The organism is Butyricicoccus faecihominis, from assembly GCF_014648015.1.
Lineage (GTDB): Bacteria > Bacillota > Clostridia > Oscillospirales > Butyricicoccaceae > Agathobaculum > Agathobaculum butyriciproducens.
Map to the genome: position 1 here is coordinate 1 of NZ_BMQH01000001.1, position 57671 is coordinate 57671.

General features: G+C 56.8%; 38 protein-coding genes, 1 pseudogene and 1 riboswitch (1 of these 40 running past the window's edge). Of the genes and pseudogenes, 27 read left to right on the forward strand and 12 right to left on the reverse strand.

The genetic code is table 11. The features are described from left to right. A partial coding sequence (locus IEY11_RS00005) for an ABC transporter permease (RefSeq protein WP_407926629.1) occupies window positions 1-336 on the forward strand: 336 nt, incomplete at its 5' end. Between the two features lie 285 nt (window positions 337-621). On the opposite strand, the gene IEY11_RS00010 is transcribed toward IEY11_RS00005, so the two are convergent. Continuing rightward, window positions 622-1638 carry a LacI family DNA-binding transcriptional regulator gene (locus tag IEY11_RS00010; protein ID WP_188885410.1) on the reverse strand — a complete coding sequence of 339 codons (1017 nt, stop codon included), beginning with the start codon at window positions 1636-1638 and terminating at the stop codon, window positions 622-624. 299 nt (window positions 1639-1937) lie between these two features. On the opposite strand from IEY11_RS00010, the gene IEY11_RS00015 reads away from it, so the two are divergent. Further along, a complete protein-coding gene (locus tag IEY11_RS00015) occupies window positions 1938-2945 on the forward strand; it encodes a Gfo/Idh/MocA family protein (RefSeq protein WP_188885411.1) in 1008 nt (335 codons plus the stop codon). Window positions 2946-3041: 96 nt separating this feature from the next. On the opposite strand, the gene IEY11_RS00020 is transcribed toward IEY11_RS00015, so the two are convergent. Both IEY11_RS00020 and IEY11_RS00025 read right to left on the reverse strand, forming a co-directional pair. Beyond that, the gene (locus tag IEY11_RS00020; protein WP_188885412.1) at window positions 3042-3644 is read right to left on the reverse strand and encodes a hypothetical protein; all 603 of its coding nucleotides are present in this window, start codon (window positions 3642-3644) and stop codon (window positions 3042-3044) included. Between the two features lie 98 nt (window positions 3645-3742). Continuing rightward, the gene (locus IEY11_RS00025; RefSeq protein ID WP_188885413.1) at window positions 3743-4762 is read right to left on the reverse strand and encodes a Gfo/Idh/MocA family protein; all 1020 of its coding nucleotides are present in this window, start codon (window positions 4760-4762) and stop codon (window positions 3743-3745) included. Between the two features lie 303 nt (window positions 4763-5065). On the opposite strand from IEY11_RS00025, the gene hrcA reads away from it, so the two are divergent. The 5 genes and pseudogenes from hrcA (at window position 5066) to IEY11_RS00050 (ending at window position 10241) form a co-directional block, all read left to right on the forward strand. Further along, a complete protein-coding gene (gene hrcA, locus IEY11_RS00030; protein WP_158557228.1) occupies window positions 5066-6112 on the forward strand; it encodes a heat-inducible transcriptional repressor HrcA in 1047 nt (348 codons plus the stop codon). A 28-nt stretch (window positions 6113-6140) separates the two neighbouring features. After that, window positions 6141-6668 (forward strand): nucleotide exchange factor GrpE, encoded by a 528-nt coding sequence (gene grpE, locus IEY11_RS00035; RefSeq protein ID WP_118729012.1) that lies wholly within the window; start codon window positions 6141-6143, stop codon window positions 6666-6668. A gap of 56 nt (window positions 6669-6724) precedes the next feature. After that, window positions 6725-8572 (forward strand): molecular chaperone DnaK, encoded by a 1848-nt coding sequence (gene dnaK, locus IEY11_RS00040; protein WP_118729011.1) that lies wholly within the window; start codon window positions 6725-6727, stop codon window positions 8570-8572. 127 nt (window positions 8573-8699) lie between these two features. Continuing rightward, window positions 8700-9851, forward strand: a complete 1152-nt coding sequence (dnaJ, locus tag IEY11_RS00045; RefSeq protein ID WP_118729010.1) for a molecular chaperone DnaJ — start codon at window positions 8700-8702, stop codon at window positions 9849-9851. A gap of 127 nt (window positions 9852-9978) precedes the next feature. Further along, a pseudogene (locus tag IEY11_RS00050) lies at window positions 9979-10241 on the forward strand (hypothetical protein). 116 nt (window positions 10242-10357) lie between these two features. On the opposite strand, the gene ribH reads toward IEY11_RS00050, so the two are convergent. The 4 genes from ribH to ribD form a co-directional block, all read right to left on the reverse strand. Continuing rightward, a complete protein-coding gene (gene ribH, locus IEY11_RS00055; protein WP_117554956.1) occupies window positions 10358-10819 on the reverse strand; it encodes a 6,7-dimethyl-8-ribityllumazine synthase in 462 nt (153 codons plus the stop codon). A gap of 80 nt (window positions 10820-10899) precedes the next feature. After that, on the reverse strand, window positions 10900-12108 hold the full coding sequence (locus IEY11_RS00060; RefSeq protein ID WP_119189951.1) for a bifunctional 3,4-dihydroxy-2-butanone-4-phosphate synthase/GTP cyclohydrolase II: 1209 nt from the start codon (window positions 12106-12108) through the stop codon (window positions 10900-10902). 15 nt (window positions 12109-12123) lie between these two features. Then, window positions 12124-12759 (reverse strand): riboflavin synthase, encoded by a 636-nt coding sequence (locus tag IEY11_RS00065; protein WP_188885414.1) that lies wholly within the window; start codon window positions 12757-12759, stop codon window positions 12124-12126. Beyond that, window positions 12759-13844, reverse strand: a complete 1086-nt coding sequence (gene ribD, locus IEY11_RS00070; protein ID WP_188885415.1) for a bifunctional diaminohydroxyphosphoribosylaminopyrimidine deaminase/5-amino-6-(5-phosphoribosylamino)uracil reductase RibD — start codon at window positions 13842-13844, stop codon at window positions 12759-12761. Before ribD ends, IEY11_RS00065 begins: the two co-directional genes overlap by 1 nt. Before the next feature lie 171 nt (window positions 13845-14015). Beyond that, a riboswitch (FMN riboswitch) is annotated at window positions 14016-14142 on the reverse strand. Between the two features lie 288 nt (window positions 14143-14430). Here ribD and IEY11_RS00075 point away from each other — a divergent pair. The 17 genes from IEY11_RS00075 to IEY11_RS00155 all read left to right on the forward strand — a co-directional run bounded on the left by IEY11_RS00075 (window position 14431) and on the right by IEY11_RS00155 (window position 50734). After that, window positions 14431-17811 (forward strand): PD-(D/E)XK nuclease family protein, encoded by a 3381-nt coding sequence (locus IEY11_RS00075; protein ID WP_188885416.1) that lies wholly within the window; start codon window positions 14431-14433, stop codon window positions 17809-17811. Further along, the gene (gene addA, locus IEY11_RS00080; RefSeq protein WP_188885417.1) at window positions 17792-21367 is read left to right on the forward strand and encodes a helicase-exonuclease AddAB subunit AddA; all 3576 of its coding nucleotides are present in this window, start codon (window positions 17792-17794) and stop codon (window positions 21365-21367) included. Before IEY11_RS00075 ends, addA begins: the two co-directional genes overlap by 20 nt. A gap of 378 nt (window positions 21368-21745) precedes the next feature. Beyond that, the gene (locus IEY11_RS00085; RefSeq protein WP_117491317.1) at window positions 21746-23251 is read left to right on the forward strand and encodes an IMP dehydrogenase; all 1506 of its coding nucleotides are present in this window, start codon (window positions 21746-21748) and stop codon (window positions 23249-23251) included. A gap of 87 nt (window positions 23252-23338) precedes the next feature. Continuing rightward, entirely contained in the window at window positions 23339-24631 is a 1293-nt protein-coding gene (locus IEY11_RS00090) for a chloride channel protein (protein ID WP_188885418.1), read from the forward strand. 256 nt (window positions 24632-24887) lie between these two features. Then, complete coding sequence (locus tag IEY11_RS00095) at window positions 24888-25553, forward strand: HAD family hydrolase (RefSeq protein ID WP_188885419.1); 666 nt, start codon at window positions 24888-24890, stop codon at window positions 25551-25553. A 110-nt stretch (window positions 25554-25663) separates the two neighbouring features. Next, window positions 25664-27052 carry an MATE family efflux transporter gene (locus tag IEY11_RS00100; RefSeq protein WP_188885420.1) on the forward strand — a complete coding sequence of 463 codons (1389 nt, stop codon included), beginning with the start codon at window positions 25664-25666 and terminating at the stop codon, window positions 27050-27052. Continuing rightward, window positions 27049-27507, forward strand: coding sequence for an S-ribosylhomocysteine lyase (locus tag IEY11_RS00105; RefSeq protein ID WP_110436301.1), 459 nt, complete (start codon window positions 27049-27051; stop codon window positions 27505-27507). The genes IEY11_RS00100 and IEY11_RS00105 overlap by 4 nt, the downstream gene beginning before the upstream one ends. A gap of 87 nt (window positions 27508-27594) precedes the next feature. Next, window positions 27595-27798: a 50S ribosomal protein L31 gene (gene rpmE / locus IEY11_RS00110; RefSeq protein ID WP_016147979.1), complete on the forward strand. Its 204-nt coding sequence runs from the start codon at window positions 27595-27597 to the stop codon at window positions 27796-27798. Between the two features lie 764 nt (window positions 27799-28562). After that, a complete protein-coding gene (gene hflX, locus IEY11_RS00115) occupies window positions 28563-29843 on the forward strand; it encodes a GTPase HflX (RefSeq protein ID WP_188885421.1) in 1281 nt (426 codons plus the stop codon). Window positions 29844-29875: 32 nt separating this feature from the next. Next, the gene (locus tag IEY11_RS00120) at window positions 29876-30511 is read left to right on the forward strand and encodes a YigZ family protein (protein WP_118760285.1); all 636 of its coding nucleotides are present in this window, start codon (window positions 29876-29878) and stop codon (window positions 30509-30511) included. A 121-nt stretch (window positions 30512-30632) separates the two neighbouring features. After that, a complete protein-coding gene (locus tag IEY11_RS00125; RefSeq protein WP_188885422.1) occupies window positions 30633-31634 on the forward strand; it encodes a deoxyguanosinetriphosphate triphosphohydrolase in 1002 nt (333 codons plus the stop codon). A gap of 58 nt (window positions 31635-31692) precedes the next feature. Then, window positions 31693-33459, forward strand: coding sequence for a DNA primase (dnaG, locus tag IEY11_RS00130; RefSeq protein ID WP_118564257.1), 1767 nt, complete (start codon window positions 31693-31695; stop codon window positions 33457-33459). Continuing rightward, window positions 33456-34694, forward strand: a complete 1239-nt coding sequence (gene rpoD / locus IEY11_RS00135) for an RNA polymerase sigma factor RpoD (protein WP_118760287.1) — start codon at window positions 33456-33458, stop codon at window positions 34692-34694. The genes dnaG and rpoD overlap by 4 nt, the downstream gene beginning before the upstream one ends. A 609-nt stretch (window positions 34695-35303) precedes the next feature. Further along, complete coding sequence (locus tag IEY11_RS00140; protein ID WP_188885423.1) at window positions 35304-37388, forward strand: elongation factor G; 2085 nt, start codon at window positions 35304-35306, stop codon at window positions 37386-37388. A gap of 570 nt (window positions 37389-37958) precedes the next feature. Then, window positions 37959-39893 carry a sensor histidine kinase gene (locus IEY11_RS00145; protein ID WP_188885424.1) on the forward strand — a complete coding sequence of 645 codons (1935 nt, stop codon included), beginning with the start codon at window positions 37959-37961 and terminating at the stop codon, window positions 39891-39893. Further along, window positions 39883-40557, forward strand: coding sequence for a response regulator transcription factor (locus tag IEY11_RS00150; RefSeq protein ID WP_188885425.1), 675 nt, complete (start codon window positions 39883-39885; stop codon window positions 40555-40557). The genes IEY11_RS00145 and IEY11_RS00150 overlap by 11 nt, the downstream gene beginning before the upstream one ends. A gap of 169 nt (window positions 40558-40726) precedes the next feature. After that, a complete protein-coding gene (locus IEY11_RS00155; protein WP_188885426.1) occupies window positions 40727-50734 on the forward strand; it encodes an InlB B-repeat-containing protein in 10008 nt (3335 codons plus the stop codon). A 401-nt stretch (window positions 50735-51135) separates the two neighbouring features. On the opposite strand, the gene IEY11_RS00160 is transcribed toward IEY11_RS00155, so the two are convergent. The 5 genes from IEY11_RS00160 to IEY11_RS00180 all read right to left on the reverse strand — a co-directional run bounded on the left by IEY11_RS00160 (window position 51136) and on the right by IEY11_RS00180 (window position 55757). Then, window positions 51136-52062: an ROK family protein gene (locus tag IEY11_RS00160; protein WP_188885427.1), complete on the reverse strand. Its 927-nt coding sequence runs from the start codon at window positions 52060-52062 to the stop codon at window positions 51136-51138. Beyond that, window positions 52059-52799 (reverse strand): phosphatase, encoded by a 741-nt coding sequence (locus IEY11_RS00165; RefSeq protein WP_110436312.1) that lies wholly within the window; start codon window positions 52797-52799, stop codon window positions 52059-52061. The genes IEY11_RS00160 and IEY11_RS00165 overlap by 4 nt, the downstream gene beginning before the upstream one ends. A 108-nt stretch (window positions 52800-52907) precedes the next feature. Further along, complete coding sequence (locus IEY11_RS00170) at window positions 52908-54413, reverse strand: D-alanyl-D-alanine carboxypeptidase family protein (RefSeq protein ID WP_188885428.1); 1506 nt, start codon at window positions 54411-54413, stop codon at window positions 52908-52910. Beyond that, window positions 54400-54642: a hypothetical protein gene (locus IEY11_RS00175; RefSeq protein WP_110436314.1), complete on the reverse strand. Its 243-nt coding sequence runs from the start codon at window positions 54640-54642 to the stop codon at window positions 54400-54402. Before IEY11_RS00175 ends, IEY11_RS00170 begins: the two co-directional genes overlap by 14 nt. A gap of 92 nt (window positions 54643-54734) precedes the next feature. Then, entirely contained in the window at window positions 54735-55757 is a 1023-nt protein-coding gene (locus IEY11_RS00180; protein WP_188885429.1) for a sporulation protein, read from the reverse strand. Window positions 55758-55874: 117 nt separating this feature from the next. On the opposite strand from IEY11_RS00180, the gene IEY11_RS00185 reads away from it, so the two are divergent. The 3 genes in view from IEY11_RS00185 to IEY11_RS00195 are tightly spaced (at most 20 nt apart) and all read left to right on the forward strand, a layout consistent with a single transcriptional unit that may run on beyond the window. Then, a complete protein-coding gene (locus IEY11_RS00185) occupies window positions 55875-56135 on the forward strand; it encodes a YabP/YqfC family sporulation protein (protein WP_116705406.1) in 261 nt (86 codons plus the stop codon). A gap of 16 nt (window positions 56136-56151) precedes the next feature. After that, window positions 56152-57375, forward strand: coding sequence for a sporulation protein YqfD (locus IEY11_RS00190; protein ID WP_188885430.1), 1224 nt, complete (start codon window positions 56152-56154; stop codon window positions 57373-57375). A gap of 20 nt (window positions 57376-57395) precedes the next feature. After that, window positions 57396-57671, forward strand: the 5' portion of a protein-coding gene (locus IEY11_RS00195) for a hypothetical protein (RefSeq protein WP_188885431.1). 147 nt of this gene lie beyond the right edge of the window; 276 of the gene's 423 nt are visible here — the first part of the coding sequence; it begins with the start codon at window positions 57396-57398; its stop codon lies beyond the right edge, outside the window.

Genomic DNA, 57671 nt, shown 5'->3' on the forward strand with positions numbered 1-57671 from the left:
TACACCCTGTCCGGTTTCATGGCAGCTCTGGCTGGTATCGTTTCCATCGGTCGTTCCGGTATCTGCAACGGCGTTAACGCAATCCAGCCGTACGATACCGACGCGATCGCAGCCTGCATCATCGGCGGCGCATCCTTCATGGGCGGCAAGGGCACCATGGTTGGTACCATGCTCGGCGCGCTGATCATCGCTGTTCTGCGTAACGGCTTCTCCCTGCTGTCCGTATCTTCGGCAGTACAGAACCTCGTACTCGGCCTGGTTATCATCGGCGCCGTACTGCTCGACGTTACTCGTGAGCGCATGGCTGCTAAGGCTCGCCGTCTGGCTGCTAAGTAATCAGTCCACGCATATCAAACAAAAAAGAGTCGCTGTAAAGCGGCTCTTTTTTGTTGTGGAAAACCCTTTTTCGATTTGCGGAACGGCGGAGTTGCCGTCTGCGGACGGCGGGAACGTGCCGCACGCGCGGCAGGCTCGGCGGCCTGGAGGTCTATCGGGTGAAAGTGCGGCGTGTCAGCGCCGCACAATTTGTTCGGTCAGATGGTAGGATTTTCTATCAATAGATGCAAATGGACGAAAATCGTTACAAATTCTCCGCTCTCAACTCCCCACTCTGAACGCAGTTTACAGCATTTCCTGCGTGATCAACCGCAGATCGGTATAATACAGCTCCCGTTTGGGCTGCACGCCGCGCAGCAGCATTTGATACATCGCCAACACGGCGTGGAACGATTCCTGCGAGAATGACTGACCGATCACGAAATCCACCGTTCCCTCGCGCAGATACCGCTTCGCGGTTGGCGTGAGGTCGTTGCAGACGATATGCGGACGGGTGGTGCGCCGCGCTTTTCGGATGCCCGCGATGCAGCTGGAGAGCGGCTGGCAGGCCATATAGACGGCGTGCAGGCGACTGTCGGCCTGAAGCGCCTGCGCGACGAGTTCACCGGTGAGTTCAGGCATTTCGTTGGTTTCGATCACGCGGTAGGCATCTTCGGAGAAGCCCAGCTCGAGCAGACGGCGGCAAAAGCCGTCCACGCGGCCTTTGTGGGCCTCCATACGCAGATTTCCGGTGACAATGAGAACGTGCTCGGGCGAGCGGATGAGCCGCGCCATGACACCGGCGGCGATAGCGCCTGCGCGGACAAGATCCTGTCCGGCGTGGCACAGACGGCCGCTGTGCGGCACATCGGCATCATAGGTGATGACGGTAACGCCTTTCTGCACCGCCTGCTCGATGGCGGCGCGGACCTCCGGCGTATTCTCGGCACGGATAATGAGTCCGTCCACGCCGGAACGAATCTGTTCGTCCATCGCGCGGAGCAGCTCCTGCATCGTCATGGTGCGCAGCGGCTGCTCGGTCAGTATAAACGCCGGATCGGCGATATAGCGCAGTGCCTTGCGAATGCCGCTGACGATCTGCCGGTTGAAGTGCCCATCCGTCCATTGCGGAATGAGAATAGCCGCTTGCCTGCAATCTGCCGATTTCGGCGGCACTGGAGACTGGTAGCCGAGTTTTTCTGCGGCACGGACAACTTTTTCGCGTATCATCGGATTGACGTTGGGGCGTCCGTGCAGCACACGGTCCACCGTGCCGCGCGACACACCGGACAGCTCTGCGATTTTTTGTATGGTAACTGCCATTGACACATTCTCCTTTTCTACTTCAAAGTATAGGGGAGAGCAGCGCTGACGTCAAGTATAACTACGCACAGTGCACAATCAAAAATGCACTGTCATCTGCTTTTGAGCCTTCATTTTGCCATAAATTTGCGGTGCTTTTTTAGGCAGGCTACCAATGTTTTGGTGGGACGGTTGACCGTGACGGCGGGATTGCGGTACAATGTATACAATGAAGAAAAAAGTGTGAAAAAACGCGGGAATCCGCGAGTATTAACGAGATTTTAAGCGATTATTCTTGCTGTTAAAAGGAGAGGATCAGCATGCTGAATATTGGTGTTATTGGCTGCGGCGCAATTGGCCGCGATCACATTCGACGCCTGACGGACATTGTTCCGGGCTGTCAGGTTGTTGCCTGTGCAGACTATTTTGAAGAAGCTGCGATTAAGGTTGCAGCGCAGTATGAAGGCATGAAGGCATACAAGACCGGCGAGGAGCTGATCGCAGCACCGGAGGTGCAGGCGGTCGTTATCACCTCGTCCGACCCGAGCCACGCAGGCTATGTGCTCGAGGCTCTCAAAGCGGGCAAGCAGGTGTTCTGCGAGAAGCCGCTGGCACAGAACGCAGAGGACTGCGAGAAGATCATCGCCGCAGAAACCGCGCACGGCAAACGTCTGTTGCAGGTGGGCTTCATGCGCCACTATGACCGCGGCTATGCCGAGATGAAGCGCATCATCGACTCCGGCGAGCTGGGTGCACCGCTGATGATTCACGCGTGCCACCGCAACGTGTCTCAGCCGGACGGCTTCCAGACCGAGATGGGCGTTTCCAACGTTGCAATCCATGAGCTGGATATCTGTCGTTGGCTGCTCGGTGACGAGTATAAGAACGGTCAGGTGCTCAAGGTGCGCCAGTCCGCGTGCTCTACCAAGGGTTACGACAACCCGCAGATCGTGCTGCTGGAAACCCAGTCCGGTGCGCGCATCGACGTAGAGGTTCAGGTTGCGGACGCTTACGGTTACGACATCCAGTGTCAGGTCGTCTGCGAGAAGGGCACAGTCAACCTGCCTGATCCGTATGCGGTTGTCAAGCGCTCGAACGCGACCCGTTCGTTCCCGATCCTGACCGACTGGAAGGACCGCTTTATTGAAGCCTATGACATTGAGCTGACCCATTGGGTCAAGACCCTCGAGGAGAAGGGTGAGCCGGATGGTCCGTCCGCATGGGATGGCTACGCTGCCTGCGTTGCAGCAGACACGCTCAACCGTTCCCGCGGCACGAATCAGTTCCTGCCGATCGAGATGATGGATAAACCTGCTCTCTACAAATAATCTCTCATATAAAAGAAAAAGGACCGCTTAGGCGGTCTTTTTTCGCGTTTGCAGAAGTATTTGATATCTTATGGGCGACATGATCTCGTGCCGCAGTTATGCAATCTCGCTCTTGCGAGCGGCGCGGACGAACAGTCCGAGCACGATCAGGCAGAAACACTTAGAAAAGAGCGAAATCGAGGTTTTGAGCGCGCTGTCCAGCAGGACGGCGGCAATATCGCAGATCAGCGGCACGAAAAAGCACAGTCGGATCAGGCGGGACGGATAATCATAGCCGCGTTCCGCGCGAAGCGCCTCCAATCCGGTATACAGAAAGAACTGGGAAACGTACAGGCAAATCACGCCCGCCATGACTACCAGACTCATCACCGTGATGACCGCGGCAGAGTTATAGGGCGGTCGGTCGGTCAGCGCGATCAGAAGCGAGATCAGTCCGACAACGGCTGCGCAGACGCTGATAATGTTGACAGTGAAGGCGCGGTGCAGACGGTCGGACAGCTTGCCGAGTTGATAGAACGGATAAAACTGTGCGACTGCGGCAGCGAGTGCGAGAATATTAGATAACGTGATTTGACCGGCTTCACCGCTGAACAATACGACCGGCAGGTCAATCACGCCGAACAGCACATTCAGAGCATTGAACAGCCAGAACAGCAGCAGCCAGCGGTACGCGGGAGCATTGGGGTTAGCATTCGTCATAGACTCTACCTCCTTTCCATTATCATAGCAGAGAAGATGGAAATGTGCAAGAAAAAGCAGAGCCTTTCGGCTCTGCTTTTGTGCGATTTTACAATATATTAATACTGTACCTGAACCGGCTTGCCGGAGTGGAACGAATCCGTAATCGCGTAGGTAACGAGGGTTGCCTTGGTGCCGTCGTAAACGGTCAGCTCGGGCTTGCGGTCCTTCTGGATGCAGTCGATAAAGTCCACCATTTCGAGCAGGTACGCCTCTGCGAAACGCTGCGGGAAGTTCTCGACGATCTCCTGACGGGCACCGTACTGATCGTAAACCATTACACGGTCCTTCCACGGTACACCGGCTACGCGGATATGCGCCTCGGTGCCGACGATTTCGGTCTCGGTGTGGTAGCCGTGCGGTGCAGTGCGGCCAACGTGCAGGAAAGCGACCGTGCCATTGTCAAACTTGAGCATTGCCATGCCGGTCTCGGTGTCACCGTTCTCGGCAAACTCGGGGTGCTTGAAGTTGGTGCCCGCGGCGTAAACCTCGGTAACCTCACCGCCGAGGAACCAGCGCATCAGGTCAATGTCGTGCGAAGCCGCGTCAATGAAGATGCCGCCCGAGGTCTTGGAGAACTTGATGCAGCTCTCGACCAGTGCTTCCGGGTCCAGGCCGGTAGCCTTTACCAGATACGGCTTGCCGATGCGGCCTGCGTTGATCTGTGCCTTTGCATCCGCGTAGGACGGATCGTAGCGGCGCATAAAGCCAAGGAAGAAGATCTTGTCCGGGTGACGTTCAACGGCAGCCTCAGCGCGCTTGCACTCCTCGAGCGAGCAGCCGAGCGGCTTGTCGGTGAAGACGTGCTTGCCTGCATCGAGCGCGTACTCGATCATCCAGCAGTGCTCCGGAGAGGAGGAGACGATAACGACAGCTTCAATGTCTGCCTCGTCAACCATTTTCTTGTAGTCCGTGGTGGTGTACTCTACCTTGAGGTAGTCCTTTGCCCAGTCCAGCTCCTTCTGCACGAGCGAGCAGGCAGCGACCAGCTTGCAGCCGGGAATCTTGAACGCGAGATTCTGCGCGTGTACCGAACCGAGGCGGCCCAAACCAACGATGCCAACTTTGATTTCCTTCATGTTTGTTCTCCTTTTTATAGAGCGGATTTTCTCTCTACGGCAATCGAACGATTGCCTGTCTCTCTCATAGTAATTCTATCACTGCGTGGACGCGAACGCAAGGAAAAACGACCAAATCAGAGCATTTTTCATACGGTGAAAATTGGCATTTCAGCACTCGGCAGACGAGTGTGATAAAATTCCGACCATCATTTCATAAATTGTTCACAAACAGCACTTGACTTTGTCCGTATGTGGTGGTAAATTAAGTTTAGCACTCGGGGAGATGGAGTGCTAACAACCGAAAGAAAGGAGTCTGCTTCGGTGGAGCTTTCGGAACGTAAAAAACAAATACTCAAAGCCATCATCGGCGATTACATCCGCACGGCTGAACCGGTTGGCTCCAAGGCATTGACCGAGGGACACGAGCTGCCGTTCTCGTCCGCCACCATCCGCAATGAGATGAGTGAACTGGAGGACATGGGCTACCTCGAAAAGCCGCACACCTCTGCGGGACGAATCCCCTCACCGCAGGGTTATCGACTGTATGTGGATGAACTGATGGAGCGCCCGGCCGACAATGCGGAGGACGGAAACGCACTGCAGAACAGTGTGCTTACCAAGGTACGCGAGCTTGACCACCTCATTCAGGAAGCCGGCAAGCTGCTCACCAGTCTGACGAATTACGCGTCGGTTGCTATCACACCGGCCATGACGCAGATCGCCATCCGGCAGTTTGAGATCATTGCAGTCGATAAGATGAATTTCGTAATCGTAGTAGTTACGGATTCGGGCACGGTCAAGAATAAAATGGTCCGCACGGTGGCCGAGGTCTCCAAGGATGAGGCCGAGCTGCTCACCTATGTGCTCAACCAGACGTTGACCGGACTGCCGCTCTCGAGCATCACCGCCGAGCGATTCGACATTGTGCGCCGCGCCGCGGGATTGACCGCGCTGCTCGCTCCGGTGGCCGAGTACATCGCAGAGCTGATCACCGAGCTGAGCGACCAGAAGGTTTACCTCGACGGTGCCAGCAAGCTGCTTCGTTTTCCGGAGTACCGCGATACGAAAAAGGCGCAGACGCTGCTCGATTACATGGAGGACGACCGTAAGCACCTGCTGCCGGCCACCCGCAAGATCGACGGCATCCAGTTCTTCATCGGACCGGAAAACGGTGAAAACCCGCTGAGTGAAACCTCGGCGATTTACGCAAAATACGATATCGGCAAGATCGGTCAGGGTGCGATCGGCATCGTGGGTCCGACCCGCATGGATTACGCCAAGCTGTCCGCACAGCTCAGCCGCTTTGCAAAAGGGCTGAACAAGCTGATTGCCGAGACATTTTTAGATGAAAAAGACGGAAATCATTGATTTCCTGTAAACGGAGGCACAAAACGACATGAGCAAAAAGACAAAGCCGGAGGCGGAAGAGCAGGAGCAGGTAAAGACCGAGGCTCCCGCAGAGGAGACCGCTAAGGCTGATGCAAAGCCCGCGACGGACTGGGAAGCCAAGTATAACGACTTGAACGATCGTTATCTCCGCATGGCGGCGGAGTACGACAACTTCCGCAAGCGCAGCCAGCGCGAGCGCGAGCAGGCGTACACCGATGCAGTCAGCCGCGCCGTAACCGCACTGCTGCCGACCTACGATAACCTCGAGCGGGCGCTCAAGGCAGAGACCGCCGACACCGAATATAAAAAGGGTGTCGAGCTGACCATGACGCAGCTGACCGAAAGCCTCAAGGGCATTAACGTCACCGTCATCGACGCTACCGCAGGCACCGCATTCGATCCGAACTTCCACAACGCGGTTATGCACGTTGAGGATGAAAGCCTCGGTGAGAATGTTATCGCGGAAACCTTCCAGCAGGGCTTCCAGATCGGCGATAAGGTTATTCGCCATGCGATGGTGAAGGTTGCAAACTGATTACTAACTATTAATTAAAGTAAACTAAATCCTAACTATTAAGGAGTGTATTTATTATGGGTAAGATCATTGGTATTGACCTTGGTACGACGAACTCTTGTGTATCTGTTATGGAGGGCGGCGAAGCCGTAGTCATCCCTAACGCTGAGGGTGCGCGCACCACTCCGTCTGTTGTTGCATTTTCCAAGGACGGCGAGCGTATGATCGGTCAGGTCGCTAAGCGCCAGGCTGTAACCAACGCTGACCGTACCATTATTTCTATTAAGCGTCACATGGGCACCGACTACCGCGTAAACATCGACGGCAAGCCGTACTCCCCGCAGGAGATTTCCGCTATGATCCTGCAGAAGCTGAAGGCTGACGCAGAAGCATACCTCGGCCAGCCGGTCAATCAGGCGGTCATCACCGTTCCGGCTTACTTCTCCGACTCGCAGCGTCAGGCTACCAAGGATGCCGGCAAGATCGCAGGTCTGGAAGTTCTGCGTATCATCAACGAGCCGACCGCTGCTGCGCTGGCTTACGGCGTAGATAAGGAATCCGAGCAGAAGATCATGGTTTACGACCTCGGCGGCGGTACGTTCGATGTATCCATCCTGGATATCGGCGAGGGCGTTCTGGAGGTTCTGTCCACCGCAGGTGATACCCACCTCGGCGGCGATGACTTCGACCAGCGCATCATCGACTGGATGGTTGACGAGTTCAAGAAGTCCAACGGCATTGACCTGTCGAATGACCGTATGGCTATGCAGCGCCTGAAGGAAGCTGCTGAGAAGGCAAAGATCGAGCTGTCCGGCATGAGCCAGACCTCCATCAACCAGCCGTATATCACCGCAGACGCAACCGGCCCGAAGCACCTCGAGCTGACCCTGACCCGTGCAAAGTTCAACGAGCTGACCGCAGACCTCGTAGAGCGCACCATGGGCCCGGTTCGTCAGGCTATGAGCGACGCTGGTCTGTCCGCTTCCGATCTGTCCAAGGTTCTGCTGGTTGGCGGTTCCACCCGTATCCCGGCTGTACAGGAGGCTGTTAAGGGCATCACCGGTAAGGAAGGCTTCAAGGGCATCAACCCGGACGAGTGCGTAGCAATCGGCGCATCCATTCAGGGCGGCGTACTTGGCGGCGAGGTCAAGGACGTGCTGCTGCTCGACGTAACTCCGCTGTCCCTCGGCATTGAGACCCTCGGCGGCGTATGCACCAAGCTGATCGACCGCAACACCACCATCCCGACCAAGAAGAGCCAGATCTTCTCCACTGCAGCTGACAACCAGCCGTCGGTTGAGATCCATGTTCTGCAGGGCGAGCGCGAGATGGCTGCGGGCAATAAGACCCTCGGCCGCTTCACCCTCGACGGCATCGCTCCGGCACCGCGCGGCATTCCTCAGATCGAGGTTACCTTCGATATCGACGCAAACGGCATCGTAAACGTATCCGCTAAGGACCTCGGCACCGGCAAGGAGCAGAAGATCACCATCACTGCATCCACCAATCTGTCTCAGGACGAGATCGACAAGGCAATGCACGAGGCTGAGCAGTACGCTGAGCAGGATAAGAAGAACAAGGAAGCAGTTGAGGTTCGCAACAACGCTGAGCAGCTGGTATTCCAGTCCGAGAAGGCACTGACCGATCTGGGCGACAAGCTGTCCGCAGATGAGAAGGCAGGCGTTCAGGCTGAGATCGAAAAGGTTAAGGAAGCGCTCAAGGGCACCGATACCGATATGATCAAGGCTGCAACCGAAGGTCTGTCCAAGAAGTTCTCCGATCTGGCCGGCAAGATCTATCAGCAGCAGGCACCGCAGGGCGACCCGAACATGGGCGGCCAGCCGGGTGCAGGCGCACAGGGCGGCCAGCAGGGCGACTTTGTAGACGCTGACTTCACCGAGGTTAAGGACGACGACAATAAGTAATAAGCAAGAGTGAAGATAGAAGAGTGAAGAGTGGAGAGAAAAACTCCTCACTCTTCACTCTCCACACTCCACTCTAATGGAGAGGCGCACTTTGGTGCGCCTATCCCTGTGTATAGGATGATTTTTTATGGCTGATAAAAGAGATTATTATGAAGTGCTCGGCGTACAGAAGGGCGCAAGTGATGATGAGCTGAAAAAGGCATACCGCAAGCTGGCGCGCAAGTACCACCCGGACCTCAACAAGGATAATCCGGAGGCTGCGGATAAGTTCAAGGAAGTAAACGAAGCATACGAGGTGCTGTCCGACAAGGAGAAGCGCGCCAAGTACGACCAGTTCGGCTTTGCCGGCGTTGACCCGAGCTACGGCGGCGGCGCCGGTGCAGGCGGCTACGGCGGCGGCTTTGACATGGGCGATTTGGGCGACCTGTTCGGCTCATTCTTCGGCGGCGGCTTTGGTGGCGGACGGTCGTCCCGCCGCAACGCACCGCAGCGAGGCGAATCCATCCGTCAGACGGTGATCCTGTCCTTCGAGGAAGCCGCATTCGGCTGTGAGAAGGAGATCACGGTCGAGCGCATCGAATCCTGTGACGACTGCGGCGGCACAGGTGCCGCAAAGGGCACCACGGCGGAGACCTGTCCGAACTGCCGCGGCACCGGCGTTGTTACGCAGACCCAGCGCACGCCGCTCGGCATGTTCCAGACGCAGGGCGCCTGCCCGAACTGCCGCGGCACCGGCAAGATCATCAAGAAGCCGTGTCCGAAGTGCGGCGGTCAGGGTCGTGTCCGCAAGACCCGCAAGTTCAAGGTCAACATTCCGGCAGGTATCGACGATGGTCAGTCCATCCAGCAGCGCGGTCAGGGCAATGCAGGCGTGAACGGCGGTCCCGCAGGCGATCTGTTCGTAACGGTTGCCATCCGTCCGCATCCGATCTTTACCCGCAACGGCTCGGATGTACATGTCGATATTCCGATTTCGTTCGCACAGGCCGCACTCGGCGATACGCTGCAGGTGCCGACCATCGACGGCCGCATCGAGTACAAGATTCCGGAAGGCACGCAGACCGGTACGACGTTCCGCATGCGCGGCAAGGGCATTCAGAATGTCAACGGCCGCGGTCGCGGCGACCAGTACGTCCGCGTAAACATCGAGGTGCCGAAGAACCTGTCCGACAAGCAGAAAAAGCTGCTGCGTGAGTTCGAGGAAACGTCTACCGACGAGAATCAGGTCAAGCGCAAGAGCTTCTGGGATAAGGTAAAGGACGCACTTAAGGATAAATAATTAAAGGAGCTTTGCTTTTTGAAGAAATACGGTGAATTGGATTCGGTAAGCTGACCGGGAGGTCGGCTGAACCCATAAACCACCTCCCCAAAGGACGAATAATATCGACTTTTCAGGAGGAATTCTCATGAATCGGGAGAATAAACGCAAGCAATATCAAAAGGGTTATTACAAAACGCACGCCTGCGACGACAGCTTCACCTGCAGGGTGTGCGGCCGTCCGGTCGTACCGGCAGGCGCGGTGTACTGCACTCTAACCGCGCAGCGGCGGACGATAACCCGATGAAGCTGATGTCCATCGCCATGAAGCCGGTGGCGTTCCCGCCGTTCCCACTGGAGCGGATTGAGGAGCTGACCGCGCTCATGGGCGGAGAAGGCTCGGTAGAATAAAGAAAACCACCCGGGATTTTCTCGGGTGGTTTTTCGTCTGCAGGAGGAAAATAGAATTGAGGATGGTAAATAAAAATGCTCTCTGAATCATCAGAGAGCATTTTTTTTGCACAATTTTAGAGCTGCGGCAGCAGGTTTGCCAGCTCGAGAGCGGCAATCGCTGCATCGGCGCCCTTGTTGCCGGCCTTGGTGCCTGCGCGCTCGATGGCCTGCTCGATGTTCTCAGTGGTAATCACGCCGAACGTTACCGGTACGCCGGTCTGCAGGTTGACCTGTGCGATGCCCTTGGCAGCCTCGTTGCACACGAGGTCGTAGTGGCTGGTCGAGCCGCGGATAACCGCGCCGAGGCAGATAACTGCATCATACTTGCCGCTCTGCGCCAGCTTCTGCGCCGCAAGCGGAATCTCAAATGCACCCGGAACCCATACGAGCGTGATGTCATCCGTGTCCACACCGTGACGTACCAGCGTGTCCTCCGCGCCGGAGATCAGCTTGGAAACGATAAATTCGTTGAAACGTGCACCAACGATTGCAAACTTGCCCTTGGTTGCTACTAACTTGCCTTCGAGTACCTTCATCTTAAAATCTTCCTTTCAATATGGTGAACAGATATATTGCAGAGCGAGGTGAGATCATCCCGCCCTGCGGGATAGATTGATTACAATGTTTCACTAAAGAGGTGTCCCATCTTAATCTTCTTGGTTCTGAGGTAGAACGCGTCGTCCTTCTGCGGTGCAATCTCAATCGGCACGCGCTCGGCGATCTCTACGCCGAAGCCGTCCAGACCGTAAATCTTCTCCGGATTATTGGTCAGCAGGCGCAGCTCCTTCGCGCCGAGGTCCTGCAGGATCTGAGCGCCGATCCAGTATTCACGCAGGTCGGGCGCAAAGCCGAGCTTTACGTTTGCCTCGACTGTATCGAAGCCCTTTTCCTGCAGCTCATACGCCTTCAGCTTGTTGATCAGACCGATGCCGCGGCCTTCCTGGCGCATATAGAGCAGCACGCCACGGCCTTCCTTGTCGATCTGCTGCATGGCTGCCGCAAGCTGCTGACCGCAGTCGCACCGGCGGGAACCGAACACATCGCCGGTCAGACACTCGGAGTGTACGCGGCAGAGCAGGTTCTTGCCATCGCCGATCTCGCCCTTGACGAGCGCAACGTGGTGCTCGCCGGTCAGGTCGTTGACGTAGCCGTAGATGCGGAACTCACCGAAACGGGTCGGCATTTTCGCACAGGCTTCGCGGACAACGTGCTTATCATGACGGCGGCAGTAGTCCTGCAGGTCCTTGATAGTGATGATCTTGAGACCCCATTCCTTGGCCTTCTCCATCAGCTCGGGCGTGCGCATCATCGTGCCGTCATCGCGCATGATCTCACAGCACAGACCGCACTGCTCGAGTCCGGCCAGACGGCACAGATCGACAGTCGCCTCGGTGTGGCCGTTGCGGGTCAGCACACCGCCGCGGCGTGCGACGAGCGGGAAAACGTGTCCCGGACGGCGGAGTTCCTCCGGCTTGGTGTGGATATCCGCACATTTGCGGCAGGTAAAGCCGCGTTCCTCGGCGGAAATGCCGGTCGTGGTGTCCACATGGTCGATGGAGACCGTGAACGCGGTGTGGTGGTTGTCGGTGTTGACCTTTACCATCTGCTCGAGACCGAGACGGAGTGCAACCTGCTCACTCATCGGTGTGCAGATCAGGCCCTTGGCATGGGTCGCCATAAAGTTGACGTTCTCGGTCGTGGCAAACTGTGCCGCGCAGATGAGGTCGCCCTCGTTTTCGCGGTCCGGGTCATCAATGGTGAGGATGAGGTGTCCGGCGCGAAGCTCTTCGAGCGCCTCTTCAACTGTATTGAACTGATATTCCATAAGAGAAAACCTCCGTTAAAATCCGTGTTGTGCAAGAAAATCCATCGTAATACCGCTGGATTTGTGCGGCGTGAGCATTTTTTCAACGTATTTGCCGATCACATCACATTCGAGGTTGACCGGCTCGCCCGGCTTTTTGCCGAGCAGAATGGTCTGTGCGCCGGTGTGCGGAATGATGGAGACCGAAAAGTCGGTGTCCGTCACAGCCGCCACGGTAAGGCTGACGCCATCAATGGCGATCGAGCCTTTTTCGACGATGTACCGGAGCAGGGGAGCCGGTGTTTTGATCGTCACCCACACGGCGTTGTCCTCGCGCCGCTGCGAGAGAACCGAGCCGGTGCCGTCGATATGGCCGGATACGATATGACCGCCGAACCGTCCGTCGGCAGGCATCGCGCGCTCCAGATTGACCGGCGAGCCGCTCTGCAGACTGCCGAGCGCGGAGCGCCGCAAGCTCTCCGCCATCACGTCGGCGCTGAAGCTGTCGTCCGTCAGCGTGACCACGGTCAGGCATACGCCGTTCGTGGCAATGCTGTCACCGATTTTTGTATTTTCGAGCACGGTATTCGCTGCAATCGTCAGCCGAGCGCCCTTTGCGCCGCGCTCGATGCGCCGCACCGTACCGATTTCTTCGATAAGTCCAGTAAACATTACAATCTCCCTTCAATCAGGAAATCTTCGTCCATCGGCGTGCAGGTCACGTCCTTCAGCGGAAGCGCCTGCACCATCTTGTCAAATCCCAGACCTCCGACCGGACTTTTTGCGCCTGCACCGCCGATGATTTTCGGGGCGATGTACGCTTGCACGCGGTGCACCACACCGGCCTCCAGCGCGGAGAACGCAAGTGCCGAGCCGCCTTCGAGAAGCAGACCGTCGATGCCGAGTGCGCCGAGCTGGCGCATCAGATCGGCAAGGTCTACGCGCTCGTTTTTCGTTTTGCATTCGAGAATGTGTACACCGTGCCGTTCCAGTTCAGCGGTGCGCTCATTTCGATCGACGACCGCGATATAGGTCGGGATTTTGTTCGCCGTCTGTACGATTCTGCTGTCGATCGGCGTTCTTGCGCGGCTGTCGCAGATTACGCGGATCGGATCGCGCCCGCCGTCAATGCGGCAGGTGAGCAGCGGATCGTCCTCAAGCACGGTGCCGATGCCGACCATGATGGCGGGCAGCCGATTGCGCGTTTTGTGCACATGACGGCGGGCGGTCTCGCCGGTAACCCAGCGGCTGTCACCGGTGTGCGCGGCGATTTTGCCGTCGAGCGTCATCGCGTACTTGAGCGTCACAAACGGCGTTTTGTGCGTGATGTAGTGAAAGAAAACTTCATTCACGCGGCGGCATTCGTCCTCGCACACGCCGGTCTCTACTTCAATGCCTGCGTCGCGCAGGATCTGTGCGCCTTTGCCGGCTACCAGCGGGTTCGGGTCCAGACAGCCGACGAACACGCGGCCGATCTTGTGCTCGATGACTGCGTCTGTGCACGGCGGCGTGCGTCCCCAGTGGCAGCACGGCTCGAGTGTGACGTAAAGGTCTGCGCCCGTGCAGTCCTCGGTGCAGTGCGCGAATGCATTGCGCTCGGCATGCAGGCCGCCGATGTGCTCGTGCCAGCCTTCACCGATGATTTTTCCGTCCTTGACGATGACGCAGCCGACCATCGGATTCGGGTTGACGTGACCGGCTCCGCGCTGGGCCAGCGCCAGCGCCCGACGCATATATTCCTGTTTTTGCTCCTGCATAGAATCACCTGATATAATTCTGTAGAAAATTTCACAATAGTTTGGCGACAGCCATAAAAAAACGTCCCAAAGATAGAATCTTCGGGACGCTGAAAAAAGCATTGTGAAAATAAAAAGTCTGAAACACCGAATCGGCATTTCAGAACAGCAAACAAACGGAAAATCTTTCCGTGCATTCTTCTTTTATCCAGACTATACTGTCGGCCTCGGAATTTCACCGAATCATGCTTCCGCCGAATGGCATCCGCTCGCGGGCTGTACCGCCGGTAGGGAATTGCACCCTGCCCTGAAGAATCAAATATTTGGTTTTGCGGGGCAGAGCCTTTATTGTTCCGCCTGAGGAAAGTATAGTCCCAAGCGGAGAAAAATGCAAGAGTTTTTTGAAAAAATAATTTTACAGAATATGTGAATGCAAACAAAGCACCGTAAAAGTTCGAAAAAGACTGGAAAATACGCTGATAACGCATAAAAAATATAAAATGACCATACGGTTGTTATTGATAATTTTCCGTTTTCCATTACCAATTTTCAATTTGCTCCGGTTGTGCTATAATCAAATAGCTATGAAATGAAAGGAGAGTGTGCCATGCGGATCTGGACCGGACGAGCGGGGAGCGGCAAGACAACGGCCATCCTGCGGGAGATCGCGGCGCTGAGTGAAAAGGGAGAGGGACGGCAGATTCTGCTCGTGCCCGAGCTGAACTCGCACCTGATGGAGAGACGGCTTGCCGCAGCCACGCACAACCACGGCGCACGCACGGCCGAGGTGCTGACGTTCTCACGATTGGCTGACCGTGTGTTCTCTGAGGTCGGCGGACTGGCACAGCAGATGCTGACGCCGGCAGGTCAGCTTTTGACCTTGCAGGAGGCGGCACGCCGTGTGCAGGGCGGGCTGAGTGCGTGGAAGGGTCTGGCAGACAAGCCGGAGCTGCTGCAGGAGGCGCTGCGGCTGATCGACGAGTGCAAAACCTGTGCAGTCGCACCGGAGACGCTGTTTGCGGCTGCCGAGGAGAGTGAGGACGCGGTACTTGCAGAAAAATTGTCCGATCTTGCACAGATTTTGACGGCATATGAGCGCCTGTGCGAGGAGTCTTTGCCTGACCCGAGAGACCGTCTGACACACCTGCGCGACCGTCTGGCAGAAAGCCACACGTTGGACGGTGCAGCGGTCTATCTGGATGGTTTTCTCGGCTTTACCGTGCAGGAAAGTGCAGTAGTTGATGCCATGCTGGCGGCGGGTGTGCCGCTCGCTGCAGCGGTAACCTGCGATACGGATTACCCGGAGATTTTCCTTACCGGCTGTAAAACAGTGCAGAAATTAACCCGGATGGCAAAGCATCATAACCAGACGGTCGAGCGCATCGAACTGGGCGAAAGCAAGGTGGCCCGACCGGCGGGACTGGCTGCGCTCGAACGCGAAAGCCTGCTGCCGGTGCGTGCCCCGCAGGAGAGCGCGGACGGCGTTCGGCTGTACGAGGCGGCTTCACCGTTTGACGAGTGTGAGCATGCGGCGGCCTACATTCGGCGCAAGGTGCGGGACGAAGGCGCGCGCTGCCGCGATTTTGTGGTTGCGGCACGCGATATCGAGCCGTACAGCGCGTTCCTTGCAATGGCGATGGCGCGGTACGACATTCCGGTATTCCTCGCGGAAAAGCCGGATCTGCTGTCCCGTCCGCCGATGGCGCTGGTCACGAATGCGCTGGAAGCGGTGCGAAATCACTTCCGATATGAAGATCTATTCTCCTGTCTCAAGACCGGACTCGCGGGCTTGGATTGGGACGAAATTGACAAATTAGAGAACTATGTGCTCACCTGGAACATCCGCGGCGGAGCATGGGAACGCGAGTGGACCGAGCATCCGGACGGCTATGGTCTGTCCATCGACGAGAACGCGAAGGCACAGCTTGCCGAGCTGAACACACTCCGCAAACGAGCAATCGCGCCGTTCTCCGCACTGCGCGAGGCACTTGCAGGTGAGCAGCCTGCAGGTGACTGCGTGCGTACGCTCTATGCATTCCTTCTCGCGGTGGATGCGCCGCAGCGCATGACCGACCGCGCCGCCGGACACGAGCAGGCGGGCCGTCTGCAGCTGGCCGATGAGTACCGCCAGCTGTGGGAAATCCTGGTTTCTGCGATGGAGCAGTTCGCGTGGGTGTGCGGGGATATGCCGCTGACGCTCGACCGTTTCGCGCAGCTGTTCCGGCTGGTGCTCGGCGAGTACGATGTGGGTACGATTCCGGTTTCGCTCGACCGCGTGACCTGCGGCAACATCGAGCGTGCGTGTACGGAAAATGCGAAATATGTCATCCTGCTGGGCGTTAACGACGGCCTGATACCGAAAACCCCATCCTCGACCTCGCTGCTGAGTGACATGGACCGCGACAAAATGGATGCGCTCGGCGTGGAACTCAAAGCCTACGGCGAGGAACGCCTGTTGATGGAGCAGGAAACGCTCTATCGGGCACTTGCGTGCCCGACAGACGAGCTGCTGCTGACGTATCACACCATCGACGCAGGCGGCGGTGAAACGCGGCCGTCCTACTTCGTGAACACAGTGCGGGAGCTGCTGCCGGATGTGCCGTTTTCCACCCACCGGACGGAGACCGTGCGCGACCGCCTGCAGGCGGAACGACCGGCGGTCGAACTCGCGTGCGCGTATCTTTCGGGCGACCGGACAGCCGCTGTGCGGGCCGCCTATGACTACTATAAGGATGATGAGCGAGTCAAAAACGCGCAGGCGCAGCGACGCGGCAGAGGACCGCTGAGCAGTCCGCACACGATTGACGGATTGTACGGAAAAAGTCTTAATCTGACGGATTCGCGCGTGGATACGTTCTATTCCTGCCGGTTTGCGTTCTTTATGCAGTACGGTTTGAAGGCCAAGCCGCGCCGCGTGGCGAGGTTTGATGCGCTCTCGACCGGCACGTTCATCCACTATGTGCTCGAGCATGCGCTGGATGCTCTTGGAAAGTGCGAGGGCGGCGCCGCCCATGCCGATCAGCCGACCGTGCGCAAAGCCTGCCGTGAAGCGGTACGGCAGTATGTCGCGGAGGAACTGGGCGGCCTGGAGAACAAAACCGCGCGTTTCCAGTACCTGTTCCGCCGACTGGTGCGCGCCGTGGAGCAGATCCTCGACAACGTGATCGAAGAACTGCGCGTATCCGACTTTGCGCCGATCGACTATGAGCTGGACTTCTCGCGCAGCGGCGACCTGCCGCCCGTGCAGTGCGAGGACGGCGATGTGTCGGTTTCGCTCTCCGGCAAGGTGGACCGCGTGGATGGCTACATCAAAAACGGCCGCCTCTATCTGCGCGTTATGGACTATAAAAGCGGAAAAAAGTCATTTTCGCTGTCCGACATCTGGTATGGACTCAACATGCAGCTTATCATCTATCTGTACGCGCTGCAGCAGGAGGGGCTTGACCGCTATCGAGCCCGCCTGACTGCCGAGCTGAACGAAATCGTACCGGCGGGTGTGCTGTACGTTCCGGTGCGTGATGAGCTGCCGGACGCGGCGCGCGACACGGACGAGGAAGGGCTGCGCATCCTGCGCGATAAGGCGCTGCGGCGTTCGGGTCTGCTGAGCGACGATATGTCGCTGCTCGAGGCGATGGAGCACGGTCTGGAGGGTGATGGACGATTTATTCCGGTCTCTATCAAGACCAGGAAGGGTGAGGATGAGCCGACGCTTGCCGCCAAGTCTGCGGTAGCCGATCTGGCGAAATTCGGCAGACTGGCACGATACACGCAGAAAAAGCTGCTCGAAATGGGACAGGCTCTGCGAAACGGCAGCATTGAAGCCGACCCGTGCAAGACCGACCGCAGCTACTGCGAATGGTGTGATTTCCGGGCAGCCTGCCGGTTCGATGAGACCGCCGGAGACAAGGTGCGCTGGCTGAAAAACATCAAGGACAAGGAATTCTGGGAGCAGTTAGGAGGGGACGACAATGCCGAAGTGGACACCTGATCAGCAGACCGCGATCGACGACCGCGGCGGTGCACTGCTGGTTTCAGCGGCAGCCGGCTCGGGCAAGACAGCCGTGCTGACCGAGCGCGTGCTCCGGCGGCTGACGGACGAGAACGATCCGGTCGATATCGACCGCCTGCTGCTGGTTACGTTTACCAACGCGGCGGCAGCCGAAATGCGTGAGCGAATCGGTGCGGCACTCGGTGCGGCTGTAGCCGCAAACCCGCGGGATACCCGTCTGCGGCGGCAGCTGTTCCTCGTGCACCGCGCGAAAATCACGACCGTGCACGCGCTGTGTCTGTCGCTCGCGCGCGAGCAGGCGGCGGTGCTCGGTATCGCACCCGACTTCCGCCTGATGGACGAAAACGAGGGCAAGCTGCTTCGCGCCGAGGTGCTCGAAGAAGTGCTCGACACGGCCTATGAGCAGGCGGATGAGAAGTTTTTTGCGCTCTGCGATCTGCTGACGGCGGGGCGCGACGACCAAAAGCTGGGCGAGGTCATTCTCGGCACCTACGAGAAGATTCAGGCGCATCCTGATCCGCGGGCGTTCCTCGAGGATGTGCGCGCCGGATTGTACACGCGCGGCATGGACACGCCGCACGGCCGTGTTCTGCGCGAGCAGGCGAAGTCGGCGGCACAGCACGGTGCGGCATTTCTGCACATGGCTGTGGATGAATTGACCGGCATTGATGAGCTGGCGGACAACTATCTGCCCGCGCTGACGAGCGACTTAAATCAGGCCGAGCGTCTGCTGGACGCACTGTTTGGCGGCAGCTGGGATGACTGCGTGAAGGCTGCCCGGTCGATTTCGTTTGACCGACTGAAGGCCGCGAGAAAATTTGAGGACAAGGCGTTCCTCGAGCAGATCAAGGCCATGCGCGAGGAGTGGAAGGGCGTTGCCAATAACATTCGGGAGAAATGGCTGACCGTCACCGCAGAGGAAGCGGAGTACGACCGCGGCCTAACAGCCCCCGCGCTGTTCGCGCTCATTGACATGGTAAACGCCTTTGACGATGCCTTTACGGCAGCGAAACGTGCGAGAAATGCTGCGGATTTCAACGATTTGGAGCACTTTGCCGTGCGTCTGCTGTATACAGACGGCAAGCCGTCCACACTGGCGAAAACCATGTCCGAGCAGTTCACCGAAATTGCGGTGGACGAGTATCAGGACACCAACGCCGTGCAGGATGCCATCTTCCGCGCACTCTCCAGAAACGAGACCAACCTGTTCATGGTCGGTGACGTCAAGCAGAGCATTTACGGCTTTCGACTGGCTGACCCGTCCATTTTCCTTGAGAAATACCGCAGCTTCGATGAGGTGGCGGACGCCGCTGACGGGCAGCCGCGCCGTGTCGTGCTCGGGCAGAATTTCCGTTCACGAGCGGCCGTGCTGGACGCGTGCAACTATCTGTTTGCCGCCGTCATGGGCGAGACCGTGGGCGATCTCGTGTACACGGACAAGGAGGCGCTGCACCTCGGCGCGGACTACTATCCGGAGGCCGGAAACGAGCGGTACAAGACCGAAGTCCTGCTCGTGGACGCGGACGGACTCGGCGAGGACGATGATGCGCCGGACAAGACCGAACTCGAAGCACGGCTTGCCGCGAAGCGAATTCGTGCGCTGCTCGACGAAGGCTTTCCGGTGACGGATAAGCAGACCGGAAAGCTGCGTCCGGTCACGCCGGGCGATATCGTAATCCTGCTGCGCTCGCCCAGAAGCAAGGCGCCGACCTACATTGCGGAGCTGGAGCGCATCGGCGTAACAGCCAGCGCCGAGCAGCGCGGCGGCCTGCTGGAGACTGCCGAGGTCGGCACGATGGTGTCGCTGCTCAGCGTCATTGACAACCCGCGGCAGGATGTTGACCTTATCGGCGTGATGCGTTCGCCGCTGTTCGGATTCACCGAGCAGGAACTGGCGGATATTCGCCTTGTGGACCGCAAGATCAGCTATTATGACGCGCTGCTGCAGGCGAGAACAGATTTTCCCAAGGTGGAAACCTTCCTGCAGCGGCTGGACTTTCTGCGCACCTTTGCGTGCGATCAGCCGGTGTACCGCCTGCTGTGGGAGATTTACGACCAGACCGGCGCGCTCGGTCTGTACGGCGCTCTGCCGAACGGCGCACAGCGTCAGAGCAACCTGCTGACATTCTTCGAGCGGGCGCGCTCGTTTGAGGGACAGGGATTCCGCGGCCTGTTTGACTTTGTGCGCCTGCTGCGCGGCATGCTCGAACAGGGCGAGGATTTCCAGACGGTCGGCGCCGAGGCCACCGGCGGTGCGGTCCGCATTCTGTCCATCCACAAGTCCAAGGGACTGGAATTTCCGGTTGTTATCGTGGCGGACTGCGCCAAGCAGTTCAACGACAGTGACCTTAAGGAGCCGGTGCTCGTGCACCAGAACCTCGGCTTTGGCAGTAAGTGCCGCGACCGTGACCGCGGTGTGCAGTACGACACAGCCGAGCGCATTGCAGTCTCGGTGCAGATGCGCCGCGAGATGATATCCGAAGAGCTGCGCGTATTATATGTAGCGATGACGCGTGCAAAGGAAAAGCTGATTCTGACGGCAGCCACCGGCAGTCTGCGGAATTCGCTGAAAAAATGGTCGCTGCTGGCGTCGCTCGACGAGCTGCCGCAGTACGCCATGGGTGCGGCGCGCACGCCGCTTGCGTGGATTCTGACACCGCTGCTGCGGCATCCATGCGCGCGTGCCTTCCGCGAGGAGTATGCGCCCGAGGTGCCCGAGCACGGCACGGACAATGATGCGTTTATGCTCAAGGTGTATTATCCGAGCGACCTGCAGCCGCAGGAAACTGAAATCCTGCGTTTCGAGGACAGGGAGACCGGCGACTGCACCGTGCAGCCGCACTTCGACTACCCGTATGCTTACCTCGCGGAGCTGCCGAGTAAGCTGACCGCCACCGGTGTCGGCCGCGGCTACCGTGCAGACGAGGCCGCCGAGCAGACACCGCCTCCGCGGAAGGAGGTGCAGCTGCGCGCGCCGCTGTTCGAGCAGGGAGAAAAAAAGCTGACGCCTGCCGAGATCGGCACAGCACACCACCTGTTTATGCAGTTCTGCGACTTTGATGCCGCCTGTGCGCCGAACGGCGTGGAAAACGAGCTGAACCGTCTGGCGGAAAAGAAGATTTTGTCCACAGAACAGGCGCATGCTGTGGATAAACGCAAGATCGAACGGTTTTTCGCCTCCGACCTGTACAAAACCTTTATGGCGGAAAATAAGGTGCGGCGTGAGTTCAAGTTCTCCGTGCTTGTTCCGGCGCAAGCGTATTTTCCGGTCGCGGCGGATGCACCCGAGGAAAACGTGCTCCTGCAGGGCGTTATCGACTGCCTGATTGAAACCGGGGACGGCTTTGTTATCCTTGACTTCAAGACCGACCGCATCAAGAAGGGCGGTGCGGTCGAGAGAGCCGAGCAGTACCGTCCGCAGCTGGCCGCCTACGCACGTGCCGTGCATGAGATTTACGGCAGACCGGTCCGCGCATGTGTGCTGTACTTTTTCCACACCGGCGATACCGAATGGGTGTCGCTCGACGAGACCTGACGGCATTCGACCGCACAGCAGTTAAGAGTGTGTTAAGATTCATTTGCACGCATTGACATTGCGGCCGCACGATGGTAAATTGAGTACAACAAAAGCAAAGGGGCACCGGAAAAATACCGGACGGCTCCGCAGAACCTCAATACGCCACCATCATTCATTCCTCATTTCCAAATGAAAAATCCGCAGACGGGAACGTCTGCGGATTTTTCTATCTGTCAGAGGCTGATTTCGCGACAGCCGTTTGCACGGATTGCATAACACGCATGCGGCAAAAATCGTGAAAAACCGTCATATGCCCGCTTTACTTTACAGGGCAAAAAGGATATAATAAACTTAACTATCAAAAACGACCTATTTGGAGAAAAGGAGAACGACGAAATGGCGTATTATTTCAGTGAACCTTCGCATACCTTTAACGAATATCTGCTGGTACCGGGGTATTCCTCTGCGGAGTGCATGCCGGCGAACGTAAGCCTGCGCACACCAATCGTTAAGTACAAAAAGGGCGAGGAATCCGCGCTGTATGCCAACATTCCGATGGTTTCCGCAATTATGCAGGCGGTATCGGATGATCGTATGGCGATCGCACTGGCGCAGGAGGGCGGTATCTCCTTTATCTTCGGTTCGCAGTCGATCGAGAGTGAGGCTGCCATGGTTTCCCGCGTAAAGAGCTACAAGGCAGGCTTCATCGTATCCGACTCCAACGTAAAGCCGGACACCACCCTTGAGGAAGTCCTCAAGCTGAAGGAGCGCACCGGTCACTCCACCATGGCTGTTACCGATGACGGCACCGCGAATGGCAAGCTGCTCGGTATTGTCACCAGCCGCGACTACCGTGTTTCCCGTATGGAGCGCAGCGTTAAGGTTGAGGAGTTCATGACGCCGTTTGACAAGCTGATCACCGCTCCGGCAGATACCAGCCTCAAGATCGCAAACGACATCATCTGGGACAACAAGCTGAACTCTCTGCCGCTGGTAGATGACAAGCAGCATCTGGTTTATATGGTATTCCGCAAGGACTACGACAGCCACAAGGCAAACTCTCTTGAGCTGCTCGATGAGCACAAGCGTTATGTAGTCGGCGCAGGCATCAACACCCGCGACTACGCAGAGCGTGTTCCGGCATTGGTTGAGGCGGGCGCAGATGTTCTCTGCATCGACTCCTCCGAGGGTTTCTCCGAGTGGCAGAGCCGCACTCTGTCCTGGGTACGCGCAAAGTACGGCGACAGTGTAAAGGTCGGCGCGGGCAACGTTGTTGACCGCGAGGGTTTCCGCTTCCTTGCTGAGGCCGGCGCGGACTTCATCAAGGTCGGCATCGGCGGCGGCTCCATCTGCATCACTCGTGAGCAGAAGGGCATCGGCCGCGGTCAGGCTACCGCTCTGATCGAGGTTGCAGCCGCTCGTGACGAGTATTTCGAGGAGACCGGCATCTACATTCCGATCTGCTCGGACGGCGGTATCGTTCACGATTATCACTGCACGCTGGCGCTGGCTATGGGCGCCGACTTCCTCATGCTCGGCCGTTACTTCTCTCGTTTTGACGAGTCCCCGACGAACAAGGTCAACATCAACGGCAGCTACATGAAGGAGTACTGGGGCGAGGGTTCTGCCCGTGCCCGCAACTGGCAGCGCTACGACATGGGCGGCGACAAGAAGCTGTCCTTCGAGGAAGGCGTTGACTCCTACGTTCCGTACGCAGGCTCGCTGAAGGACAACCTCGGTCTGACCCTGAGCAAGGTCCGTTCCACCATGTGCAACTGCGGCTCTCTGTCCATTCCGGAATTCCAGAAGAAGGCAAAGATCACGCTGGTATCCGCAACCTCGATCGTCGAGGGCGGCGCACACGATGTTGTGCTCAAGGAAACCGCATCTACGAGCAAATAAGCATAGTTTACTCACAAATTGCCCCACAGGTTATCTCTGCGGGGCAATTCTTATCGGAAATGAGATCGCATGAAGGGGAGGGGCGCTATGCCTCAGAATAATAAGCCGGGACGCCGTCTGCTGCGGCGGCTGTACGGTTCGTGGTACCGCGTGCGGCGCAATATCAGCGCGTTTGCGCGGTGGTGCCTGTTTGCAGTCATTATCGGCGTGGTGGTGGGCGCAGTCGGCGCGGCGTTTGAGCACGCCCTTGAATGGGCGACCGAAACCCGTCAGGAATACAGCTGGACGCTGTATTTTCTGCCGCTGGTCGGTCTGTTTATCGCGTTCTGGTACAGTAAAATGGATATGCCGCTTGAACGCGGCACCAACTTCATCCTGACCTCGGTGCGGCAGGATCATCCGGTGCGGCTGCGGCTTGCTCCGAGCATCTTCATCACCTCGGTGCTGACCCACCTGTGCGGCGGCTCTGCCGGACGAGAAGGTGCGGCGCTGCAGCTCGGCGGTGCGATTTCGGGCAATATCGGACATCTGATGCACCTGGACGACAAGGATTCCCGTACGATCACCATGTGCGGCATGGCAGCGTGCTTTTCGGCGCTGTTCGGCACACCGCTTGCGGCGAGCGTGTTCGCAATGGAGGTTATCAGCGTGGGCGTGATGTACTACGCGGCGCTGTTTCCGTCCATCCTTGCGAGCGTGATCGCGCATCAGGTAGCGCTGCAGCTTGGCGGCGGCACGACCGCGTTTACGCTCTCCGGTGTGCCGGAAAATACGGATGTGCTGCTCATTGTAAAGCTGGTGGCGTTCGGCGTGGTCTGCGCCGGACTGAGTGCGCTCGTGTGCATCATCTTCCATAAAATCGGCCATCTGTTCAAGCATCTGCTGCCCAACCAGTATGCCTGCATTGCGGTTGGCGGCGCGGTCGTGGTGCTCGTCACGCTGGTGCTCGGCACGCGCGACTACAACGGTGCAGGCATGCAGGTCATTGAACGCGCGATTGCCGGTCACGCGGCATACGAGGCGTTTTTCCTCAAGCTGGTGCTGACGGCGATTACCATTGGCGTCGGCTATAAAGGCGGTGAGATCGTGCCTGTGCTGTTCATCGGCGCAACCTTTGGCGCCGCCTACGGCGGATTTTTCGGTCTGGCTCCATCCTTTGCGGCCGGTCTCGGTATGACGGCCGTGTTCTGCGGCGTGACAAATTCGCCGCTTACATCCATCCTGCTGGCGTATGAGCTGTTCGGCGGTCAGAGCCTTGCGCTGTTTGCGCTGGTCATCGCCATCGCGTACATGCTCTCCGGCTACTATGGCCTGTACAGTGAGCAGAAGATCATCTATTCCAAGCTCAGACCGCAGTTTATCGACAGAAAAACCAAATAATTGCAGTTGAGTAACCGTAGGGCGGGCTGCCCTACATTAAGCAACAAGAGCATCGCTGAACTTCTGCCGACAGGTTCCAATTACCTGTATCAGCAAGTAGCGATACTCTTGTTAATTACAGTATATCATAATCTGGAACAAATTTCAATGATACCAATCCGAAGCTGATGAGAGCGACGCCGGAGAGCTCGGTCGCCGCGTGCGGCGATACCATATCTCCACTCTTAACTCTTCACACTATCGAAAGGTTGTTACAATGCAGAACTTTTCCCACATCAGGGGTGCAATTTTCGACATGGACGGCACGCTTTTGGACTCCATGCCGGTCTGGAAACGACTGACACAGCGCTACCTCGCGCAGTTCAACGTTCACATCACGGACGCGGACTACGCGGTATGCGAGGGTTTTTCTCAGCCGCAGGTTGCGGAGTATTTTCTGAAACGCTATCCGAATCTGCCGCTGACCCGTCAGCAGATGCTCGACGGCATGGACGAGTTGATCACCTCCCGCTACGAGACGATTGCAAAGCCCAAGGACGGTGTAATCGACTTTCTCGAAGGTCTGCGCGCACGCGGCGTCAAAATGGCCATCGCTACGCTGACGGCACGCCGCCACGCGGAGAAGGCGCTCATCGACCGCGACATGATGAAATATTTCGAGTTCATGCTCACCATCGAGGACGTAGGCGTGCCTAAGTACGAGCCGGACATTTATCTCGAAGCAGCAAAGCGCCTCGGTCTGACAGCAGGCGAGTGCATGGTGTTTGAGGATGCACCCTACGCGGGCGTAACGGCGAAAAAGGCCGGTTTTGCGCTCTGCGGCATGGCCGAACCCGCCTACGTGGAGGGCGAAGACACGCTCCGGCAGGTCAGCGATATGTTCGTCGAGCATTCCTTTGCCGAACTTGCCGGAAAACTGTAAAAAACACTTGCAATATAACGCATCATATCCTATTATATATAGGAAAGAGAGTATGGAGCTGCGTTAGGAATCCTAACGCGGCTTCCTTTTACGTTGGGAGGCTGGAATTTTTGAAACAACAGAATAAAATGGGCACCGCGAAAATGGGTCCGCTGATCTTTTCGATGGCACTGCCGGCGATGATCTCCATGATCATCAACGCGCTGTACAACATCGTAGACAGTATCTTCGTGGCCAAGTATTCGCAGGATGCGTTGGCGGCGGTTTCGCTCGTATATCCGCTGCAGATGCTGGTCGTGGCGATCGGTGTCGGCACTGGTGTCGGCGTAAACTCGCTGATCGCACGCCGTCTGGGAGAGAGACGCCAGAAGCACGCGGACTCGGCGGCAGAGCACGGCGTTGCGCTGGCGGTTGTTGGCGGCATCGCATTCTTCATCCTCGGCTGGGGATTCTCGGGTGCATTCGTCGGCGCATTCGGTGCGAGCGAGGCGGTTTCGGCTTACGCTATCCAGTATTCGCACCTTGCGGTCGGCATGAGTATTTTTGTTATGATCTCGATGATGTGCGAGAAGATCCAGCAGTCCGGCGGCAACATGATCATCCCGATGTGTCAGGGCCTGACCGGTGCGATCATCAACATCATCCTTGATCCGCTGATGATCTTCGGTATCGGTCCGTTCCCGGAGATGGGCATCCGCGGCGCGGCTCTTGCGACCGTTATCGGCCAAATCTTCGGCATGGCGCTTGGTCTGTGGGGCGTGTTCCGTCAACAGAAGGTGCTGAATGTCAACATGCGCGAGTTCAAGTGGCGCGGACAGACGATCAAGGATATTTACCGCGTTGGTCTGCCGGGTATTGTCATGCAGAGCGTCGTTTCCGTTATGACGGCGGGCATGAACGGCATTTTGATCGCCTTCTCGCAGACGGCGGTCAACGTACTCGGTGTGTATTTCAAGCTGCAGACCTTCGTCTTTATGCCGGTATTCGGACTCAATCAGGGTGCACTGCCGGTTATGGGCTACAACTACGGTGCACGCAACCGCAAGCGCCTGATGGGGGCATACAAGATCACGCTGACGGCGGCTGTCGTCATTATGGCGCTTGGTCTGGTGCTGTTCCAGCTGCTGCCCGAGCAGATGCTTATGCTGTTTGTGGACAAGTCCGATGCAGCGGCAGCACAGGAGATGATTGAGGTCGGCGTTCCGGCGCTCAAGACCATCAGCCTGTCCTTCCTCGGTGCAGCGTTCGGTATCATTAATTCCACAATGTTTCAGGCAACTGCACGCGGCATGAACAGCCTGATCGTGTCTGTCTGCCGTCAGCTGGTCGTTATCCTTCCGGCGGCATGGCTGCTGGGTCAGCAGTTTGGCCTGAATGCGGTATGGTATGCATTCCCGATTGCAGAAATCGCAGCATTCTTTATCTCGTATATTCTGCTCTGGCGCGAATACCGCTCGGAACTGCGGTTCCTTAATGTAGAAAAGGAGGCAAAGGCATGAAACGAATTGCCAGCTTTGAAGTAAACCATGATAAACTGAAGCCGGGTATGTATACCTCGCGTATCGACGGCGACATCACCACCTATGACATCCGCATGGTGTACCCGAATGCGGGTACTTACATCCAGCCTGCGGCGGGTCACACGTTTGAACACCTGTTTGCAACGTATGCGCGCAACTCGAAGTTTGCCGATCAGATCATCTACTGCGGTCCGATGGGCTGTCAGACCGGCTTCTACTTCCTTGTGCGCGATATGAAGCCGTCGGACGCGATTGCGCTCGTGCAGGAGAGCATGGCGTTTATCGCCGCTTACGAGGGCGAGATTCCGGGCGCGAGCCGCATTGAGTGCGGCAATTATCTGCTGCACGATCTGGCAGGCGCAAAGCAGCTTGCCGCTTCCATGATTCCCGTGCTTGAGGGCTGGAAAGAAGAAAATCTGATTTATGAAAAATAATGCTTGCATTTTCGGAAAACATGTGGTAAGATAATTTTACGACTGTTGGAGATATGTAAACATATCCGTGGAAAGAGGTGAAACAACATGAAACAGGGCATCCATCCCGACTACAAGCAGACCACGATCCGCTGTGCCTGCGGCAATGTCATTGAGACCGGCTCCACCAAGGAGAACATCGTCGTTGACGTTTGCTCCAAGTGCCACCCCTTCTTCACGGGTAAGCAGAAGCTGGTAGACACCGGCGGACGTGTTGATCGCTTCAAGAAGCGTTTCAATCTGGACAAGTAATGTGAAAAGCCATCGAAACGTGTTTTCGGTGGCTTTTTCGTTATCTGTTTTCAGATTGCGGAAGGGTGTTTACGGTACAGGCGGTCTGGTGCGCCTGAACCGCGCAGGCGGTTCATCCTGTCCGGGCGTCAGGCTTTTCCTGCACCGATTAGGCGGGGCACACGAGTCGCGTTAGCAATACTCGCTGTCCGGGCGGAAAGTTTTTCGCTGAACCTCAGCGGAGAGTTGCCGTCTGCGGACGGCAGAAGATTCGCCGTACCCACGGCGGTGGGCAAGAGGGTAGACACCTGCGGTTTCTACCCTCTTAACTCCCGTTTCCCTTTGTTTCTTAGCTTGGCGCAGACCAGAGACCGGCGACCGCTCTGAAATAGGGGGACGGCAGAGGACTTTTTTCTACCGTAGGGGAGCACAGTGTGCTCCCATGTCGCGGCCTATCCGCAGTGCCGGATACCATGCTGCTGCACAGACGGTTTACTCTGCGCAGGCGCGGCATATCTGTGCCGCGCAACTCGTTTACGCGTTGTTATGGACAGCAACTACGAGTTTAATTTGATAACAGATGTTACCGCAGGGTGTGCTGACTTACAACGATAGGGCATTTTCTATATAACAAAAAATCCGCCACGGTTTGCCGTGACGGAAAAATGATTCACTTTTTCTACCCTTATATTACCGCAAAACAGACGAAAAATCAAGTCTTGTACGGTTTTGCGTTTGGGTGTAATAAATATAGAGGACAATTTAACAGCAAGGAGGAATTTTCCATGCCGTTTACCAATCAAACAGAAGAAAAGCAGATCGAACGGGCGGTTCTGGTTGGTCTGTCGTGTCCGAGCTTCAACACCGATCAGGATGCGGACGAGCGCACGATGGACGAGCTGCGCGCGCTGGCGGAGACTGCCGGTGCGGAGGTCGTTGCGATGACGCTGCAGCGCCGTCCGGCGCCGGATGCCCGCACGTTTATCGGTGAGGGTAAGGCTGAAGAGGTCAAGCAGCTTGCCGAGATGAACGACGCAAGTCTGATCCTGTTCGACAACGAGCTGTCGCCGTCGCAGATGAGCAATCTGGAGGAGCTGACCGGCCGCACGGTACTCGACCGCTCGGCGCTCATCCTCGATATTTTCGCGCAGCGTGCGCGCACCGGCGAGGGTAAGCTGCAGGTCGAGCTGGCGCAGTACCAGTACATTCTGCCGCGTCTGGCGGGTATGGGCAAGGCGATGAGCCGTCTCGGCGGCGGCATCGGCACGCGCGGCCCCGGTGAGAGCAAGCTGGAGAGCGACCGCCGTCATATCCGCAGCCGCATCGACAAGCTGCGCCGTGATCTGGAGCAGGTGCGTCAGGTGCGCTCCGTGCAGCGCCGCCAGCGCAAAAAGGCCGAGCTGCCGCTGGTTGCTATTGTCGGCTATACGAACGCGGGCAAGTCCACGCTGCTGAACACACTGACCGGTGCGGGCATCGAGGCGAACGACCGTTTGTTCGATACGCTCGACCCGACCACGCGTAAAAAACGCATTTCGGATACGCAGGAAATCCTTCTGTCCGATACCGTAGGCTTCATCCGCAAGCTGCCGCATCATCTCGTATCGGCGTTCAAGGCCACGCTCGAGGAACTGGCGTATGCCGATCTGCTGCTGCATGTCGTGGATGTTTCGGATGAAAACTGGCAGATTCATGCACAGACTGTGGATAAGGTTGTGGCACAGCTCGGCGCACAGGATATTCCGCGCGTGATGGTGTACAATAAAGCCGACAAGTGCGACCCGGACGTCATTCCGTTCATTCGACCGGATGAGGATGTGAAGATTTCCGCAAAGAGCGGCGAGGGCATTGACGACCTACTGACTGCCATCGAAAAGGCGCTCGGCAAGGGTAAGCATAAGGTGAAGCTGTGCATTCCGTACAGCGACGGCGCCGTGCTCGATATGCTGCACCGCGAAGCACAGATCGACTCGACCGACTATGTCGCGGAAGGCACGATTGTCGAGGCGGTTGTGGATGATAAGACCTACGGCAGAGTTTCGACATACATTATGGGTAATGAGTAATTACTAATTCCTAATTATTTAAGGATTTGCTGATGGAAAAAGATTACTTTGTGCCTTTCGCCAGCTACGGCGAGGACAAATTTGAAGAAAAACGCTCCAAGTTCACCGGACGGCTGTGGCACGTCGAAACCGCCGAGGAGGCGGTAGCGAAGATAAAGGAGATGCGCGAGACCTACTGGGACGCGACACACAACTGCTACGCCTACATTCTCCGTGAGGGCAATGTGATGCGCTACTCGGATGACGGAGAACCGCAGGGCACGGCAGGCATGCCGATCCTCGAGGTGCTGCGCCACGAGAACCTGACCGACTGCGTTTGCGTTGTCACGCGCTATTTCGGCGGTATTCTGCTCGGCACGGGCGGATTGGTCCGCGCGTACACGCAGGGCGCGCAGGTGGCTGTCGCGGCGGCCGGTGTGCAGAGAATGAGCCTGTATACGGTGGCGCTCATCGCGTGCCCGTACAATCTGTACGAGATTATTCTGCACCTGCTGCCGGACCACGACTGCGCGGTCGAGGAGACCGACTACGGCGCGGATGTAACGCTGACCGTGACGCTGCCCGCCGGTCGGGAGGACAAGCTCAATCAGGCGCTCGCCGAAGCTACGGCAGGGCAGGTTTACGCCGAGGTCATGGAGACCCGATTCATGGGTCGGCGTGTCAAGTAAATACCGGCTTGCAAGGCTCACAAAATTCTGAAAAAATTTTTGTGAAAAAAAGAGGATTTTCAGATTTCGTTTCGTATAACTATTATGTGACGGATTCTCCGAGGCTGAGGAGGCGGTACATATGACCATTCGAGAGCAGAACGAACAGCGCGAGCATGCGGTGCTTGAGCCGTGGGCGACCTTTGCAGACAGCTCCGCAGGCAGGCTGCGCCCGATGGAGCCGTGTCCGTACCGCACCTGCTTTCAGCGAGACCGCGACCGCATTATCCACTCGAAGGCGTTCCGGCGGCTGGGCAACAAGACGCAGGTATTTATCTCGCCGGAGGGCGACCACTACCGTGCTCGGCTGACGCACACGCTCGAGGTCGCGCAGATTGCGCGGACGATCGCGCGGGCGCTCGGACTCAACGAGGATTTGACCGAAGCGATCGCACTCGGACATGATCTCGGGCACACGCCGTTCGGTCACGCCGGAGAGGCGGCACTCGATGAGGTTTGTCCGTTCGGGTTTCGGCACAACGAGCAGAGTTTGCGCGTTGTGGATGTGCTCGAGAATTTGAACCTCACGCGCGAGGTGCGCAACGGCATTGTCTGCCATACCGGCAGGCGCAAGGCGAGTACGCCGGAAGGCCGCATTATCCACTTTGCCGACCGCATTGCCTACATCAACCATGATATTGATGACGCGGTACGCGCGGGTATTATCCGTGAGAGCGATATTCCGCAGCATTTGAGGAAACGCCTGGGTGAGACGCACGGCAAGCGCATTGACACGCTGGTGACGGCGATGATCGAGTACGGTCAGCGGTATCTGGAGATCGGCATGGACGAGCAGATGCACGCGGACATGATGGAGCTGCGGCAGTTCATGTTCGATCATGTGTACCACGGCACGGCCGCGCAGCGTGAGGAAAAACGCGCAAAATCCATGCTGCGCAGTTTGTACGAATATTTTATTGAGCATCCTGACGAGCTGCCGGACGATTACTTCGTGCTGCAGGCCCGGGGGGAGGCGCTCGAGCGGATCGCGTGCGACTATGTTGCAGGCATGACCGACCGCTACTCGATAGCGGTTTATAAGAATTTGTTTATTCCGAAAAGCTGGAATAAGATTGAGGATTAACGAAAATGGGTATCATATATTCGTTTTCGTTCGATAAATAGGGAAGGAGGGACACGAAATGCCGTTTGACCGTATATTTCTGGACGAGCTATCCGCGCGGAACGACATTGTAGAGATCGTTTCGCAATATGTGCAGCTGAAAAAGAGCGGCGCGAATTATTTCGGTCTGTGCCCCTTCCACAACGAGAAAACCGGTTCGTTTTCGGTCTCGCCGGACAAGCAGATCTTTCACTGCTTCGGCTGCGGCGCAGGCGGCGGTGTCATCACCTTTATTATGAAGGCGGAAGGTCTGACCTTCCCGGATGCGGTACGCTATCTCGCCGAGCGGGCGGGCATGCAGATACCCGAACAGGGTGAAGCCGAGCGCAAAGCGGCGCGCCACAGAGAGCGTCTGTACGCGCTCTGCAGGGACGCCGGACGTTATTATTATGACACACTCTGGCGGCCGGAAAACCGAACCGCACAGCAGTATTTTATCAACCGAGGTCTGTCCCGAAGGACGATGAACCGCTTTGGACTGGGCTATGCACCGGATTCCTTCCACGCGCTCATCGACGCGATGACGGCCAAAGGCTACACACGCGAGGAACTCATGGACGCCGGTCTGGTCAGCCGCAGCGAAAAGGGACATATTTACGACCGGTTCCGCAACCGTGTCATGTTCCCGATCATTGACGTGCGCGGTCATGTGATTGCATTCGGCGGCCGTGTGCTGGATGATTCCAAGCCGAAGTATCTGAACTCGCCGGAAACGCCGATTTTCCACAAGAGCCGCAATCTGTTTGCGCTCAACCTGTCAAAAAGCACGAAGAACGATTATTTTATCTTAGCCGAGGGCTATATGGATGTCATCGCGCTGCATCAGGCGGGATTTGATTCCGCGGTTGCATCGCTTGGCACCTCGCTGACCGAGGAGCAGGCACGCATTATCGCGCGGCACACCGACCGCATTGTCATCTCGTATGATGCGGACGGAGCCGGTCAGGCGGCGGCACAGCGCGCGATCGATATTCTGAAAAAATGCGACCTGCAGGTCAAGGTGCTGCGCATTCCGGGAGCCAAGGACCCGGATGAATTCATCAAGGCGCGCGGCGCGGATGCGTTCCGCAATCTGATTGAACGCAGTGAGGATCACAACGCGTTCCGCATTGAGCAGATTGCCGCAAAGTACGACCTTGAGGACGATGAAGCACGCGTACTGTTCCTTAGAGATGCAGCGCGGATGCTCGCCGGCATCGAGAGCACCATCGAACGTGAGGTCTACGCCGGACGTGCCGCCAAGATGGCAGGCGTGACCGCCGAAGCCATGAACGTTGAGGTTCGGCGCGAACTCGGCATTCAGCGCAAGCGGCGAAAGGCCGCCGAACGGCGTGAGATACGCTCTCCGGTCGGACTGGCGCAGCCGAAAGACAGGTCACTGGCGTATACCGACATGAAATCCGCAAAGGCTGAGGAGAACGTGCTTAGACTTCTGTTCTCGGACCAGAAATTGATTGCCGTTGCCGAAAAGGACTTGCAGTCGGCGTGGTTTTCTGCACCGGTGCTGCGTAAGATATACGAGCGCGTGCTCGAGTTGAACCGAAACAACCAGATGGTCGATGTGCTGTCCTTTGAGGGATGGCTGGAGCCTAACGAAATGAGCCTGCTGTCCGCGATACTCGAACCCAGCATTCCGGCTGGAGAGCATCGAGGGGAACTGCAGGAATACATAAACACCATACGAATGCAGCGCGTCAAGGATGGAACCATTACGCAGGCGGGAGAGGACCCGCTGCTTACATTCGGACGCATCAAAAAACAAAACGCGGGAGGACAAACGATATGACGAAAGCAAACGCAAATGCAGCCGCAAACGCACAGGAGCAGCAGGCAGCACAGCAGCAGATCCTGCGCGACCTGCTCGCGCTTGGCAAGAAGAACGGCCGCCTGACGCTCAAGGAGATTTCGGATGCACTGAGCCATCTGGAGCTGTCGAGTGAGGACATCGACAAGGTGTACGAGACGCTCGAGACCATGGGCATCGAGGTCGAGACGAATGGTGTGCTGGAGAAGGTCATCGGTGACGATGACGACTCCTTTGAGCCGGAGGAAGTGGAAGAGGTTCCGGAGGAAGAACTGGTCGATACCTCTGCCATGGCTGAAACGTTCGCCATTGATGATCCGGTCCGCATGTATCTGAAGGAAATCGGCAAGGTCGATCTGCTGTCTCCTGAGGAGGAGGTAACGCTCGCAGAGCGTATGCAGAAGGGCAACGAGGCCACAGAACGCATCGCAAACGAAGGCGATGCCATTCCGGCGGAGGAGCGCGCACAGCTTGAGAAGGATATCAAGCTTGGCGACCGTGCAAAGAAGCGTCTGGCTGAGGCTAACCTGCGACTGGTTGTCTCCATCGCAAAGCGCTATGTCGGCCGCGGCATGCTGTTCCTCGATCTGATCCAGGAGGGCAACCTCGGTCTGATCAAGGCAGTTGAGAAGTTCGACAGCACCAAGGGCTTTAAGTTCTCTACCTACGCAACGTGGTGGATCCGTCAGGCGATCACCCGTGCGATTGCGGATCAGGCGCGTACGATCCGTATTCCGGTACACATGGTTGAGACCATCAACAAGGTTATCCGCGTTTCCCGCCAGCTGCTGCAGGAGCTGGGCCACGATCCCAGCCCGGAGGAGATCGCCAAGGAGATGAACATGCCGGTTGACCGTGTGCGCGACATCCTGAAGATCGCGCAGGAGCCGGTATCGCTCGAGACGCCGATCGGCGAGGAGGAGGATTCTCACCTCGGCGACTTCATCCCGGACGACGACGCGCCGGAACCGGCAGAGGCGGCCTCCTTTATGCTGCTCAAGGAGCAGCTCGTTGAGGTGCTTAAGACTCTGACGCCGCGTGAGGAAAAGGTTCTGCGCCTGCGCTTCGGCATCGAGGACGGCCATACCCGCACCCTTGAGGAAGTCGGCAAGGAATTCAACGTAACTCGTGAGCGTATCCGCCAGATCGAGGCAAAGGCGCTGCGTAAGCTGCGCCATCCGTCGCGCTCCAAGAAGCTGAAGGATTTTCTGAACTAAGCAAGATATCAAAAGCCGCTTACCAATGGTAAGCGGCTTTTTTATGGAAAATGAAACCGTTGCGCTAATTCTCCATTCTCAATTACTGCGATATTCGAGATACCGCATAAAATGCTTGACCGGCGGCAAAGGTTTCTATCGTGTTGTAAAATTGCGGCAGAATATTGCCTGAGATCGGCGGAACGGCCAGCTGTGCAAAATGCCGTCACAGGCTTCCCTTTGTCAGATTATGAGAAGGACGTTTTTTCTTCCTTTGTGAAGTAGCACTAAAATTATATCATTTTATTTGTAAGAAGTAAACAAAAACGAGCGATTTTGCTGAAAATCTTCCGGAAATGCAAAAAACAAAGGAAAATTCGGATTTTTTATCAGAATGTGTGCGAAACGTGCACTAAGTGGCCGCCGCTGTTATTCGACGACGTTGTGAAAAATGCTACATGAAAATTGCACAAAAAACAGCTTGCATACCTGGCTTATGTGGTGTATAATAACGAAGAAGGGAAACGATCCCACAAAGAGAGGATCGCTCCCGCGAAACAAAGCGCCCAGGAGTATAACGTGCCGGCAGGGCACGATAACAGGTTAGGGCAGGGGAGTGTAATATAAACTATGGCGAATTATCCGGTTAACAAGATCCGTAATGTATGTCTGATGGGTCACGGCGGCGACGGCAAGACCTCGCTGGTCGAGAGCCTGCTCAATATCGCCGGTGTAACCGACCGCGTTGGCAAGATCGCGGACGGCAACACGGTTTGTGACTTTGATCCCGAAGAGATCAAGCGCAAGTTTTCCATTTCCACGGCTGTAGCGCCGGTAGAGTGGAACGGCTGCAAGATCAATCTGCTCGATACCCCGGGTTTCTTTGATTTTGAAAGTGAAGTGCAGTGCGCACTGCGCGTTGCGGAGTCCGCGCTGATCGTCGCAACCGGCAAGTCCGGTCCGGGCGTCGGCACCGAAAAGGCTTGGGCTCACTGTGAGGAGCACGCAATGCCGCGTATGTTCTACATCTCCAAGATCGACGAGGAAAACTCGGATTACTATAACTCTCTGCACAAGCTGCAGAAGCAGTTCGGCGTATCGGTAGCGCCGATCGTTGTCCCGATTTTTGAGGGCAACCGCGATACCGTCGGCATTGTGGACTGCGTTATCCGCAAGGCGTACCGCATGGAAGGCAACAAGCGTGTCGAGATCCCGATCCCGGACAACATGAAGGACCGTATCGACCAGCACCGTGCAGCACTGTGCGAGAACATCGCCGAGCTGTCTGAGGACCTGATGGAGCGTTACTTCGCAGGCGAGGAGTTCTCGGATGAAGAGCTGATCGCCGGCATTCGTCAGGGTGTGAAGGATCTGGTTCTCGCGCCGGTATTCTGCGGCACCGCTGCAACCGGTATCGGCTCCTACGCGCTGCTCAAGGGCATTGCGGACTACATGCCGTCTCCCGACGAAAAGCCGGTTGAGATCTGCGAGGACGAAAAGGGCGAGCTGATTGAGATCAACTGCACCCCGAACGGCTCTGCCTGTGCATTTGTATTTAAGACGGTCGCTGACCAGTACGGCCGCTTCTCCTACTTTAAGGTTATGTCCGGCGAGGTCAAGCAGGATATGACGCTGGTCAACAAGCGTGCCGATGCAAACGAGAAGATGGGTCACATCTTCACCGTATGCGGCAAAAAGACGACCGAGGTTCCGGTGATTGGCTGCGGCGACATCGGTGCCGTTTCCAAGCTTGTTACCACCAAGACCGGCGATACGCTTTCGATGAGCGTTCGCAAGGTTGAGCTTGAGTCGATCGAGATTGCGCCGCCGTGCTACACGCAGGCAATCGCGCCTAAGGTAAAGGGCGTTGAGGAGAAGATCTCCACCGGTCTTGCTCGTCTGCGTGACGAGGATCCGTCCTTCGATACCGAGTTCAACCCGGAAACCAAGCAGCATCTGATCTCCGGTGCCGGCGATATTCATCTGGACGTTCTGTGCTCCAAGCTGAAGGATAAGTTTGGCGTAGAGGTTACGCTGACCGATCCGATCGTTCCGTACCGCGAGAAGATCCGCAAGGCTGTTACGGTAGAAGGCAAGCATAAGAAACAGTCCGGCGGTCATGGTCAGTACGGCCACGTTAAGATGGAATTTGCACCGTATGCCGAGGGTGATTATCTGTTCCAGGAGAAGATTTTCGGCGGTTCCGTGCCGAAGAACTTCCATCCGGCAGTTGACAAGGGCATCCGCGAGGCGATGGAGCATGGCGTTCTGGCCGGCTACCCGATGGTTGGCCTGCGTGCAACCCTGCTCGATGGCTCCTACCACGATGTAGACTCCAACGAGCTGTCCTTCAAGATGGCAGCACGTCTGGCATACAAGGCCGGTATCCCGGAGGCAAATCCGGTACTGCTCGAGCCGGTATGCTCGCTCAAGGTCGTTATCCCGGATTCCTACATGGGCGATGTTATCGGCGATCTGAACAAGCGCCGCGGCCGCATCATGGGCATGAATCCGCTCGACGGCGGCAAGCAGGAGATCGTGGCCGAGTGCCCGATGGCAGAGCTTGGCGATTACGCGATCAAGCTGCGCTCCATGACGCAGGGCAGAGGCTCGTTTGTTTCCCAGTTCGAGCGCTACGATGAGGCACCGGTTCCGGTACAGGAAAAGGTTATCGCAGCGAATAAGGCTCGTCTGGAGGCGCTGAACAAGGAATAACATTCCCTGCATTTTGTGAAATTGAAACCGGCTGCGTGAGCGGCCGGTTTTTCTTTGCTTAACCGGTTAGGAATGGGTGTTTGGCGCTTGCGAAGCGAACGAAACTTGCCTACCCGGCAGGGGCACAAGAGGGTAGACACCTGCGGTTTCCACCCTCTGATTTTCACCCCTTTCCCTTAGAGGGCATGGCGAAAATCAGAGAGCGGCGACCGCTGCGAAAAAGGGGAACGGCAGAGGATTTTTTCTATCGTAGGGGAGCACAGTGTGCTCCCATTTCTTTACCTCTATGCAGTGCCAGATACTTTGCTGTTACACAGGCGGTTTCATCTCCGCAGGCGCGACACAAGATGAATTGCCCGAAGGGCAAGAGAGGGTTTCAAGGGGGATAACTGTGCTGCGCAACTCGATTGCGTGTTGTTATGGATGGCATCTGCGAATATACCTGTATGAATACGCTTTATCTGATATGCTCTCTCCTCTCTGAAAAGCGCCTGCTTTCTCACTCATAACTCCTATCTTGCAGAAACTGAAGATTTCTCCTATAATGAGATTTGAAGGGGGGAGCTGCCCATGAAGAACAAACGAATGCGCTATATATCGATAACGGCGGCTATCCTGCTGGTTTTTGTGCTGCTGATGCTGCTGTTTTCCAACCGATCCGGCGATTTCAGCGCAATGGAAGCGCAGAACGGCGTACTGGATGCAACATCAGCGGACTTTTCGTCGGCGGTATATGAGATAGACGGTGAATGGGCGTTCTATCCTGAGGTACTCGGCAGCGGCGCAGAGCTGAACACTGCCCAACCGGGAGAACGCAATGAATCCATTCCATACGGCTCATACCGGCTGAAAATACACGCGCAGCCGAAACAATACCTGACACTCGGCGGCTACTCATTCGATTACAGCACGCGTGTGCTGGTAAACGGCAGTGAAGTGCTCGAAATCGGCAAGGTGGGGGCGTCTGCGGCGGAGTCTGAGCCGCGCATCGACTATATGCTCATACCGATTTACACCGGTGAGGATGGCACGGTCGAGGTGGTCTGCCAGTACGCGAATTTCGTGCACCGCGAAGGCGGCGGTCTGACGCAGATGCACCTGTCCACCGCGGAGAACATCGACCGCATGCGCCGAAGCCGGAATTTGTATTCCTTGGTGCTTGGCGGTTCGCTGTGCCTGTTCGGCATGTATTTTCTGCTGTTTGCGGTATTTCAGGGCGAGATCAAGTATGTTTTCCTCGCGGTCATCTGTGTGCTGCTCGGTCTGCGCGACCAGAATTTCTATGTGCTGCATCTGCTGCCTGCAAACTACAACTGGGCAGTCGCATATCGGTTTCTGGTGCTGATGATTACGCTGCAGCCGTGTTTTCTGCTGCTTTTGCTGCAAAGTCTGTACGAAAAACTGGCGAAGCCAATCGTTGTGCGGTGCTATGCGGCGCTGTATGCCGTGCTGGCGGCGGCGCATTTTATCCTGCCGACGCAGGATATCGCACCGCTGAGTAAAATCGGGTACTATCTCTCGATACCGTTTTTCCTGTATCTGGTTGTACAGCTGATTCGACGGTTCTGGCGCATCCGGCGGTTTGAATGGGACGATGTGCTTGTTCTGCTCGGCTATCTGCTGCTGTTCGGCTCGAACGTGTACGAGGCGGTATTTGGCCGCATCGTGACGACCATCACGCGCCACGGAGCAGCGCCGCCGTATCTGCTAGTGTTCGTGTTCCTGATTGCGGGAGCCATCAGCCTGAAGATCAACCGCCGGGAACAGGAGCTGTCCGAGAGCCGCCGTCAGCGCGAGGTGCTGACCCAGCTCAACCGGCTGAAAAGCGAATTTCTGCACCAGATGGCGCATGAACTGAAAACGCCGCTCACGGTTATGAGCGGCTACGCGCAGCTGACCGACTGGCAGCTTGGCACCGGAGCGGTCAGCGCGGACGCGCATGAACACATGCAGACCATTTCGTCCGAAGCGCAGCGGCTTTCTGCGCTCGTATCGCGGTTGATCGATCTCGCCAACGGCGGTTCACCCGATATTGAGATGGGCGTCATTGACGCGGCGCAGCTGCTGTCCGGTGCGGCGGATGTATGCCGTCCCATGCTGGAAAAAAAGCACAACCGGCTGGAAAGCGATAGCGGAGACGGTATTGCGCTCTGGGGCAATCCGGAAATGCTGCTGCAGGTGCTCATCAACCTGACGGTCAATGCCAATCGCCACACGGAGAACGGCATGATTGCCTACCGCATTACGGACGAGGGCGAGCGGGTGTGCCTGCGCGTGAGCGACACCGGCAGCGGCATTGCGCCCGACCTGCTGCCGCATATCTTTGAGAAGGGCTGCAGTGGCGACGGCGGCAGCGGTATCGGTCTGACGATCTGCGCGGACGCGATGAAGATTCACCACGGCTCGCTCGAGGTGGAGCATACCGATGCAGACGGCACGGTGTTCCGGCTCGAACTGCCAAAAAAGCCGCTCAAAACACAAGGAGAGAACGATTGTGGAAGATAAACTGATTTTGCTGGTGGAGGACAATCCGCACATCATGGCGATCAACGACGCGGCACTGCACATGCGCGGTTACCGCACCCTGCAGGCAGAAACCGCGCACAAGTGCCGGGAGCTGCTGTGCTTTCACGCGGTGGACCTGATCGTGCTGGATATTCTTCTGCCGGACGGCGACGGCGTGGCGCTGTGCCGCGAGATCAAGCAGGAATATGACGTGCCGATCCTGTTCCTGACCGCTATGGGCGAAAACGAGGATATCGTCAAGGGACTGACCGCAGGCGGAGACGATTATCTGACAAAGCCGTATGATCTGGAGGTGTTCATGGCCCGCGTGGAAGCGCGTCTGCGTGCGGCGCACCCGAAGGAACGCGCAGTACGGCTTGGCCCGCTGCGGATGAATCTGCTGAGCGGACGCGCGTACATCGGAGAGACCGACCTGAATCTGACGCAGAAGGAGTTTGCGGCGCTGCTGTATCTGGCGCGGCACCCGAACCGCAGCGTCAGCGCGCAGGAGCTGTACGAGGCGGTCTGGCAGCAGCCGATGGGAGACGACCCGCATGCCGTGCGCATGACGATCTCGCGGCTTAAGCAGAAGCTCGGCGGAGAGGATGCGAGGGTCACGGTCAATTCGTACCGCAGCAGCGGCTATCGGCTTGAGGAGCAATAACTGAACAGCGGACGGCGAAGGTAACAAATTTGATACCTTCGCCGTCCGCTGTCTTTTTGCCTTTATACTGAAGTAGGGTGAAATACCTGTATCCTCGGACGGTGCTCCGCAGTAAAGCAAGGGGAAAGCCGTGGAAACCGTTTATTTCATAAGGCAAGGAGGAAGAAAAATGAAAAAACGAATTTGCAGTTTGCTGCTGATATGCAGTATGCTGGCAGGTCTGCTGCCGCAGATCGTGCTGCCGCAGGCGGCGGCAGCGGATACTGCAGCAGCAAGAGACGGCTTTGGTCTGCCCACGGAAGAAAAAACGGGCATAACAGACAAAGCCACACTTCGTAATAACCCATACGGCACACTGGGATGGGTTCCGCTGTTCCAGAACCACGAACTGGTTGTAGCCGGTGTGGACTCGGATGAGTTCCAGACGACATACGAGGGCGCAGCCAACGGCAAGGGCAGTCAGATGTCTACGTTCCGGTGGAGCAACTCGACCGATGTCGGCAATGCCGAGCGTATTGCGACTGTGGCGTTTGATCCGAACGGCACCGGCAAGGATGAATACATTGCGAATCTGGTATTTGATAAAAGTTCGGCACGGCTTCGTCTGTATGTGACGAACAAGGACCGCAGAGTATCGAAGGTTGTCCAGATTGGTGATGGAAACGACAGTGAGTACATCAAGAAACTGAAATTCTACCAGACCCGCGCTATGCTGTGTCTGGCCGCAGGCGACTTTGACGGTGACGGCAAGGACACGCTGCTGATCTATACGCCGGGCAATAACAAGAGTACGGATACTGTAGACAGCATTAAGGAGTATACGTTCAGCGGCAGCACACTGACCGACAAGGGTCGCGTAATCAACCTCGGTGACGTCATTGACGGCGGCAAAGAGGCGCTGAAAGCAATGCTGTACCACGACGGCAACGGCGATAACGAGCTGCGCGCGCATCTGAGCGTTGATATGGAAGTCGGCGACGTGGATATGGACGGTATCGACGAGCTGGCAATGACGGTCAATGTCAACGACCTGAAGGAGACATCGTATGACGGTCATACCGAACTCGAGAAATCCTATCTGACGGTCTACGATTACAACGACAAGAGCAGCTGGACTCAGAAGCTGAACAAGAAGCTGCTGAACAGCAATGACGGTGCAAGCGGCCGTGCTCGCTTTGCGGGTGTAACCATCGGTTATGTCAGCGATGCGCCGAGCGGCAGCATGCCGCCGGAAGTCGTTGCAGTTGGCTATTACGATAAGAACGGCAACTACAAGGACTGCGACTTTAATAAGAGCAAGCTGCTGGCATACAGCTATCAGTACAGCACGAATGATAATTCGTGGACAGAGAAATGCAAGGCAACCGAAGTTGTCACCAACGGCTTTACCAATACCGGCACCAAGGGTGACGATGTGCAGAATCCGATCGCGGTAGCGGCTGTTGCAGCGGACGGCGTGAACACCCAGGAATATCTGTTCATTTCCGGCAGTATGTATAAAGTCGGCACGGCGAACGGCAGTCAGCTGTCTATCCTGGAAGGCTCGGATAAGGGCCATGACCGCTGGCTGGGCGGCCGACTCATTAACAACAGCGGTATTCTGGACTATGCCGTCGGCAATTTTGACGGCAACAAGCAGGGCATGGAACAGGTATACTACGTTGAGTACCGCAAGCAGGAGACCTTCGACAAGCAGTTTTTGAAGATTGGTCAGCTTTACAAAGGCTCGACTGGCAGCACGTTCACGCGCTGGGAGGATGACTGGACATACTATGACAAGAGCAACTGCAATCTGGCGCTTACAACGGCAGATGTGAACAACGATGCCATGCTCGCGAAGATCCAAAGCGTCAGCACCGGCTACACCGACCCGAAGGTAATGGCGATTCTGGAGGCGTCGCCGCATTTTGCGGAGGTGAATGACGGCGATATCGGAAACTCGCAGACCGGAATCGGATACAGTAAGGATAATACTGTAGCAGTAACGGCATCCGGTTCGATTGGTTTTGATATCATGGCGGGCTTTGAATATGTTGCACCGCTGATTGAGACCGGCGGCGGTGTTGAATTTAATACCAGTCATACTTTTACTGTTGGTGCAACAAAATCTACAAGCAAGGAAATAACGGTCGAGTATTCTAATGATACGAACGACAATATGGTGCTCATGTATGCAACACCGATGACATATTACGAGTATCAGGTGAAGTATCCGGATGACACAAAGAAGGGCAATTCGCCGAAGCTGACCAGTTCTATGACGCTGGCGGTTCCGGGTAATCCTTCGATGAACATGGTTTCGGTAGATACTTATAATAAGGCTGCTTCGGCGTACGAGGGTATGCAGCAGATTGGCAGCAACCTGCATCTGGGCACGTCTGGTCAGCCGGATACGTATCGTTCCAGTCTGCCGAGCGGTAAACATTCGGAGCAATCCGGTAAAGTTGGTCATTACAAAGATTCGGGTACACAGCTGCAGAGTTTTACGGCTGCAACCAGCAGCGGCGTAAACTTTGAGTACTCCTATGAGGGTTCGGTGCAGATGTATGGTGTAGTTGGCGGCTTCAAGGCTGGCGGCGGCTATCACTGGGGAGCAAGCGCCGGAACCGAAAGGGTAAACACTGAGACGATTACCAAGCTGGGCGCTGTTACCGGCGGCGGCGATTCGCGCTATAACTTTGACTGGAGCTTCGGCACATGGACGGTACCGTTCAACGGCGATGAAGTACCGGTACTGGGCTATGTTGTCAGCAATGTGACGGCACCGCCGTCTCCGGCGCAGGATCTGTCGCTGAGTGAGCAGACCACCAACAGCATGGTGCTGTCGTGGGAATCCGGCGACCGTCCGGCAGAGTATTACAAGATTTACCGCTATCTTGAAGATAATAAGGAAGAACCGTTCGTATTGATTGATACTGTGGATGCGGCTGATACTGTGGATGCGGCTGAATCTTCGAGTGGTCAGTATGAATACACGCTGAAGGATCTTGCACCTAATACGAAGTATCAGTATGCGATTACCTCGGGATATTACACCAGTCAGGAAGAATCGGTTGAAAGCGAGATTATTGCCGGTACAACTCTGGCAAATGATAAGAGCCGTCCGGTCATCAACGGACCGCATAACGCAACCGTTCAGATGAACGGCTCGGCGACATTCGAGGTACTGGCTTCTGTACCTGATGAGTACAGCAGCACGAGATACCAGTGGCAGCAGCGTCTGCCGGGCAAAAAGTGGGGCAATATTGCAGGGGCAACTAGGGACAGCTATACTGTAAAGTCGGTAACGAGTGACCTGAATGGTGCGATGTACCGCTGCGTGGTAACATGTTATGACGGTGCAAGAACGCCGATTTCGTTCTACAGTGATGCGGCAACGCTGACGGTTGGTACACCGCAGGCAACCGCCGGTTTGACGGTATCCGGTACGGTACCCGATACCTTGAAGGGCAGCGGCACTCAGGATACCCCGTATATCGGTCAGAGTAATTTCAACACGGTTAAAACCACGACAGAATCCGTAAAGACAACCGTTCCATGCACCGTAGAAGCCGGCGGCATGACGCTGAATGTTTACGAGGTAAAAGATCAAGCGGGTACGGTGCAGGGATATGTCGGCATCGGTGAAAAGAAGGAAGACGGTTCGATATCGACCGTATACTACGCCGTAATAAAGAATGGCGAGACGTATACCGCAGGTGAGAAACTCACCATGAATACCACCTATCAGTGGAAGAACGGTGAGACGGCAGTAACGGTGCCGAGCACAATTACGCCGGAAACCGTGGTGATAGACCAAGACGCAAAAAAAGCAAAAGCGTTTACGCTGGACAATACAACGAAGGCACCGACAGCCGCGGAATACGACGAAAGCAAGTACCGGAACGGCGAGCAGTACCTGATTCACGGTATGGATACCGTGACGGAGAGCTATATCCTCAGCAAGATGGATAAGTCGACCAGTGGTGCAGACAGTACCGCAGAGGACACCTATACTGTCAAGTATTATCAGCTGCTGAAGAAGGCAGAGAACAGCTATGAACTGATCAAGCTGACCTGCACACAGCAGACGAAGCTGGGCGAATATACGAATCCTTCGTTCACACTGGTAACAGAGGAAACTACGTTTTACAATAATGTTACGACCTCTACGCCGGGTTCCGGTACGGCACTGACCCTGACAACGAAAACGGCGGAAAAGAACGGCTCTCCACTCGGTAATGTGGAGTACACGCTGACGATTACGAACACGTCGGACGGCACGGTCAGCACGATTGTCGGCAGAACGAACAGCAGCGGCACGGACAGCAAAACGTGGACTGCACCGACAGCCGGTCTGTATGCCATCACGACCACCGCGACCGGCGGCTTGACAAGTGATACGGTATATTATCTGGCAGGCGTGCAGAGCGTAAAGGACGGCGATACCAGCACAACGGAGACCGTTTACACGCTTAAAAGCACTGTTGGCAACGAAAACAAGATTACGAGCGTATACGGTACGCCGATTGATCTGACCGTGCAGCAGCAGACTGTAACGAAAAACGGAAACGATGTTACCGCAGGCAGCAAAACAGAGGTTCCGGGAAATATCACCTACACATGGCGTCAGTCCGGTCAGAGTGAGAGTCCGGAAACGGCTATCACCGGCAGCACTTTCCGACCGGAGAAGGCGGGAACCTATATCATCACGGCATACCAGAATTACAGCGATACTTCCAAGCGCACCAAGCTGGCGTCCACGACCATTACGGTAAAGCGCAAGCCGCTGGAGCTGTATGTAACCTGGGATAAGGATAACGACACTCACACTTCGACCGAAGCGCCGGACAGCAAGAGCGCATTTGAGGTTAAGTCGGATGCTCTGGAGTCGGACGACACCCTGCCGTCGGCAATTACAGCCGTATGTGCGCTGTATGATGACAATGGCAACCGAAAGAACGTCAGCGGCCGCTTTGAGGTAACGATTGCGGTCAACGGTGAGGACGCGGCTGTGAAGTCACTGCTCGAGAAGTACGAGCTGAATCTGACCAAGCGCATGCTGGTTGTCAAGCAGGACACCCTGAGCGTAACCTATCACGCCGGTGAAGGCGGCTCACTCAGTGCAAGCTACAAAAGCGGCGACCTCGACCAGAAGTTTGAAAGCGGTAAGAACATCGCTAAGAACACCAAGCTGATGTTTGATGCCAAGAGCAACGACGGTTTCCTTGTAAAGGAATGGAAGGTCAACGGTCAGTCCATTACCGGTAATACAAAGTACAAGGTGACGGAGATTCTGTCGAACGGCAAAAAGGTCGGCGAACGACTGACGGTAGCGGCGCTGACGGAAAAGCTGGACGTAGAAGTAGCCTTCAGCAGTGATTCGCACACGATTATCTTCAGCAGCGGCGAAGGCGGTGAGCTGACCGCAGCACTAAAGGACGGCGGTGCAGTCACGACCGGACAGAAGATTGCGGAAGGCGCAAATGTGACGTTCACGGCTGCGCCGATCACCGGTATGTCGGTAGCACGCTGGATGGTGGATGACAAGCCGTATTACTGGCCGGGTACGACCGATCTGTACCGTGAGTCCACGTTGACACTGGAAAATGTGCAGAAGGACCGCAATGTAAAGGTAGAATTCAGCAGCGCAGGCAAGCATAAGCTCACCTTCAACATCGAGTCGGAAACCGGCAGCACCTTGCCGTCCGTGCAGACCTCGGCGAAGCTGGCAGACGGCACAGCGGCAGATCTGAATGCGGTTCCGGACGGTGCGGCAGTGACCTTTGCGCTGGAAAATCTGGGCAGCAACTACACGGTCAAGACGTGGAAGGTGGATGGTAAGGAAGCCGCAAATTCGGGTACGCAGAAGCAGTTTACACTGCGCAATATCACTGCAGCGCATACGGTTACGGCTGTAATCAATGCGGCGCAGGAGGTAACGCTGACCTTCAAGGCAGTGGATGCAAATGGTGCCCCGATAACCGCAGACATTGCTTCCGTTACCGCAAAGATTAAAAACGGCAATGCGATTACCAGCGGCAGTACGGTCGGCAATTATTCGACGATTGAGTTTGCTGCTGCGGTAAACGAGAATTACTACGTTTCTCAATGGACTGGTGCGGAAGCGGATAAAAATGATTCGGCAAAGGCCTCCATCGCAAGTCTGGAAAAGACCACTGAGGTTATCGCGCATATCGCGGAGAAGCCGAAGGTGACGGTGGCTGCGCCGGTCAACGGCACAGTCGAAGTTGCTGGCACACGCGGCATCCAGAATGTAACATTGATTGGTGCGGCAGGTGAAAACGGCCATGTGAATATGAACAGCACGGCAGCAATTACAGCAACACCGAGTGATGGCTACTTCGTCAAGAGCATTATCGTTACAACTGACGGTGCAGCGCAGACATTCGATTACGACAATGCGAAGGACTATCAGCCGGGTAAGGTAACGAAGGATGATATCCAGATTACGAAGGATACCTTGGTTCAGGTAATCTTTGCAGAGAAGCCGACGGTAACCTTTGGCGGTGACACTCACATCACCGTAACGGCAAAGCAGGGTAACAAGACGCTGAGCACCGGCGATCATGTCGAGAAGTACAGCGGCGATATCGTATTTACGGCAACACCGGATGATGGCTACGAGACTGACAACTGGAACGTTACCGGTTGGACGAATGTCAACGGAGCAGAAAATGATAACACCACTTATACCCGGAGTGGCTCTATCGAAAGCAATGTAGACGTTCATGCAACGTCTAAGGCGCTCCCGCAGTACGACTTCACCCTGTCCGTTGATTCGCTCGGTGACGAGGGTGACGGCGGTACAGTTTCCGCAAAAATCACCCGCAAGGGCATGAGCGCATACGAACAGGAGAACCTCGAAGCAGGCAAGCACCGCTTCTACCGCGACTCGAATATCACGATCACGGCGGTGCCGAACGCAGGCTACCGCGTACAGGACTGGACCATCAACGGCCAGACCACGGCGGATACCGCAACGAGCCAGACGCTGACCAATCGGCAGGGCAATGTCACCGTTTTGGTTCGCTTTGTCAAGCTGGTGACCGGCATCACCTTCGGTCCGACGGACAAGAACAGCGAAGGCGGCTACATCAGCGAGGCAAATCTGGTAAACAATAATGAGTCGATCCTTGACAGTGCAGAGACAGGCGCAAATATTGCACTGAATCTGCCGATCACGTTCACGGCAGAGGTAAAGCCTGGTTACGAAATCGAAGGCTGGTACGTTAACAATGTGCGTGACGAGAAAGCAGGCAATTCGGAAACCTATATCTATCCGAATACGACCAGTGCAAACTCGATTTACATTGCACCGAAGTTCCGGCAGGTTGAGTATGACATCACCACAGGCGATAACGTCACCGTAAACGGACAGAACCGCACAACCGCACGCGGCGGCGAGTCGCTCACCTTTACGGCAGTACCGCCGGCAGGTCAGAATGTGACCGGCTGGACGGTAAACGGCGAGGCTGTACAGGGCAGCGGCAATACGCTGACTTGGACGGTCGAGAACGGCTATCTCACGAAGCCGAACGTAACGGTATATCATGTTGAAGCACAGTTCAGCGCAGGCGAGTACGAAGTAACGTACAGCCAGCCGGTAAACGGCACGTTGACGGCGTCCGTAGAGAGCGGCGAACAGGTTTCCGGCGGCACGCAGGTTACCTTCACCGCACAGCCGAGCGAAGGCTATGAGGTTGACACGTGGACGGTGAACGGTGCGTCCGTTCAGACCGGCGGCAGCCGCTATACGCTGAACGTAACACAGGCAAGCACGGTCATTGTCACCTTTAAGGAGATGATGAAAATCACTGCGGCAGTAGACGGCAGACCGGGCAGCATTGCCATCACGGCAGACGGCAAGACGGTTTCGGACGGCTGGGTATCCTCCGGCGCGGACGTGACCTTCACCGTAACGCCCGAGAACAAGGACGATATGGTGCAGCAGTGGACGGTAAACGGCTCGACAGTCGCTGAGATGACCGATACGGCGGATGCACCACTCAGTTACACCGTGCAGAATGTAACCACAGATACCGAGGTTTCCGCAACGCTGATTGAGCGCCCGACATACACCATTACGGTAACGAGCGAGGGCAGCGGTACGGCGTCGGCAGAACCGGCAAGCGTCAAGCGCGGCGGCAGCACGACTATTACGGCAGTGCCGAGCAGCAATAGCTACTATCTCAAGGAATGGTCGGTTAACGGCGGTGCTGCACAGGCTGCCTCCGGCAATACGCTGGCACTGACGGAAATTCGCAGAAATACCACAGTCAAGGCCGTATTTGACGGCGCGATCAACTACGATGTAACCCTGGATGTTCAGGGTGCAGATACCGGCACAACGGTTGCTGCAGCGGCAAACGGCAAGGCCATTACGCCGCAGAAGAACAGTCCGGCAAGTGTTACCCGCGGCAGCAAGGTCGTATTCACGGCAACGCCTGCCATGACGGACGAGACGCACAATAAGCAGATGGTCGCACAGTGGACGGTAAACGGTGTAGATCAGAATAACATCTCTAACGAGCTGGTAATCCCGAGCCTGACCGGCAAGACCGATGTAGCTGTCAAGTTCGTTCCCTACGAAGGCTTCGCTATCCCGACCGGCGGCACCGGCTGGAAGGTCTCCGACGTAAAGCGCGTACCGGATGATACGCAGCCGACGAGCGAAATCCGTAAGAACGGCACGGTTGCTTTTACGGCAACGCCGGTTGGCAAGCGCCTGTTCCGTAAGCTGACAGTAGGCGGCGTGGACTGCATGAAGCTGCCGATCGACGGCAATGTCACCGTTGTCAAGAACGGCGCGGCGTACACCATCACCGTCAAGAATGTGACGAGCGCGAACAACATTAAGGTTGACGCGGAAGCGGTTGAGTATCAGGTAGCAAGCAGCACGCTTGCGACCGTTCCGACTGCACTGAAGGGTACGTTCGACTCGCTCGACAAGCTGAAATCCGCGCTCCGTTCCAAGGTAAACAGCGCAGTAACTGCGGCGAACACTGCTTATCTGGATATCGTTCTGCAGTACAAGAGCGGTACGGATTGGGTAACGGTTACGAATCCTGCCGACTTCCCGGAGGGCGGCATTGACGTCAAGGTGCTGTACAGCACGCTTTCGGCAACCAATGCGCCGAACAGCAGCTATAACTTCTCGGTCGTTCATATGTTTACGACTGATATGAGCGGCAAGACGGTCGGCGATACGGAAACGCTCACGCCGACCAAGTTCGACGATGGAATTACGTTCCATGTTTCCAGCCTGTCTCCGTTTGCCATCGGCTGGTACAAGAGCACCGCACCGTCCGGCGGTGGCGGCGGTGGCGGCGGCGGTGGCGGCGGAGCCGTTGCCCCGACCACCTACGATGTTGTGATCCCGTCCGCACTGGCGAATATCGTCAAGGCGGATAAGACCAAGGCGGCCGCAGGCGACACCGTAACGCTGACTGCTGCCGGAGAAGGTACGCTGACTGTCACGGACGCAAACGGCAAGACGGTTGCCCTGACCGACCTCGGCAGCGGCAAATACACCTTTAAGATGCCGTCCTCCAAGGTCAATGTGGCGTTTGTCGCGTCCGGCGAAACCAAGCCGTGTGACGGCGGCAAGGATTGTCCGTCCGCACCGTTTACGGATGTAGATACTGCAAAGTGGTATCATCTGTCCGTTGATTATGTGCTCACGCACAAAATGATGAACGGTGTATCGAGCCGTGCATTTGCACCGAATGCCAACCTGACGCGCGGTATGCTCGTGCAGATCCTGTATAACCTGGAAGGCAAGCCGAAGGGCACAGCAGCGAACTTCTCGGATGTGCAGGCTGACGCATGGTATGCCGAAGCAGTCGGCTGGGCAGCGTCCAATAAGGTTGTAACCGGCTATGCAGACGGTACCTTCCGACCGAATGCAGCCGTCACCCGCGAGCAGGCGGCAGCGATCCTGTATCGCTACGCCCAGAGCAAGGGTATCGACGTAAGCGTGGGTGAGAATACCAATATTCTCAGCTATGTGGATGTTCAGCAGGCAAGTGAATACGCGATTCCGGCTCTGCAGTGGGCAGTCGGCGCAGGCGTGCTGAACGGTAAGAATGGCGGTCGTCTGGTACCAACCGGCACCGCCACCCGTGCCGAGATCGCAGCGATCATGCAGCGCTGGTGCGAAAACATTATCAAGTAACGGCAGACAAAACAGCAGGACAGAGAAAAGGGCTGACCCGACGGGTCAGCCCTTTATGTTGGTGCATTTTAGGAATAATTAGTAGTTAGGAATTAGGAATTGGCGCAGTGGGAGGGAATGACGCGCCGTACTGGAAAACGAGTTGCGCGGCACGGTCATGCCGCGCCTGCGGAGAGCAAACCGTCTGTGTAGCAGTACGGTATCCGACGCTGCGTATAGGTAAAGAAATGGGCGGACACATAGGTCCGCTCCTACGGAAATGTAACCCGACTGCCGCGTCCTTGTGCTTACGCAGTCTACCATCTGCACCCAAGCCCTCTACAAAGGAAAGGTAGGAGTTCAAAGAGGAAGGGAAACCTTGGTGTCCCTTCCTCTTTGCTCTCTGCGGCGAGTGCCGCTATTTACTCCTCCAGCATCGCTGCGCCCACCAGACCTGCGTCATTGCCGAGCGACGCACAGACAATCTCGGTATTTCGGTTCTCGCCGCGGAAGGTCTGCGGGAAGGTGAGCCGCCGCAGCGGCTCGAGCAGCTTTTCACCGTAGCCCGCCAGTCCGCCGCCGAGCACGATACTCTCCGGCTGAAACAGGTTGACAAAGCTCGCCAGACCGTTCGCCAGATTGCCGCAGTATTCGTCAAACAGCTCCTGCGCGAGCGCATCTCCTTCGTCCACCGCGTCGCAGATCTGCTTGGCGTTCAGCTGCCCCTTGTGTACGGCAAGCACGCTCTTTCGTCCGTCCTCGAGCGCACGCTCGGCAAACCGCACGAGCGAAGCCGCTGAGCAGTACGCCTCCAGACAGCCGCGCCGTCCGCAGTTGCACGGCTCACCGTCCTTCTTGATGACTATGTGCCCGATCTCACCGGCAATGCCGTTGCAGCCGGTGTACAGCTGGCCGTTAATGATGATGCCGCCGCCAACGCCGGTGCCGAGCGTTACCATCAGCATGTTGCGCGTGCCCTTGGCCGCACCGGCAGTCGCTTCGCCGAGCGCGGCGCAGTTGGCGTCGTTATCCAGATGCACCGAACAGCCGAACTCCGGCAAAAACGCATCCGCAAAGCTGACGTTATTCAGTCCCAGATTGGTGCCGAACCGCAGGGTGCAGGTTTTCTTGTCAAACGAGCCGGGCACGCCGATGCCGATTGCCGTTACGTCCTCTACCGCACAGCTGTGCGCCCTGCACAGCGAGAGCGCCAGCGTTTTCATATCTGCTTTCAGGCCGGCTGCGTTGCCGGTCCGGGTCGGAAGGCTGTCCTTGCACAGCAGCGTGCCGTCCTCGGTGCAGAGCGCCGCCTTGACGGTCGTGCCGCCCAGATCAATACCGATTCTCACAGCAGATCCTCCTCGTCGAACAGATGCAGGCCGCGACCCTTGAAATAGTTGTTCAGCCGCTCCACACTGCTGTTGATGATCAGCTCCTCCGGGAAACCAATTTCCTCGAGCATTTCCAGTGCGCCCTCCACATGACCGACGCGGTAGCAGATATGGCTGTCGCTGTCCACCGAGATGGGCACCTCATATTTCATGCACAGGCGGGCGATGTCCATGCAGTTGTCATGGCTGCCCTTACGGATGGACAGAGACGCGTTGTTGATCTCGACAATCTTGCCGTGGTCGTTGCAGCGGCTGATGATGTACTCGTGATCGAACGGGAAGTTGGAGTTGCCGAGGTGGCCGAACGCGTTGACATACGGGTTGTACAGGATGGCCTCGAGCGCCGCCGTGTGCACACTGCTGTCCACCGGCGGGAACATGCACTCGTGGAAGGAGGCAAGCGCAAACTCAACGGGCTTGAGACTCTTGTTGGAAATGACGTTGATGCCGCCTGCCGGAGCGGTGATGTCGAATTCAATGCCGCGAATGACCGTTACCTTGCCGATCTTGCGCGGGATAAGGTCCAGGTTGGAGAAATGCCACTCGTGCGGGCCGTCCGGATTGGTGGGGCCGTGGTTGGTGATGGCGATAGCCGCAAGACCGCGGTCCTCGGCCGCCTGCACCATTTCGGTGAGCGTGCTGAACGCGTGGTCGGTTACATTGGTGTGGGTATGCAGGTCTGCGATGATTTGCATGGGAAAAGGCTCCTTTTGACGTATGATTTTTGGGGGGGGAAGATGAAAGGCGGACACATGGGTCCGCCTCTGTATTTGCAGTTCGCTGAACCGCCGGTATGCGATTGTTTATCGGCGGTGTCTGCGAGGATAATCATCGTTATCGTAGCGCTTGCGCATCGCCTTGCGGCGACGGCGGCGCCGGATTCCGCCGAATGTGATGTTGAACAGAATGTACAGCACGATGAAGATTGCGGCTGCGATCAGCACGATCTTGAATACGGTGCTCTGGAAGAAATGGCTCAGCTTGTCCGAGTAATAGAGCACGCGGCTCATTTCCACATCGCTGAGCGCGACCAACTCGACCGTGCCGTAGGACGTGCCGTTGCAGCTGTATGTCATGCTGCCGATCACATCGCCGGCCTTGATGGGTGCGTCAACGGCTTCCGGCAGATTGGGGGTCGCTTCCAGCGAATCGGTCTCTACATCGGCAGGGAGCAGCGCCATCAGATCGGTTTTCGCGGTCAACACCAGCTGATCGGTCTGCGTGGACAGATCTACCTTGACATGGGCGAGCGTGTCGCCCTTTTTCGCAACGGTCTTGGTCTTAAAATGGGTGAAGCCCCACTGATACAGCGATTTGGTATCCGTGAAGCTGGCCGCTACCGTCGGGTACTCCTTGGACGAGGTGGCACTGCCGAGCACGACCGAATACAGCTTGGCATCGCCGTACTCCGCGTAGCCGACAAAGCAGTTGCCCGCCTGCGAGGTGTGTCCGGTTTTGATGCCCTTGTTGTACGGGTATGACCACGGGTTGAACGAGCTGAAGATCAGCTGGTTGGTGGTGAAGATGATGCGTTCCTCGTGCATGTTGGTCTTGGGCATGCGGTACTGCACGGTGTCGATAATGTTGGTGAATGTATCGTTCTTCATGGTCTCGCGGGCAATGAGGTACAGATCACGGGCGGTGGTGTAGTGGTCTTCTTCGTGCAGGCCGCACGGGTTGCAGAAATGCGTTCCGGTGCAGCCAAGTTCCTCAGCGCGGGTGTTCATCATGTCCACAAAGTGCTCGCTCGTGCCGCCGACATGGCGCGCGAGCATATAAGCCGCCTCGTTTGCGGAGGGCAGCATGAGCGCATACAGCAGGTCGATGACGCGCACGGTCTCACCGACCTTGATGTCTGCGTTCGAGCTGTCTGCTGTAACCTTGGTGAAGTCGCCCTGTTCGGCCGTGACGGTCTCGTTCAGATCCTCGACATTCTCAAGCGTCAGCAGCGCGGTCATAATTTTGGTCGTGGACGCCGGATAACGCTTTTTGTCCGCATTTTTCTCATACAGCACCATGTCGGAATCCGGGCTGATGAGCAGGGCGGCGGTAGCTGTTACGGCAGGCGCTTCGCTTGCTGCTGCGATAACATCCTTGTCATTGTCAGCGGTCATGTCCTTGGTGTCCTTGGAATCCTTGCTGCCCGAATCGGTGGACGAGGTGTCCGAGCTGTCGGAATCCGACTGGCTCGATGAGGTATCGCTCTCGTCATTCACGGCATAAGCGCGGGTGATTGGCGCCGCACCGAGCAGCAGCGTAAAGCACAGCGCCAGTGCGGTAAGACGGTTTTTGAAATTATTGCTCTTCATCGGTATCTCCTAAAGAAAAATCGGCATCGGTGAAGTGCCCGCGCAAAACCGCCGGCTTGGGCGGTGTGCGCCGCAGCGGATCGTAGCGGAAAGAACGGCAGTGATCGGTGCCGTTTACCACACCGCGTTTGCGGCAGGCAATGCGTTCGCCGTCCGCCAGCGGAGAGCCGTGCGCGCAGTAGGTACAGCGCGGTTCTATATTTTTTCGCAGCAGCTTTTTGAGCCTCATGCGTAGGGTCACTCCAATCGGTTAAAATCAGTGGTAAAAGTGTCCTGTCGAGTGGTGTCGGTCAATACAGGACGTATATAAAATATTATATATCATTTCCTGCGCTTTTTCCACCCCCAAATTGGATACAAAGCAGAAACGAACAGCACAGCAAGCGTATACCGGAACCGTACCGATAACGGTGTCAGCTCCGGTGAGGAAACCGTCAGCACGGCAGGCGAGAGGGAAAACAGGAAAGCTGTCAGCACAGCTGCGAGCGTACCGTGCAGCAGCTTTGCGGCAAACAGGCCGCGAACCGGCAAATCGTGTGCTTCCGCGAGAGCGCGCACCTGAAACTGCACAGCCAGTCCGCCAAATCCTAGCAGGAAGGACGCAAGCGTCAGCCGCGCTCTGCGCGGCAGCGGCAGCACAGCCAGTTCGTCTAAGCCGTTGGTCAGCTCGATCATGCCGTCCAGTGCGTTTCCGTACGGCAAAAATGCAAAAAACGGCGAAAGCAGCCGCAGCAGAATGGAAAACATGGTCAGAAATGCCGTTACCGTCAGCGCCGTGGACGCTGCCTGCTGTACGGACGCGCAGAAAATAGAGGGGAATGAGGTGCGGTTCCGGTTATGGATACGCTGCGACACGGCAGATAACGGGGTACGCGCGAAAAACAATCCGACGAGCAAAGCCGAAACGATATGTATCCCGTACAGCATCGCGCCTGCCCGCGCGGAGCCGAACACGCCGAGCCCTACCAGTCCGATGCAGAAGCCCGGACTGGCGCAGTTGCAGAAGCGGTTCACGCGCTCTGCCGCTTCGCGGGATAGCATACCCTCGGAAAGCAGCGCACATGCGGTCGCGGCGCCGACCGGATACCCGCCGATGAGTCCGAGCACCAGAGCAGGTGCAGCCTCGGGCGGCAGGCCGTATAATCGTCTGAGCGGCTTCGCCAGCAGCGGCGACAGCCGCGCGGTATCACAGCGGACAAGCAGTCCGCTGACAACGAAAAACGGAAATAAAGCCGGTAAAGCCTGCGCGGCAGCAAGGGAAAGTCCCTCGCGGACACCATCCGCGCAGGCGGTCGGGCAAAGCAAAAACGCGGCAAAAAGAGCCAGCGATAAGAACAGCTTCATAGCGTCACCTCGGAACAGTGTATGAGAAGCAGGAAAGTTTCAGTACGCTGATACATAACATATACCGTTATACCTGTCCTACGGAGAAGGTAAAATGCGATATGAAGGTGGCGCGATATGCTGAAAGATAACTTATACGCCGAACTCATGGAGGACCTCCACCCAAACCGCCCGCGCGTGGAAATCCTCGGAGACAGCCGGGTGATCGTGGAGAACCACTGCGGCATACAGGAATACGACGACAGCATCCTGCGCGTCAGATGCCGCGGGTGCGAGGTACGCATTCTGGGTGCAGACCTGGAGCTGACGGCGCTTTCCATGGACGAACTGGCGGTGATCGGCGTGATCTCGTCGGTGGAATACATTACGACCGAGTGAGGAAGGAGGAGCGCGAATGATCGGGCGGCTGTGGCTGCTGGCTTGCGGGCAGGTGCGCGTGCGCGTGACAGGCGCAAGCCTGACGCGGTTTCTCAACCTGTGCGCGGCGCAGGGTATCACGCTGCGGCAGATGGACCGCACGGCATGGAATGAGCTGCACGCAACCCTGTCCATCCGGGATTTCCGGACGCTCAGGCGGCACATGGGCCGCACGGGATGTCGCGTGCATATTCTCCGGAAACGCGGTCTGCCGTTCCTTGCGGCGCGTCTGCGTCCGCGTACGGCGCTCTGGGGCGGAGCCGTATTCGCCGCGGCACTGTGCTGGCTGCTCGGCACGCATGTATGGGCGATACAGACCGAGATCGCACCGGCGATAGACGAAACGGCTGTCATGCAGCAGCTGAGCGAAATGGGGGTGCATATCGGCATGCCCATCAAGGACCTGAACACCCGTCAGATACGGTGGAAGATGATGCAGCTGCAGCCGAATATCACGTTTTTTTCGCTCAATCTGCGGGGCAACAGCCTGACCGTGGTCGCCTACGGCAGCACCGACCCGCCGGAGGTACTGGACGAGCACGCGGTCACCAAGATGGTGGCCACGCGGGACGGCGTGGTAACGCAGGTGCGTGCGCTCGAGGGACAGCCAATGGTGCAGGCAGGAGATGCCGTGCAGACCGGTGATACGCTCATCAGCGGCCTGGTGGAGCCGACACGCGAAGGCGGAAAGTACCGCACAGCGCATGCGCACGGCACCGTGCAGGCGTACACCACGCATACGGTTCAGGCGGCGCGGCCGCTCACCGAGCAGAGCAAGCGATATACGGGTAAAATTCGTCATCAATATGCACTGGTGATGGGAAATAAACGGTTAAATTTCTATATTGGCAGTGGAATTGCAGGGGGCACTTGTGATAAAATAATAACGACCAGACATTTTTGGCTGTCGGACAGCGTGGTGCTGCCGGTGGCGCTGGTCACACAAACGTATACATTCTACGAGCGGGAGCCGACGACGCGCACCGCCGAGGACGTGCGGGTGGCTATGCTGTCGCGCGCACTGGGCGAGACAGCCGCGGATATCGACGGCATGGTGACGAGCCACAGCGAAACGCTCACCGAGCAGAACGGCGCGGCAGTGCTGTACCTCACCGTCCACGCCGAGGAGCAGATCGGCACCGAGGCCGTGGATGACAGTACCGTTCCGGAGGAAAATGCGGAGATGGAGCAAGTGCCGTAGAGACAGAAAAGGAGACGCCTATGAACCGTAAACCCGCGACGATTCTCGCAGGACTGAGCACCGCAGCGGCGTTTGCTGCTAACGGCTCGGACTGGCTTCACGGCGGTTCCGCGAGTGCAGGCAAATTCTGCGTCAGCGCGGTGTTTATCGTGCTGGTATCGCTGCTGCTGTACGCATGGCGGAAAAGCAATACTGCTATGTGTCTGCTGACGATTGTATCGGCGCTGATTTCGATTGGAGCGGCATCCGGTTTGCTTATGACGACGGATATCCTTCCGGCAAATTCGATGCTGCTG

Coding starts and splice junctions, on each gene's coding strand:
- ribH (WP_117554956.1), bottom strand. CDS start 10,819: ATGAAGGTACTCGAAGGCAAGTTAGTAGCAACCAAGGGCAAGTTTGCA.
- IEY11_RS00025 (WP_188885413.1), bottom strand. CDS start 4,762: ATGAAGGAAATCAAAGTTGGCATCGTTGGTTTGGGCCGCCTCGGTTCG.
- IEY11_RS00065 (WP_188885414.1), bottom strand. CDS start 12,759: ATGTTTACTGGACTTATCGAAGAAATCGGTACGGTGCGGCGCATCGAG.
- IEY11_RS00020 (WP_188885412.1), bottom strand. CDS start 3,644: ATGACGAATGCTAACCCCAATGCTCCCGCGTACCGCTGGCTGCTGCTG.
- IEY11_RS00140 (WP_188885423.1), top strand. CDS start 35,304: ATGGCGAATTATCCGGTTAACAAGATCCGTAATGTATGTCTGATGGGT.
- IEY11_RS00165 (WP_110436312.1), bottom strand. CDS start 52,799: ATGCAAATCATCGCAGACCTGCATACCCACACCAATGTAACCGACCAC.
- IEY11_RS00010 (WP_188885410.1), bottom strand. CDS start 1,638: ATGGCAGTTACCATACAAAAAATCGCAGAGCTGTCCGGTGTGTCGCGC.
- addA (WP_188885417.1), top strand. CDS start 17,792: ATGCCGAAGTGGACACCTGATCAGCAGACCGCGATCGACGACCGCGGC.
- dnaG (WP_118564257.1), top strand. CDS start 31,693: ATGCCGTTTGACCGTATATTTCTGGACGAGCTATCCGCGCGGAACGAC.
- IEY11_RS00015 (WP_188885411.1), top strand. CDS start 1,938: ATGCTGAATATTGGTGTTATTGGCTGCGGCGCAATTGGCCGCGATCAC.
- IEY11_RS00090 (WP_188885418.1), top strand. CDS start 23,339: ATGCCTCAGAATAATAAGCCGGGACGCCGTCTGCTGCGGCGGCTGTAC.
- rpmE (WP_016147979.1), top strand. CDS start 27,595: ATGAAACAGGGCATCCATCCCGACTACAAGCAGACCACGATCCGCTGT.
- rpoD (WP_118760287.1), top strand. CDS start 33,456: ATGACGAAAGCAAACGCAAATGCAGCCGCAAACGCACAGGAGCAGCAG.
- IEY11_RS00120 (WP_118760285.1), top strand. CDS start 29,876: ATGGAAAAAGATTACTTTGTGCCTTTCGCCAGCTACGGCGAGGACAAA.
- IEY11_RS00105 (WP_110436301.1), top strand. CDS start 27,049: ATGAAACGAATTGCCAGCTTTGAAGTAAACCATGATAAACTGAAGCCG.
- IEY11_RS00175 (WP_110436314.1), bottom strand. CDS start 54,642: ATGAGGCTCAAAAAGCTGCTGCGAAAAAATATAGAACCGCGCTGTACC.
- IEY11_RS00095 (WP_188885419.1), top strand. CDS start 24,888: ATGCAGAACTTTTCCCACATCAGGGGTGCAATTTTCGACATGGACGGC.
- dnaK (WP_118729011.1), top strand. CDS start 6,725: ATGGGTAAGATCATTGGTATTGACCTTGGTACGACGAACTCTTGTGTA.
- IEY11_RS00170 (WP_188885428.1), bottom strand. CDS start 54,413: ATGAAGAGCAATAATTTCAAAAACCGTCTTACCGCACTGGCGCTGTGC.
- IEY11_RS00185 (WP_116705406.1), top strand. CDS start 55,875: ATGCTGAAAGATAACTTATACGCCGAACTCATGGAGGACCTCCACCCA.
- IEY11_RS00085 (WP_117491317.1), top strand. CDS start 21,746: ATGGCGTATTATTTCAGTGAACCTTCGCATACCTTTAACGAATATCTG.
- IEY11_RS00075 (WP_188885416.1), top strand. CDS start 14,431: ATGCGGATCTGGACCGGACGAGCGGGGAGCGGCAAGACAACGGCCATC.
- hflX (WP_188885421.1), top strand. CDS start 28,563: ATGCCGTTTACCAATCAAACAGAAGAAAAGCAGATCGAACGGGCGGTT.
- IEY11_RS00180 (WP_188885429.1), bottom strand. CDS start 55,757: ATGAAGCTGTTCTTATCGCTGGCTCTTTTTGCCGCGTTTTTGCTTTGC.
- dnaJ (WP_118729010.1), top strand. CDS start 8,700: ATGGCTGATAAAAGAGATTATTATGAAGTGCTCGGCGTACAGAAGGGC.
- IEY11_RS00060 (WP_119189951.1), bottom strand. CDS start 12,108: ATGGAATATCAGTTCAATACAGTTGAAGAGGCGCTCGAAGAGCTTCGC.
- IEY11_RS00125 (WP_188885422.1), top strand. CDS start 30,633: ATGACCATTCGAGAGCAGAACGAACAGCGCGAGCATGCGGTGCTTGAG.
- ribD (WP_188885415.1), bottom strand. CDS start 13,844: ATGCAGGAGCAAAAACAGGAATATATGCGTCGGGCGCTGGCGCTGGCC.
- grpE (WP_118729012.1), top strand. CDS start 6,141: ATGAGCAAAAAGACAAAGCCGGAGGCGGAAGAGCAGGAGCAGGTAAAG.
- IEY11_RS00155 (WP_188885426.1), top strand. CDS start 40,727: ATGAAAAAACGAATTTGCAGTTTGCTGCTGATATGCAGTATGCTGGCA.
- IEY11_RS00190 (WP_188885430.1), top strand. CDS start 56,152: ATGATCGGGCGGCTGTGGCTGCTGGCTTGCGGGCAGGTGCGCGTGCGC.
- IEY11_RS00145 (WP_188885424.1), top strand. CDS start 37,959: ATGAAGAACAAACGAATGCGCTATATATCGATAACGGCGGCTATCCTG.